Source organism: Pseudomonas sp. Choline-02u-1, from assembly GCF_002836515.1.
Classification (GTDB): domain Bacteria; phylum Pseudomonadota; class Gammaproteobacteria; order Pseudomonadales; family Pseudomonadaceae; genus Aquipseudomonas.
In genome coordinates, this window is record NZ_PJBC01000015.1 from 1 (window position 1) to 54587 (window position 54587).

A 54587-nucleotide genomic window follows, 5' to 3' on the forward strand; every position below is an offset into this window, starting at 1 on the left:
TCTGCAACGAATTACTCACACGCCTTTCACCGTCACCTGACGAATTCCCTTCTAGACTTTCCTCATGAGCCGAAAACCGGCGTGGGAGAGTGCAATGTGGCGGTGTGCGGGTGTGCTGGGCGTGTTGCTGGTGCTTGGCGGTTGCCAGACCACCCGTGAAGATCTGATCGCCAAGGGTTACCCACCGGCGTTCGCCGACGGGTTCGATGACGGTTGCGTCAGCGGCCGGCAAGCCGCCGGTTCGATCAGCGGCGAATTTCGCAAGAACGTGCCGCGCTATCTCAAGGATCAGCAATACGCCGATGGCTGGGTCGACGGCTTCCGTCAATGTCAGGCGATGCTGGAAAACAAGAGCCGCGAAGACTATCGCAACGAACATTGGGACGAACGCGAGCGCGCCTGGCAGCAACAAAAGGATCAGGACACCGGGCGGGCCTATCGCTCGCAATAGGTCGCTTGCAGACATCCGTTGAAACCAAATGCCGGCGAGCATGGCCCAAATCCTTTAGAGGAGGACTTCATGAGTCGTGCATTCGTCAACGAAGACAACGCCGCCGCGCAGGCCGATCAGCCGGTCGAGCGCCAGGTGAGCACACAGCCCAATTACGTGACGCCGCAGGGCCTGGCGCAGTTGCAGGCGAAAGTCACCGAGCTGCAAGCCCGGCACGCCGAGCAAACGGCCAAAGGCGAGCAAGCCGACAAGCAACGGCTGGCGGATCTGCAACGCGATCTGCGTTATTTCACCCAACGTCTGAGCAGCGCCCAGGTGGCTGTTGCCGCGACCTCCACCGATAAGGTGCAGATCGGCAGCTGGGTCACTTATGCCGACGAGCACGACACCGAACACCGCGTGCAACTGGTCGGCGAGGACCAGGCCGACGCCAGTCAGGGCCTGATCAACTGGGCCTCACCGCTGGGCCGGGCCTTGCTCGGCGCCCGGCTCAACGATGAAGTGTTGTGGCAGCGGCCTGCAGGCGATCAACTGATTGAAGTGATCCGCATCGAACCGGCTTAAACCACGCCTTGCGCCAGCATCGCATCGGCGACTTTGACGAAGCCGGCAATGTTCGCGCCCTTGACGTAGTTGACCTGACCGTTGTCTTCGCCGTAATGCACGCAGGCGTGGTGAATCGACTGCATGATCGCGTGCAGCTTGCTGTCGACCTCGCCCGCCGTCCATAAGAGGCGCATGGCGTTCTGCGACATCTCCAGACCACTCACGGCCACGCCGCCGGCATTCGAAGCTTTGCCCGGCGCAAATAGAATGCCCGCCTCGATAAAGATATCCACTGCCTCCAGCGTGGTCGGCATGTTCGCGCCTTCGGCCACACAGACGCAGCCATTGCCCAGCAGCGTGCGCGCGGCTTCGGCGTCGAGTTCGTTCTGCGTCGCGCAGGGCAGCGCGATGTCGCACGGCAGCGACCATGGATGCTGCCCAGCGCGGAATTCCAGACCATGGGCGCTTGCCAACTCGCTGATGCGCCCGCGTTTGACGTTCTTCAGCTCCAACAGCGCCAGCCACTGTTCTTCGCTCAAGCCTGCTTCGCAATACAGCGTGCCCTCGGAGTCAGACAGAGAAATCACCTTGCCGCCCAGATCCATGACCTTGCGTGCCGCGTATTGCGCAACGTTACCGGAACCGGAAATCACCACCCGTTTGCCTTCCACGGTCTGGCCACGACGCTTGAGCATTTCTTCAGCGAAATACACGCAACCAAAACCCGTGGCCTCCGGGCGAATCAGACTGCCGCCGTAGGTCATGCCCTTGCCGGTGAGCACGCTGGTGAACTGATTGCTCAGGCGCTTGTACTGGCCAAAGAGGAAACCGATCTCTCGCGCACCGACACCGATATCACCGGCCGGCACGTCAACGTCGGCGCCGATGTGGCGGTACAACTCGCTCATGAACGCCTGGCAGAAACGCATGACCTCGGCGTCGCTCTTGCCTTTCGGATCGAAGTCCGAGCCGCCCTTGCCGCCGCCCATTGGCAGGGAGGTCAGCGAGTTCTTGAAGGTTTGTTCGAAGGCGAGGAATTTCAGCACACCGAGGTTCACTGACGGATGAAAACGCAAGCCGCCCTTGTACGGGCCGATGGCGCTGTTCATCTGGATGCGGAAACCGCGATTGACCTGGACCTTGCCCTGATCGTCGACCCATGAGACCCGGAACACCACCGCGCGCTCCGGCTCGCAAATGCGCTCGAGGATTCCTGAACTCAGATAGTGCGGATTGGCTTCAAGAAACGGCCACAGACTGCGCAGGACTTCTTCGACAGCCTGGTGAAATTCGGGCTGATCCGGGTCGCGTTTTTTCAAGCGTGCGAGAAAGGATTCGACGGATTCGATCATGGGCAAAGTCTCGGCAAATTTATTGTCGTTGGAAGAGATTGGGCCGGACTGTAACAAACGAGTTGCGCACAGGAACAGAGCAAAATGTCGCAGTTATGAAATTAAATGGTGCACAGGATATAAAACAGAACCTTTTTGAGCTGTACTTGCACCTGAACAGGGATGACATATCCGAGCCATGCACCAATAGTTACATCGCCTTCGCGAGCAAGCCCGCTCCCACAGGGAAATGCATTTCAAGTGTGGGCGCGGGCTTGCTCGCGAAAGGTGCGCGTCGGTCCCCCTGAAAAAACCCGGACAAAAAAAACGGAGCCCGAAGGCTCCGCTTTTTCTGCAACTAACCCGGATCAGGCCAGTTTCTTGTGACGAACCCGGTGAGGCTGGGCCGCTGCTTCGCCAAGACGCTTTTTGCGATCGGCTTCGTACTCTGTGTAGTTGCCTTCGAAGAACACCGCTTGCGAGTCGTCTTCGTACGCCAGGATGTGCGTGGCGACACGGTCAAGGAACCACCGATCGTGAGAGATCACAATCGCCGCGCCCGGGAAGTCCAGCAGCGCTTCTTCCAGCGAACGCAGGGTTTCCACGTCGAGGTCGTTGGACGGTTCGTCGAGCAGCAGGACGTTGCCGCCCTCCTTCAGGGTCAGTGCCAGGTGCAGTCGACCGCGCTCACCGCCGGACAAGTCCTTGACGAACTTCTGCTGATCGCCACCCTTGAAGTTGAAGCGGCCGACGTAAGTGCGCGACGGAATCTCGTAGTTGCCGATGCGGATCTGGTCGGATCCGTCGGAGATCTGCTGGAACACGGTCTTGCTGCCGTCCAGGTCTTCACGGCTCTGGTCGACGCAAGCCAATTGCACGGTTTCGCCGACTTCGATGGAGCCGGAATCCGGGGTTTCCTTGCCCATCAGCATGCGGAACAGGGTTGACTTACCGGCACCGTTACCACCGATCACGCCGACGATGGCGCCCTTTGGCATCGAGAACGACAGGTTGTCGATCAGCACGCGATCGCCGTAGCCCTTGGTGACGTTCTTGAATTCGATGACCTTGTCGCCCAAGCGCGGACCGGCCGGGATGTAGATCTCGTTGGTTTCGCTGCGCTTCTGGAATTCCTGCGATTGCATCTCTTCGAAGCGTTGCAGACGAGCCTTGGATTTCGACTGGCGGGCCTTGGCGCCTTTGCGCACCCACTCCAGTTCTTCTTTCATCGCTTTTTCATGAGCCGACTGCTGCTTGGATTCCTGGGCCAGACGATCGGACTTGGCTTCGAGCCAGCCCGAATAGTTGCCCTCATAAGGAATGCCCGCGCCGCGGTCGAGTTCCAGAATCCAGCCGGCGACGTTGTCGAGGAAGTAGCGGTCGTGTGTGATCGCAACCACGGTGCCCGTGAAGTCATGGAGGAAATGCTCCAGCCACGCCACCGAATCGGCATCCAGGTGGTTGGTCGGTTCGTCGAGCAGCAGCATGTCCGGAGCGGAGAGCAGCAGACGGCACAGGGCGACACGACGTTTTTCACCACCGGACAGGTGTTCTACTTTTGCGTCCCAGGCCGGCAGACGCAGCGCATCGGCGGCGACTTCCAGTTGACGCTCAAGGTTGTGGCCGTCACTGGCCTGCAGGATCGCTTCGAGCTTGGCCTGTTCAGCGGCGAGCTTGTCGAAATCGGCGTCCGGGTCAGCGTAAGCGGCATAGACCTCGTCCAGACGCGCTTGCGCATCCTTGACCACGCTGACCGCTTCCTCGACCACTTCACGTACGGTCTTGGCAGGATCGAGCTGCGGCTCTTGCGGCAGGTAACCGATGTTCAGGTCTTGCATCGGACGTGCTTCACCTTCGAACTCGGTGTCGACGCCGGCCATGATTTTCAGCAGCGTGGATTTACCCGAGCCGTTGAGGCCGAGCACGCCGATCTTGGCGCCGGGGAAGAAGGACAGCGAAATGTTTTTGAGAATTTCCCGTTTCGGCGGAACAACCTTGCCCAGCCGATGCATGGTGAAGACGTAAGAACCTGTCTGTCCGTGCTTGTCACCTTTTGCCATTTTTAAAAACACCTATAAGTCAGATATTGTCGGGCGTTGCAGTGCTTTTCAGCACGCCATACAGAATGAATAGAGTTTCAGACCGGCTAAATTCGATTCGTTACTATACTTGAAAAAGTCAAGTTCTGGAGGCGGATCGTGGGCCACCCCTGGCTCTGCAATTCAAACCCCACGAGCGCGTGATGGAAAAGCACTCCAGACCTTGTCTACACCTACCGAGCCTACAAAAAGGGGCAGCCTGAAGCAAAGAACCATGCTTTTCTGCTGGTATCTCATCGACGCAATGATGGTAGCCCCCTCGCACCCGAGTTGGCACATGTTCAGCCACATGTGTTGCGCCACGATGCCGTCTTCACGCTCCTCGGGAGCCTGCACGAGGAGTTGGAAACACTTGCTCCCGAGGACAGCACGACAGAGGCTCAACAACCTGCATCCAGCCCCCCCACAGTCCGATGATGTGCCGGAAATATCTGGCGGCATATCACCGAGCGACAGTCAGCAGCATCAAATACCCAGCGAAAGCTGAACTTACAACTTGCGGTGCATTTTCACAGATCGAACAGGGTGATGAGTTCCTGATATGCGCATTAAATGACCGGGCACTCAGCCGAAAGCGGCGATTTAACTAGCATCCAACAAGCACACTAACTTCTCCACTTCTTTCTCCCGCCTTGATGCATACCCAATAAAACATATCCCCAGCAGTGCGCAACGACAATACATACAACCTTATACCCGAGGCATGTTTATTTATTTTTTGAGTAGCCCGTCTGAAGAACTCACACTTCCTTACGATCAAAACATGGCGCACGTCCGAAACCAGAGTGTAAGTTCGCAAACATCAAAACCGCCACCCCACAGCGAATACAACAACTTCGCACAGTGTTTTTTTTGTATTTGAAAGAGGAGATATGATAGTGAACTCGACCACTCTAAATAATTAAGCACTCCGGCAGCCCCGCAGAAACCCTAGTAACAATCAGACAGGCTAGTGGGAATCAAGACTTTCTTTGCTCAACTTTCCTGCTGCCCTTAATGCCGTAGTGCGCTGCATCAAGTATTGATCCAGCCACCGTCAAGTAACTATTCTAAAGGATAATTCTATGAGCCTTAACACCGTTACGCGAGTAAAGCTGTTGTCTCAGCGCGCGGAACTGGAGACTCTTGTCGAGCACACACAAGACTCCCCAGAAACTTTTCGTCAGCAGTTTTCGAACGAACTGCTTTCCAGTGAAGCCGATGAACTTTACCAGGCCGCCTGGGATGCGCGAGACACCGCAATAGTGCACGAAAAATGCCTGCTGACTCGATCGTCGCCATTGCTCCAAAATGCGGTAGCTCTCGGAGTGAAGACCCCACAGGGCGCGTTGCGCGACTACGAAGACCAGTTTGGCAACCGTGCCAGCCGCTATACATCACCCGGTTCGGTGTCTTCGATGTTCTCCCCTGCTGCGTATCTGACCACTCTCTATCGCAACGCTCGCAGGCTGTACCCAGATCAGTCGCCCTATCATATTGACTTCCGCCGCCCGGACCTGAAGGAATTGGCGCTGAGCCAGCACAACATGAACAAGGTGGTGCCGGCGCTGTCGTTGTCTAACGAAGTGCTGATGGCCCATGCCCGCGAGGCCCTGTCCTTGGATAGTGACAGTGCCGTATTAGATCACTTATCTACCTGGCGCCTGAGCAGCGGAACGCCGTATCACCACGCCTACTCCCGCCTGCGCCAGTGTCGGACACTCAAGGATGAAAAATTTGAGCAGTTGAACGCCAACCCGCAGGTGGCCGGGCTATTTTCTGGCCCGTCATCGGTAGGTATGGCGTTTGATATTTCACCCGAGCTGTACGCCATCCTGACGGAGGAAGTGACAGAGGAAAATGCGGAGGCGCTGTACGCGAAAAACTTTGGTGACCAGTTGCCAGAGGTAATGTTGGAGCCCGAGAACCTGCGCCGCTTTTATGGCCTGAGCGATGACGAAATTCGGTTGTTTCTCGATACAGCCAGCAGCGACTATGTTAACAACCTGCTGGAAGTCAGACTAGGTAACACCTTTTACCGTCTGGAGTGTCAGAGTGTGAGTCCCGACATTAACTTCGCCAGATTGTACCCGCAGGGAGATGGCAGTTATAAATTGCTGGTAAATAGAAAAAAAACAGGGGGCTCGTCACTCACTTGGCTTGAAGCTCAGGTTAGCGGTAAATCCATAGATGCGACAACTCGCACCCTCCCTCACTTGCAAGCTGGAGTGACGTACGAAGTAATCATTTCGCCAGATAAATTGGACTTGGGAAGGTTTGCATTTAATCTCCGCTTCACAAGTACGATCGGCGGCCATTCCGGCTTTATTGATAATGCATGGTACACCATCGATGTTGTATCTCCCGCCACCTATGCATTGAAGTTAAACAAGGCCGTTCGCCTGTGGCGAGCTACAGGCATTCATCCGCAGGCGCTACAGAATGTTGTCAACAGCGTAAACTCCAACAACATTACCGATGAAACGCTGCAACTACTAGTTCAAGTCCAGCGCTGTGTACAGCGTTATGGGATTAAGCCGGACGAAGCACTGAGCCTATGCGGTGGCCGGCTGTCCCTGTCCTCCCATGACGGCGCGCTCAGCCAATTCGACCAGCTATTTAATAATCCGCCAATCGGTGACACGGCGTTCGCCCCCTCTGGACTTCGGCTGAACCTGTCACCATCTAACACTCAGAACCTAGTTGAAAAAGCCACGTTGAAGCGAGCGCTGCAGGTCGATGCCGCTGGGCTATTCGTACTGTTGGGCATTTATGACAAGGATAACAGCGATGGCGTTATCGAATTAAACCTGCAGAATCTGTCCCGGATGTATTCGCTCAGCCGTTGGGCAAAGTTGCATGCGCTGAGTGTTTGCGAGCTGGGGCGGTTGCTGCAGTTTGCAGGTGCGCCAAGGCTTTTCGAGGCGAACTCAGAGCTCTGGATGTCTTGGTTACAGAGTGTTGACGCCTTGACGAGGTGGCTTAAAGCCCAGCAGTGGGCTGTGGCTGACCTGGGATTAATGCTCGATACTCCGCTCAATGAAAAGACGCCCGGCATCGTTAGCTTATTTGACGCGCTTAAAGAAGAAGCAACGAAAAAACCAGATGCTCTTGCTGAGGAGAAAGTGGCGCTGTTGGCGCCCCACGTCGCCGCTGCGTTTCAACTGCCGTCGGCAGACATCGCGGTTACTTTACTGGAGTGGGGGGACGGGCTGAAATCAGGAGGAATGGGGATTGCTGAGGTTTGGGCTGCCCTGAGTTCGAGCGAGCCCGAAATCCCCGAAACGGCCTTCGCTTTTATCCATGGCCTTCCCCAGTTGGCACTGATTTATCACGCTTCGGGCATCAGCCCACAAGCCTTTGCGCTGTTCGTGGCGACGCCTGAGCGGCTCCAGGGTGGCAGTGCCGTGGTGCTGCCACGCACCTTGAGCACCTTACAAGGGTTCTGCGGTTTTTCAACCTGGTTAAAAGGCCTGGGCGATGCCGCTACCCCCGTGCTCACGGCTTTTTTAGCTGACACCTTGGCGCCCGCCAAACTAGTAGATGCACTGAAATCAGACACCACAACGTTGGCGCAGGCTGCCGCGCAAGCGGTGAAGCATGGACAGGTGAGCAGTGCTACCAAGCTCGGCAACTGGGCAGAGCTGGACGCTGTACGTCAGTGGGTCGCGCTGAGCTCTGCCTTTGGTGTCACTCCGGTGAATATCAGCAACTGGATTGAACTGGAATATGCGCCGAATACAAAGGCAACTTGGGCAGAATGGGGCCTCGTCGCCGACGCGTTCGCGGCCGGCTTGAAGCCAGGCGAGACAGCGAGCGTTGAGCTTGCCCTTTCATCCTCTCTAAGCACCGCCCTGAGTGGGGTTCTGCTGAGTCCGGGTGGAAACCACTACGTGACACACGGTTCCCGCGAAGATCTCTACCAGTACCTGCTATGCGACAACCTGAATGGTCCGCAGGTGAGTACCTCCAGGATTGCTGAGGCCATTGTGAGCTTGCAAACCTTTATCCAGCGCACCTTGAGCTCGCCGGAGGGCGCGGTGGAAAAGTCCGAGCTCACCTCGCAGTTTTTCACAGACTGGGAGCGTTATAACCAGCGTTACAGCACTTGGGCCGGGACTGCGAAGCTTCTCTACTATCCGGAAAATTATATTGACCCAACCGTACGCCTGGGTCAGACCGAAATGATGGGGGAGATGCTACAGACGCTTGGCCAATCCCAACTGAACACCGATACGATTGGGGATGCGTTTCACACTTACTTGAACGGATTTGAGGAAGTCGCCAATCTTCGAGTTATCAGCGGCTATCACGATAACCTGAACGTTAACGAAGGCAAGAGTTACTTCATCGGCACCAACCAGAGCGAACCAAGAGACTTTTACTGGCGCAGTGCCGACGAGGGCAGACGCAGCGAGGAAGGGCAACTAGCGGCTAACGCATGGACCGACTGGCGCGAAGTGGGTTGCGCCCCACAACCGTGGGGAGACTGCATTCGCCCGGTAATATACAAGTCGCGCCTCTATCTCTGCTGGCTCGAACAACAGGATGTCACTCCGCCGAAAGAAAACGGCGACCCGGGCGAAAGTAAAAAATACCGCTACACGGTGAAGATGGCCTACCTGCGTTACGATGGCAACTGGAGTACACCGAACGCCATTGACGTCACAGCACAAATAAACGATTTGGAGTTGGGAGATGAACGCCCAGGCTTGTACTGCAGTAGTTTCCAGTCGGAGACGACGATGCCCGTACTGCTGTATAAAAAGCAGCCGAGCTATGCCGCCAACCAACCGGTGAAAGGACACCTGTTGTATATCTATGAAGACATGAGCTTTGCCCATCAATCTTATTTAACTACGCAGACGTTTGTTGAGTACATGAAGCATGAGTTGGACACCCCAGCGAAAGTTGTGATGAATAACACTTATGCTCAAGGTTTACAGGTGGATAGCGTACTGCGCGACAGGACGGGCACTAGTCTTACCTTTAACGTAACCGGGGAAGCTAGCAATATTGTTGTTGATGGAGGCGCAAGCGGCGATGCGAATGCGACCATTTCTTTGCTTCCTCAGCTTAACGTATCAGTCAATATAGTTGAAGATAGATTACGTGCATTGATCTCTGCCGTCCCCGAAATACGGAGCGCACATGAGTTTTACTTTTGTAAAGGCGTTTCACAATACGTGGCCATCGGCAGGACCAATGGATTTTTCTATGTTATTGCGAAAGGACATTACGGCAATCTTGGAAGAATGGGTGTCCGCTTTGCCGGATTCAGTAACGCCATCCTAATTGATAAGGAGCGAGAGTATCACTATCAAGATTTAAAGATTGGCGTATATAAAGATCCACACCCTCAACTGGATATTCCTCCAGGGAGTCAACATGACTTTAGCATTCAAGTTTTCGTCTTCGGGGGGGGGGTACAATGTTCTTTTGGTCGACACAACGACAGGCGGAAAATTACCCAACCCTTTACTGCCTATCCCTGCAGCAAGCGTGAGCATTGAATTTTTTGACGGAACGACAAGGACTCCTTTTTTGGCAAGTCAACATGTAGAGACGCTGCCCTCGTTTGACCCCGACAATGAAATGCACTACTCCTTTAAACCATTAACCAATATCCCGGTGAAGAAAGATTGGGGTGGCCGAAATGAACTGTTGATCGATGTATTTTTCAAAGTGGGCGGCGTGGATTTCGCCAAATACACTCTGCGCCTGTATCGCTCCGTCATAAATGCACAGAATGTCATCCGCCTGGGAACTACCACTGAAAACGCCCAATACATGGAAGTTGGGCCTTACCGCACCCGACTGAACACGCTGTTTGCGCGCCAGCTGGTTGAGCGGGCCTCTGCGGGTATCGACACTATTCTCAGTTATGAGACGCAGAATATTCAGGAACCGAAGTTGGGTCATGGCTTTTACACCACTCTGACCCTGCCCAAATATAATCCTGCCGTGCATGGGAATGAGCCATGGGTAAAAATCTATTACACCTATTTCTTCACCGCCGCAGATACCTATCCTGTCTGGAGCGGCAACCTCAGCCCTGATGCATTCACTCAGGTAACCTTATTTGTACCCCGCCCTGCAAATGGCTGGGCGCAAAGCACTAATGCACATTTGCAAGTTTCTTATAAAAATGACACTAACCCCGCGTTGGGTGGACACTCCGTTATGTTCCACTATGACGTGACTAATCACTCCGCAACTGCGCGTAGACCTGGAACCGTTGCACTTTCAAAGGACATCGTTGAAAGCGTGACCGTTCAAAATACGGTGCCAATGGACTTTGGCGGTGCCAATGCACTCTATTTCTGGGAACTGTTCTACTACACCCCGATGATGATGGCCCAGCGCCTTCTGCAGGAGCAGCAATTTACCCTGGCTGAGCAATGGCTGCGCTATGTCTGGAGCCCGTCTGGTTACGTGGTGCGCGGCAACCAAGAGGATCGTTTTTGGAATGTCCGCCCGTTGCAGGAAGACACTGGCTGGAACGACTCCCCGCTCAAAGCGCTGGACCCGGATGCCGTGGCGCAAAACGACCCGATGCACTACAAAGTGGCCACCTTCATGCGCGGCCTGGACTTGCTGATTGCCCGCGGCGATACCGCGTACCGAAAATTGGAGCGCGACTCCCTGGCGGAGGCGAAGGTGTGGTACAGCCAGGCACTGAATCTGTTGGGCGAGCAGTCATACATCGAGGATGATCTCGAATGGACCGAGCCTACTCTGGGGGATGCGAGCTCGGATGCCGCCGCCGCTCGTCACTTGGCCGTGCTGTGTCTGTTATGCGAGGGCAAAACCCGGGAACTGAAGGCAATGACATCGCCGAAAGTGGCCGGTGCAATCGAATTCCTGCCAGAAGCTAACGAGGTGATGCAGGGGTACTGGCTGACGCTTCGCCAGCGCATGTTCAACCTTCGACACAACCTGACTCTGGACGGTCAGCCACTACTGCTTCCGCTCTTCGCCAAGCCGGCCGATCCCAAAGCACTACTGAACGCTGCGGTGGCGGCTGAGAGTGGTGCCGGTGCAGGCCTCGCCCCGGTCGACCTTCCACTGTGGCGCTTTGAGCCGATGCTGGACAGCGCGCGTGGGCTGGTGAGCCAACTCATCCAGTTTGGCAACTCCGTACAGAATGTACTTGAACGCAAGGATGCGGAGTCGCTCACCGCCCTCCTGCAAAATCAGGGGTTCGAGCTGATGGCCAGCAGCATTCGCCTGCAGGAGGGTGTTCAGCAAGAGCTTGAGGCCGAAAAATCAATCCTGTCGCAGGCTTTAGCCAGCGCCCAGCAACGGCTTACCAGTTACACCCGCCTGTACGATGAAAACATCAACGCTCGCGAGCGTTCCGCTATGGACGCGTTAACAGCATCCCAGTCCATCGCAGCAGGAGCTAAAATTGCCCATATGTCAGCCGCGGCAGCTGATCTTGTGCCGAACATTTTTGGCTTTGCTGCCGGGGGCAGTAAGTATGGTGGCGTGGCCAACGCAGTAGGGATTGGTATCACTTTAGCGGCGGATGCCGCATCGATAGCCGGTACGCGCATTATGCAGGAGGAGGCTTACCGGCGCCGGCGCGAAGAGTGGGAAATCCAGCGCAACAATGCACAGGGCGAAGTCCTTCAGGTTGAGGCTCAATTGACAGCACTCGATGTGCGTCGTGAGTCCGCGCAGCTGCAAACAAACTACTTGAAAACGCAGCAGGGTCAGTTGCGGGCCGGACTGGATTTCCTGCAAAACAAGTTCAGCAACGTAGCACTCTATAGCTGGATGCGCGGCCGACTCGCCTCCATTTACTTTCAATTCTACGATTTGGCCGCCTCTCGTTGCCTGATGGCTGAGCGGGCCTGGCAGTGGGCAAGTGGTGAGAGTCGGACCTTTATTCGGGGCGGCGGCTGGCAAGGCACTTGGGCGGGGTTGACCTGTGGCGAAGGGCTGATGCTGAACCTGGCGCAACTTGAGGCCGCCTACATGAAGGGCTCCCGACGGGCGCTGGAAGTCACCCGCACCGTGTCGCTGGCAGAGCTCTACCGCAGTGACAAGTTGGCCGAAGAGGATCGATTCGAGCTGGCCAGCGCCGTATCAGCAATGATTGGCGGGGATAAAACCGAAGCGGGCAGTGTCGCAAACGGCATTCGCCTGGAGAACGGTGAACTGATTGCAACAGTGACACTGGCAGACCTGGAAATAGCTGGAGACTACCCGCAACAGTTGGGAGCTCAGCGGCGCATCAAACAGGTCAGCGTATCGCTCCCGGCACTACTGGGGCCGTACCAGGATATTCAGGCGGTGATGAACTACACCGGCGGGCAACAACCGCTGCCGCCAGGTTGTGAGCAAATGGCTATATCCCAAGGGATAAAAGATAGCGGGATGTTCACACCTGACTTTAACGACAGTCGCTGGCTGCCGTTTGAGGGGGCAAATGTTGCCGAAGGCAGTCTGGCACTGCGCTTCCCGCAGGCGAAGGGCAAGCAAGAGGATGTGCTGAAAACACTCAGCGACATCATCCTGCACGTCAACTACACCATCCTTCCTTAAAACAGCACCTGACTGGACTCGCCCTTCAAGGGCGGGTCCTTTGGAGAGTTTTTATGCGCGCGCCAGTTTTCACAGAATGCAACTCGTCGACAATCCGTCGGTACGACCCTCGAGTGACTGCCCCACCCCGAGCAATTCATCACGGGATTAATAATAGTCACCCATTCCATGTCATTGCCCCTGAGCACAAGACTGAACAAAAAGTTTATGCATCGTCCTTCCTCTCGCACAGGAATCACGTTGTCTTCGCCACGCAGCAACTGATCGACCTGCCTGACATCAGCCATCGACGTAAGGGAGGTTCGCTATGAACGTTCAGCAGCCACCGCTGATGCAAATCAACGCCCCCGCCCTGCCCAAGGGCGGCGGCGCAATCCAAAGCATTGGCAAGGGCTGGGGAGGCGTAGGCACCAGCGGTGCGGCGTCGCTGACGTTGCCTTTGCCGATTTCCCCTGGACGCGGCTTTGCGCCCGAGCTGAGCCTGGGCTACAGCAGCGATGTGGGCAACAGCCCGTTCGGGATTGGCTGGAGGATGACGGCCGATGCCATCACTCTGCGCACCACCAAGGGTGTGCCGACCTACGACGGCAATGACCAGGTGGTCGGCCCTGGCGGTGATGTGTGGATGCCCGAGCGGGGAAGCGACGGCGAGCCGATCTGCAGAACCGCAACTACCTACAACGGCGTGCCTCTGGATGCCGAGCACTCGGTGGTGCGTCATTGGCCGAGGGTCGAGGGCGAGTTCGCCTTGATCGAGCATTGGTCCACCGCGACCGACCCCGCAGGGTTCTGGTTGATCCACGGTGCCGATGGCAGTTTGCACAGTTACGGAACAAACAGAAACTCGCGCCAGGTCGACCCGAATGCGGACACGCATGTCGGCGTGTGGATGATTGACGAAAGCCTTAACACGCGAGGCGAGCACATCGTCTACGAGTACAAGGCCGAAATAGAGGCCCCCACGCCGCCGCAGTTGCGCGATTACCGCGCTCAGCGCTACCTCAAACGCGTGTGCTACGGCAATGAAAAGGCCCATCCGCATTTGTATTCATGGGTCGCCGATAGCTGGCAAGAGCAACACTGGCATTTTCACTTGGTGTTCGATTACGGCGAGCGCAGCACGGAGCTTGAGACCGCGCCCACCTTCGATGAAACGCAAGCGTGGTCCGAGCGCAGCGACCCGTTCTGGAACTACGCCTACGGTTTCGAACTGGGCACCCGGCGCCTGTGCCAGCAAGTGTTGATGTTTCATCACTTTGTCAAAGAGCTGGGAGCAACACCGGTACTGGTCCAGCGACTGCTGCTGGAACACCGGGCAAGCCCGCTGGGCTACAGTCACCTGACGGCCGCTCACGCCCAGGCCTATGACAGTCTGGGTCAGGTCGAGCACCGACCGCCGATGGAATTCAGTTACAACGCGTGCGAACTCGACCCGCAGCATCAGGGTTGGACCCGATTCCCGGACATGCCAGGGCTAAACGACGGTCAGCAATACCAGATGGTGGACCTGTACGGCGAAGGTATGCCAGGGATGCTGTGCCGTTATGACCAGGCCTGGTACTACCGTGAACCGTTGCGCAGCACGGCAGGAGGGGATGAGGTCGGTTACAGTGACTGGAAACGGCTGGAGCATCTACCCGTTGCCGACAGCAGTAAGCCAACTCACCAGGCGCTCACCGATCTGACCGGCGACGGTAAGCTTGACTGGGTGATCGCCCAGCCGGGAATGAGCGGCTTTTTCACTCTGGACCCGGACCGCAACTGGTCCAGCTTCGTGACTTTCGATGCGTTCCCCAGCGAGTTCTTCCACCCCATGGCGCGCATGGCCGACCTGGTTGGTGACGGTCTGAACGACATGGCGCTGATCGGCACCCGCAGCGTGCGCCTGTACGCCAACCGCCGCGAGGCTGGGTTCGCCAACGGCATTGAGGTGCCTCATCTGGATAAAACGGCCGCGGAGGATAACGATGACCTGCCGCTGCTGAGCAACACGCCGACCGAACTGGTGGCTTTTGCCGATCTGCTCGGCAGTGGGCAACAGCATCTGGTGCGGATCCGTCACAACGAAGTCAAATGCTGGCCGAACCTGGGTCGTGGGCGTTTTGGCAGGGGTTTTGTGTTGTGTGCATTGCCGTTTGATCACGCCGAATTCAATGCCTCACAGGTACTCCTGGCCGATCTCGACGGCTCGGGCGCGGCTGATCTGATCTATCTGGAATCCGATCGCCTTCGGGTGTTCATGAACCATGCCGGTAATGGTTACGAGCAGACATCTATCGACCTGTCCTGGCCCGAAGGCGTGCACTACGACCGGTTCTGCGAGGTCAGCACCGCCGACCTGCAAGGGTTGGGCTGCTCCAGCCTGATTGTGACGGTGCCCCACATGGCACCACAGCACTGGCGCTACGACTTCGTCAAGGCCAAGCCCTATCTGGTTAATGGAACCTGCAACAATATGGGTTCCAGCAGCAGCGTGACCTACCGCAGTTCGGCCCAGGAATGGCTTGACGAGAAGCAGGAGCAGATCGACGTCGGAGTGCAAAAGCCCGTGTCCCGACTGCCGTTCGCCATGCACCTGGTAAGCCAGCAAACCCAACTCGATGAGATCACTGGCAACCGGCTGACTCAGGGCTTTACCTACCGAGGCGGTTATTACGATCGCTTCGAGCGAGAGTTCCGCGGCTTTGGCCTGCTGATGCAGACTGACACCGAGGGGACACCGGTTGAGCGCTCGAGCGCGGGTTTCACCGCACCGATCCTGAGCAAGACCTGGTTTCATACAGGTGAGGCCATCGACGCGTCGAGGGACGGTTACTACGCTCGCGATCGGTTGGCTGTTCCCCTGAAGCCCACGTTGCTGGAGCACTACGATTTCAGTGATCGCACAGCGCGAGCACTCGCCGCACCTGACGAAGACACCGCCCGTGAAATCGCCCGCAGCCTGAGCGGTCGGGTAATGCGCTCGGAGGTTTATGCAGCGGACGGTGTTCCGGCCACTGCCGTGCCCTACGAGGTGCAGGAAAACCGCTACGCAGTAAGGTTGTTGCGCCTCAAAGGTGACCATCAGCCTTACGCGGTACTTCAGCCCATGGACCTGGAGTCAATCAGTTACCAATATGAGCCGCACATCGACGATGACCCGCTCTGCGAGCACAGCCTCAACCTGCAATGGGATGAATACGGCAGCGTCGTCCACGCGATGACCGTGAACTACGCTCGACGTAAAAACCTCGCCGATACGCCGCCGTCCTTCAGCGATGAGTATCAGAAAGCCTGGTGGGAGGACGCCCATGACCCTGCTCAACAATGTTGGTACCTGACGCAAACCAAGGCCCTGCATATCCACCATCTGGATGTTGAGGAAAAAGAACCGGACCTGGAGGCTTGGCACCTGGGCTTGCCTTACCAGCAGCGCAGCAACGCCCTGGTGCTGGAAAAGAACCAACTGAACCCCGACGCGATCAATCACGAGAACGTCCTCGAATGGAGCAAGGACGATGGCGAGTGGGCGAAGCAATCGGTGCTGAGCAGTCTGTCTTTGCAGCACTACATGGACCCTGTCAGCGGTCAGACACTGGCGCAGGGCAAAGCGACTTTCGAAGGTTTACCCGCCCATGTGGAAATGGCGGAGCTGGATGAGGTCGCCCTGAGTGCTTACGACACGCTCAAGGACAAGGAGGGCAATATGCCCTTCAACCTGAAAGAAAAGCTCGAATCGCCCGAGGTCGGTTACCGGATCATGAAGCGGTTCCTGCCCGAGGTGGAAAACGAAGCGGCTCCGGACTCCGTGGATGCGAAAGACTATTTGTGGTCCGTACACCGGGGTTTCCCCACTTACCATGGGCTGGACGGCTTTTATAACGTCGAAACGTACAAGGAGACCCAAAATCAGGGTGAAACCCGGCTGACCTACGACGAGTACGGGTGCCTGACCACCGCTGTCACCCTGCCGGATGGTTGTACCACCCAAATCCTTGACATCGATTACCGGTCGTTTCTGCCGGCGGCCATCGAGGATGCCAATCGTAATATTCAGGAAGCTCGTTACAGCGCGTTCGGCGAACCGTTGGTAACCAGTTTCTACGGCACAGAACAGGGAGAGCCGGTGGGTTTCCACTCCCTTCGTGTCTACTTGCCCCCGGATGACCGCAACCCCGCTACCGCCATTGCCGATCCGAAAGCCGCCATCGGTCATTTCGCCAGCGCCAGTTTCTGGGACACCTTCTGCTGGATGGGCCGGATCTCCCAGACCTCGCCGCCGACCCAGGAGTGGACCACATGGGCCAGACGCGAAGGATTTATCCTGCCCAGTGGACACCTCTGCGCCAGAGCCCGGCAGCATATCTGCGACCTGGAGAATCTCGGCCCGAACGAGCGGATCCTGAAGGAGCACATCGACGCATCACACCGTGAGCCCGTTCACGCCGTCACGCTATTGGCCGACCGCTACCCCGGCGATGCCGAGATGCAGGTGCGGGTGAGCATCGCGTACCTCGACGGTTTCGGCCGGGTGCTGCAAACCAAGGTGGAGGTCGAACCGGGCAAGGCCTGGCGGGTCGATGCGAAGGGTTATCTGATTCTCAATCCCGACGGCACGCCGCAAGAGGATGAAGTGCCACGCCGCTGGTGGGTAAGCGAGCCGGTCGAGCACAACAACAAGGGCGAAAAGGTACGTATCTATCGGCCGTACTTTGCCGATGGCTGGGGCTACATCAATGATCAATCGATGCGCAAGCACGCCTGTCACGACCAGCAGTTTTACGACGCGGCAGGCCGCCCGACCGAGACCGTGCTGGCGAAAAAAATGCTGCAAGGCGACCTGCCAGAGTTGAAGCCGCTGCGCCGAGAGATGTGGTACTGGATCTGGTGCAACGTGGCCTTCGATGAAAATGATCTGTTTGAGCCGCCGTCCACGCAACAGAAAACGGGCAGGACATTCCATTGAAAACAGACATTTATTCACAGACCCCACAGCTGGTGGTTATCAACCACCGCGCCTTGCCGGTACGTCAGGTGACGCACTGCCGGCGGGACGTCAGCGAGCTTAACCGATTATTGGAGAGCACCTCATGAGTCCGACTATTCATCGTCATACTCCAACAGTGGCAGCCGTTGACGCTCGACGCCTGCCCGTGAGAGCCATTGCCTACTACCATCGCACCTTGTCCAAGAACCCTGCGCAGGCGCGAGTGAACCGACAAGCCTATGACGGCGCTGGCCGTGTTATCGCACAGTGGGATCCCCGACTTTGGGCCTTGGCGGAGACCGATGCAACGGTGCCGGCAAACCAGACTTCTGTGTACAGCTTGTCGGGCGAAATCTTGGCCAGCACCAGTGTCGACGCCGGGTGGCGGGTCAACCTGCCGACGGAGTCGGGCCGATCGCTGGGAAGTTGGGACAGTCGAGGCAGTCAGTCACGTTTTGAGTATGACGCCCTGTTGCGCCCGGTGGCGACGTTTGAGCAAGCCGCGGGCGAGAGCGAGCGCTGCGCGGAACGCTTGAGTTATGCCGACGCCAGTCCTGCGGCTGCGGCGAGTAATCTATGCGGCCAGTTGATCCGCCACGACGATCCTGCGGGCAGCCACAGAGTGCATGAAGCGAGCCTGAGTGGCGGCATCTTGCAGCAATCGCGACGTTTTTTATCCCAGGACACCTTACCGGACTGGCCGCAGGCGGAGAGTCAGCGAGATGAGCTGTTGGAGCCGGGTGGGGGCGCGGTGACGTGTCAGCAATACAGCGCGCTGGGGGACCCTCTTCAGCAGACCGATGCCAAGGGCCATCGGCAGCGTTTTGCTTATACCTCGGCCGGTCAATTGCACGGTACGTGGCTGCTACTCGCGGGCCAGGCTGAGTCGGATGAGCAAGTGCTGCTGTCGGCGATTCGCTACAACGCCTTCAACCAGGTCGAGACGGAAACCGCCGGCAACGGGGTGGTCACCACCACCCGCTACTCGCCTGTCGATGGTCGATTGGAGCACCTGCTCGCCCGTAAGGCCGACGGCACGTGCCTGCAGGACCTGACCTATACCTATGACCCGGTGGGCAATATCCTGAGTATTCGGGATGACGCTCAGTTGGTGCGTCACTTCAAAAACCAACGGATTGAGCCCGTCAGTACCTACTGCTATGACACCCTGTACCAGCTCATCGAAGCCACCGGTCGAGAGTCTGCCGCGGTGGCTCAGGGCATTGGTCTACCGAAGTTACAACCGACGTCGGATCCCAATCAGTTCACTAACTACACCCAGACCTTCAGCTACGACGCAGGCGGTAACCTGACCACCCAGCGCCATGTCGGTGCACAGTCTTATACCCGTGAGATGCAGGTGGCGGCTCACAGCAACCGTAGCGTGGTAAAAGACGAGGGCGACCTGGCCACGGCCTTCGACGCCAACGGCAATCTGCAACAGTTGCAACCGGGACAGGCGCTCAAATGGGACCTGCGCAATCAACTGCGCCAGGTGACTCCGGTGGAGCGGGCCGAGGCGGCCAACGACGACGAAGTGTATGTCTATGATGGCGGCGGCCAGCGGCTGCGGAAAATCCGCAGCACCCAGGCCCGGAGTGTGACGCACCGGGCCGAGGTGCGCTATCTGCCAGGCCTGGAGTTACGCACCAATACCGCCACCGGTGAAACCCTGCAAGTGATCAGTGTTTCTGCGGGGCGCAGCGGGGTTCGTGTACTGCACTGGGAGCCGGACCAAGGCCCGCCGGAGGGTATGGACAATAACCAATTGCGGTACAGTTTAAGCGACCATCTGGGTAGCTCCACTCTGGAGCTGGATCAGCAGGCCCGGCTGATCAGCCAGGAAGGTTTCTACCCGTATGGCGGTACCGCCTGGTGGACTGGGCGCAATGCCACCGAGGCCAGCTACAAGACCATTCGTTACTCAGGCAAGGAACGTGATGCCACTGGGTTGTATTACTATGGATTTCGCTATTACGCGCCGTGGTTGAATCGCTGGATCAATCCGGATCCGGCAGGAGACATTGATGGACTGAACTTGTATCGGATGGTCCGAAACAACCCAGTGACATTGAAAGATGCAATGGGTCTATCGCCAGATGATGAGGTTTATCACAAATACGAAGCTATAAAAAAAACGAGCATAATACTGTACGAAACCAGACAAGAAGCAGCTCAGTTTCTATACTCCAAAAAAGGCACCATCACATATGGTATTTTCGCTGCCGTAGTCAGGGAAGTCGCAGCTGATATTGGCGGCATAGCTGGAGGTATGATTGGCACACTCGCGGCTCCGGGGCCAGGAACTGTGGCCGGAGGTCTTATCGGAAAGGAAGGAACCAAAAAAATCATCCCCCCTTACAATCTCGTTCCAGACACTGCCATGTCAAAAAAAATAGAAGCAGCATCACAGTCAACTTCCCAAAAAATCAGTAGCTTCTTGACGCACACCTTTAGTGTGAAGAATCTAGTCACAACCTTTACAGAAAAAGGTGCTGATAAAGCTCTGAATTATGGTCTGGGATTTGGGGTGGAAGCCGCTGCAAGTACCGCGATGCCTGTATCAGTTCCATTCATGGGTATTTCCAAAGGAATAAAAGAATTAAATCATGCAAAAAAAATCACAAAGCAAGATTTTATCCAAGAATTAATTTTAGCCATTGACTCTGCGGAAGCTTCAATTGAAAAAATTAATAGCGATATGAGTGAAGGCTTTAAGACGCATGGAAGACAGTTTAATTATCCTGGAGATCCTTTCAATGTTAATACATGGTCAGGGCCAAGTACCACTCGAGAGTTTGGAGTTCGAGTCAAGGATGGCGTCCATACAAAAACGTGGATAAGACAATCACGATATGAGCATTATTACGCCAAAGCCAAAACCGAGCTGGCAGGACTGAAAGCGCTCGTGAATACTCACTCGAAAGGCTTCACTTACAAGCTTTGAGATAAACAGCGCCGTTGAGGGGAGGGTCTAGATATCCAGACGCTTCTGATGTCCTCGCTGTTTGATGTGTAAAAACACCCACCGCTACTGCGAGCAACCAAGTGCTGCAGGATGCGAGCCTGAATGGCGGCATCTTGCAGCATTCGTAACGCTTTTTATCTCGGTACTGAAACCGTCGGTAACGGGGTGGCCACCACCTTAACGAGTATTTCCGAGCGCAGTAGTTTTAACAGTGTCTGGGCTCCGGCATAACCAACAGAGCTACCCAATGACCGAGGGCAGTCCAGCCGAGAGGGGCTGGCACTTCGCCACGAGTCAAGGCATGCTAGCCGCCCTTCGGGCGTCCGGCTTATAGTGCACGTCGCGCCAGTCCAGCCATATCGCAGGATCACAGCTTGACCAATGTCACTCCGCCAGCCTCTGTGAGCAGCACCCCACCGGCGCCCGGCTCGCCCTTGCGCGGGACATTGAAGGGGGCGCTGGCCACCCTCGTGCTGTTATTGCTCGCATTGCTGTTCTGGCAACTGCTCGATCAATTGCGCGAAACCCAGAAGAACCAGCGTCAGTACACCATCGATTACACCGCCGACCTCGCCGCTCAGGTCAGCCTGAACATGGCGCTGAACGCGCAAATCGCCCTCAATCTGCTACCGATCGTCGAACAACCACAATCGGCCGACGAACAGCAGATGTTGCTACGCAAACTGCAACGCTCGCTGCCCGATCTGCGCAGCATGGCCCTGCTCTCGCCCTCAGGCCGCATTATCAGTGACAGCGCCACCGACAGCTCCGACGCCGATTACCTGACCGAACTGGTGCGCCGCAGTCGCGCTCAGGCGCATTATTTCAGCAACGCCGATGACGGCTCGGTGGTGCATCTGCTGTTGCATCAGGCCAGCGGCAGCAGTCGCGGTTACTGGGCCTTGCGCCTGACGCCGACCTTCTTCGACTCGCTGACCAAACAGGACGCCACCGCCCTGCGCCCGTTGTGGCTGGTGGAAAACCGCCTCAATCACCAGATCATCAGCCGCGAAACTGGGCTGCCCTCGACCAAGGCTGGCGGGCTGACCCCCGACGATGTCGCCAACACTGTGCTGACCGTGCCGCTGAGCAGCAGCGACTGGCAATTGCGTGGGCTGTTCGACCGCCAGCGCGTACTGGAAGAATTGCTCCCGGCGTTCATCGGCAAATGCCTGCTCGGCCTGGCGTTCTCGATGTTGCCGGTGATCGCGCTGCTGAACATGCGCCGCCGCCAGCGTCAGGTGCACGAAGGCCGGCGGCGTTATCAGGATATTTTCGAAGGCACCGGCGTGGCCCTGTGCGTGCTTGACCTGTCCGGTCTCAAGCAGATGTTCGACAAGGCGCAGATCCAGACCAGCGACCAGCTCAAGGCCTGGCTCGACCAACCGCAGCAGCGCCAGCAACTTCTGCAGGAAATGCGCGTCACCGAAGTCAATCAGGTCGCCCTGCAACTGCTTGATGTGCATTCCTGCGACGAGGCCTGGCAATTGCTGATCGACGGCCGGCGCCACCCGCAATGTGCAATCGGCCAGCCGATCCTCGACGCCGTCCTGCAGCAGCAGAAGCAGCTGGAACTGGAAATCAAACTGCCCAACAGCAACGGTCGCGACCAGCACCTGTGGATGGTCCTGCGCCTGCCGAGCGAACAGGACGACTATAAAGCGGTGATCCTCAGCATCAACGACATCACCAGCCGCAAGCTGATCGAGCTGTCGCTGCTGGAGCGCGAAGGTTTCTGGTCGGACGTGGTGCGCACCGTGCCGGATCATCTGTATGTGCAGGACGTGATCAGCCAGCGGATGATTTTCAGCAACCACCACCTCGGCCAGACCCTCGGTTACAACCGCAGCGAACTGCATCAGATGGGCGAGTACTTCTGGGAAATCCTCCTGCACCCGGAAGACGCCGATGACTACCATCGCTCGCGGCAGTTGCAGCGTCACGCCGGTTACAGCCAGTTGCTGCAATGCCAGTTGCGCTTCCGCCATCGCGACGGCAAGTGGCGGCGTTTCGACATCCGTGAACAGGCGCTGGCGCGGGACAAGCACGATCAGGTCACGCGAATCATCGGCGTGGCCAAGGACATCACTGAACAGATCGAAGCCAGCGAATCGCTGCGTGACAGCGAGCAGCGCTACCGCATGCTCGCCGAAAGCATCAGCGATGTGATCTTCTCCACCGACAGCAAGCTCTCGCTGAACTACGTCAGCCCGTCGGTGCAGGCCGTGCTGGGTTACAACGCCGAGTGGATTTTTCAGAACGGCTGGCAATCGACGATCGCCAATCCGGGGCAACTGAACGGCATCTACGCGCTGATGGATCGCGTCAGCAAGGCCCTCGACAAACCCGAACAATTGACGCTGTTGCGCAGTCAGGTGCAGACGCAATTGTTCCTGTTCGATTGCCTGCGCGCCGATGGCCGGAAGATTCCGATCGAGCTGCGTCTGGTCCTGGTGTGGGACGAGCATGGCGCGTTTGAAGGCGTGCTCGGTGTCGGTCGCGACATCAGCCAGCAGCGCCGCGCCGAGAAAGACCTGCGCATGGCGGCCACGGTTTTCGAGCATTCGACTTCGGCCATCCTGATTACTGACCCGGCCGGCTATATCGTCCAGGCCAACGAAGCCTTCAGTCGGGTCAGCGGTTACACCGTTGGCGAAGTGCTCGACCAGTTGCCGAACATGCTCACCGTCGACGAGCAGCAGGACGCGCACCTGCGCTACGTGCTCAAGCAATTGCACGAGCACAGCACCTGGGAAGGCGAAGTGTGGATGAAGCGCCGTAACGGCGAGCATTACCCGGCGTGGGTCGGCATCACTGCCGTGCTCGACGACGAGGGCGATCTGGCCAGTTACGTGTGTTTCTTCAGCGACATCAGCGAGCGCAAGGCCAGCGAGCAGCGCATCCACCGCCTCGCCTATTACGACGCCCTCACCCACCTGCCGAACCGCACGCTGTTCCAGGACCGCCTGCACACCGCGCTGCAAGCGGCCGAGCGACAGAAGTCATGGGTGGTGCTGATGTTCCTCGATCTGGACCGCTTCAAACCGATCAACGACTCGCTCGGCCACGCTGCCGGCGACCGCATGCTCAAGGACATGGCCACGCGCCTGCTGGCCTGCGTCGGCGAAGACGACACCGTGGCGCGCATGGGTGGCGACGAATTTACCTTGCTGTTGCAGCATCGCTCCAGCCGCGAACTGGCGCTTAACCGGGCGATTCACGTCGCCGAGCAGATTCTCGCCAGCCTGGTGCGCCCCTTCGTGCTCGAGGGTCGCGAGTTTTTTGTCACCGCAAGTATCGGCATCGCGCTGAGCCCGCAGGACGGCAATGAACTCAGCCAGTTGATGAAGAACGCCGACACGGCGATGTACCACGCCAAGGAACGCGGCAAAAACAACTTCCAGTTCTACCAGGCCGACATGAACGCCAGTGCGCTGGAACGTCTGGAGCTGGAAAGCGATCTGCGCCATGCGCTGGAGCAGAACGAATTTGTCCTGTACTACCAGCCGCAGTTCAGCGGCGACGGCAAACGCCTGACCGGCGCCGAAGCTTTGCTGCGCTGGCGCCATCCGCGGCGTGGGCTGGTGCCGCCGGGAGATTTCATTCCGGTACTGGAAGAGCTTGGGCTGGTGGTGGACGTGGGTGATTGGGTAATCAGCGAGGCCTGCCGGCAGCTGAAAACCTGGCACCAGCAGCGCGTGCGGGTGCCGAAGGTCTCGGTGAACATTTCCGCACGGCAGTTCTCCGACGGCCAATTGGGCACGCGGATCGCTACGATCCTGCGCGAAACCGGTCTGCCGCCGGCATGCCTGGAACTGGAGCTGACCGAAAGTATCCTGATGCGTGAGGTCAGCGAGGCAATGCAGATTCTGGCCGGGCTGAAGAACCTCGGCCTGAGCATTGCGGTCGACGACTTCGGCACCGGTTATTCATCGCTGAACTACCTCAAGCAATTCCCGATCGACGTGCTGAAGATCGACCGCACCTTCGTCGACGGCCTGCCGTCCGGCGAACAGGACGCGCAGATTGCCCGCGCGATCATCGCCATGGCCCACAGCCTGAATCTGGCGGTGATCGCCGAGGGCGTGGAAACCCACGAGCAACTGGAATTCCTGCGTGAGCATGGCTGCGATGAGGTGCAGGGTTATCTGTTTGGTCGACCCATGCCGGCGGGACGGTTCGAGGCGCAGTTCAGCAATGATGCGCTGTTCATGTTCGACTGAAGATTTGCGGCGTGCCCGAAAAGATCGCAGCCTGCGGCAGCTCCTACAGGTTGATGCCAGTCACAAGATCCGGGGTGAGTCGGCACAAACGCCACCTGTCTGCGCATGAACGCCACTTGTCTGCGACATGATGTCGTTTCATATGTCATCCAAAAGCGGTTGGGTTAGAATGCCCCCCTTTTCTGCCCCCGATCCTTGAGGACCGCCATGTTCAGCCGTGATTTGACTATTGCCAAGTACGACGCCGACCTTTTTGCCGCCATGGAGCAAGAAGCTCAGCGTCAGGAAGAACACATTGAGCTGATCGCTTCGGAAAACTACACCAGCCCAGCGGTGATGGAAGCTCAAGGCTCGGTCCTGACCAACAAGTACGCCGAAGGTTATCCGGGCAAGCGCTACTACGGTGGTTGCGAATACGTTGACGTGGTCGAGCAACTGGCCATCGACCGTGCCAAGGAACTGTTCGGCGCCGATTACGCCAACGTTCAACCGCACGCAGGTTCCCAAGCCAACGCCGCTGTGTACCTGGCTCTGCTGTCGGCTGGCGACACCATTCTGGGCATGAGCCTGGCCCATGGTGGTCACCTGACCCACGGCGCCAGCGTTTCCTCCTCGGGCAAGCTGTACAACGCCGTTCAATACGGTATCGATGCCAACGGCCTGATCGACTACGACGAAGTCGAGCGCCTGGCGGTCGAGCACAAGCCGAAAATGATCGTTGCCGGTTTCTCGGCCTACTCGCAGATTCTCGACTTCCCGCGCTTCCGCGAAATCGCTGACAAGGTCGGCGCCTACCTGTTCGTCGACATGGCTCACGTCGCCGGTCTGGTTGCCGCTGGTGTCTACCCGAACCCGGTGCCGTTCGCTGACGTCGTGACCACTACCACGCACAAGACCCTGCGCGGTCCACGTGGCGGTCTGATCCTCGCGAAGGCGAATGCCGAGATCGAGAAGAAGCTCAACTCCGCCGTATTCCCGGGCGCCCAGGGTGGCCCGCTGGAGCACGTGATCGCCGCCAAGGCAATCTGCTTCAAGGAAGCGCTGCAGCCTGAGTTCAAGGCCTACCAGCAACAAGTGGTGAAAAACGCCCAGGCCATGGCCAGCGTATTCATCGAGCGCGGTTTCGACGTGGTTTCGGGCGGTACTGAAAACCACCTGTTCCTGCTGTCGCTGATCAAGCAGGACATCTCCGGCAAAGACGCTGACGCCGCGCTGGGCAAAGCGTTCATCACCGTGAACAAGAACTCGGTGCCTAACGATCCACGCTCGCCGTTCGTCACCTCTGGCCTGCGTTTCGGTACCCCGGCTGTGACCACTCGCGGCTTCAAGGAAGCTGAGTGCAAAGAGCTGGCCGGCTGGATCTGCGACATCCTGGCAGACCTGAACAACGAAGCGGTGATCGACGCCGTTCGTGAGAAAGTCAAAGCTATCTGCAAGAAACTGCCGGTGTACGGCGCTTAAGTGCGACGTTAAATCTGCAGCAGGAAAAACCGGCCAAGTGATTGGCCGGTTTTTTTTCGCCTGCAATTCAGCTGTAGGAGCTGCCCAAGGCTGCGATCCTTTGATCTGGATTTTAAAAACAAGATCAAAAGATCGCAGCCTTCGGCAGCTCCTACGCGGCTTTGGCCGCTGGTCAGACCGGTCATGCCAAATTCATGTTCACCCCTTGTAATCAGGAAAAACCCTAGCCTAGACTGCGCCTGCACTGGACATACCGGTAAGACCACAATAATTAAGTCCTGAATCCGATGCGCCAAGCGTGCGGCAGCCAGGACACCGACCCAGGATTCCTCCCATGCTCAGATGGTGCTCGCGTTCAATCTTCCTCCAAGTGGTCCTCGGACTGATGTTCGGCATCGTCTGTGGGCTGACCCTCCCTGAATACTCGGCCCAGCTCAAACCGCTCGGCGATGGCTTCATCAAACTGATCAAGATGCTTATCGGCCTGATCGTGTTCTGCGTGGTGGTCAGCGGCATCAGCGGCGCGGGCGACCTGAAGAAGGTCGGGCGCATCGGCCTCAAGTCGGTGATCTACTTTGAAGTGCTGACCACCATCGCCCTGGTGATCGGCCTGGTGTTCGCCTTCAGTACCGGCATCGGCAGCGGCGCGAATATCCATCTGGAACAGCTTTCCAGCGCCGACATGGGCGACCTCGCCGAGCGCGGCCAGCACATGCACACCACCACCCAATTCCTCATGGACCTGATCCCGACCTCGGTGATCGGTGCCTTCGCTGACAACAATATTCTGCAAGTGCTGCTGTTCTCGGTATTGTTTGGCAGCGCGCTGAATCTGGTCGGCGAAGCGGCGTCCGGTATCTCGCGGCTGATCAACGAACTGAGCCACGTGATCTTCCGCATCATGGGCATGATCGTGCGTCTGGCGCCGATCGGCGTGTTCGGCGCCATCGCCTTCACCACCAGCAAATATGGCCTGGATTCGCTGCAGCACCTGGGCAGTCTGGTCGGTTTGTTCTATCTGACGTGCGTCGCGTTTGTCGCACTGATTCTCGGTCTGGTGATGCGTGCTTCCGGCCTGCGCATGTGGCCGCTGCTCAAGTACCTGCGTGAAGAACTGCTGATCGTCATGGGTACCGCTTCTTCCGACGCCGTACTGCCGCAGATCATGCGCAAGCTCGAACACCTCGGCATCGGCAGCTCCACTGTCGGTCTGGTGATCCCGACCGGGTATTCGTTCAACCTTGACGGTTTCTCGATCTATCTGACTCTGGCCATCGTGTTTATCGCCAACGCCACCGGCACACCACTGGCGATGACCGACTTGCTGACCATCCTGCTGGTGTCGCTGATCACCTCCAAGGGTGCCCACGGCATTCCCGGCTCGGCGCTGGTGATTCTCGCCGCAACACTGACGGCGATCCCAGCGATTCCCGTAGTCGGTCTGGTGCTGGTGTTGGCCGTGGACTGGTTCATGGGCATCGGCCGGGCGCTGACCAATCTGATCGGCAACTGCGTCGCCACTGTGGCCATCGCCCGCTGGGAAAAGGACATTGACGTGCAGCGCGCGAACAAGGTGCTCAACGGCGAACAGGGCTATAACTTTCAACCGCGAAAAACTGTCGCCCAGGCGGCGGCCAAAGAATTTTGAATGAGTGCCGTGCCTGCTGCCTGGCAGGCACGGCGCAGGGAGCCAATACGTGATAACAACTTCAACCGTCGTCAACTCAGTGGTGGAAAAGCTCCGCGCCGCGTTGGCCCGAGGGCAGTGGCGCTCCGGCGACATGCTGCCGGGCCAGCGCGAACTGGCCGAGCAATTGGGCATCAGCCGACCAAGCCTGCGCGAAGCGGTGACCGTGCTGGAAACCCTCGGCCTGGTGCGCTCGATGCCGGGCAAAGGCGTAGTCGTGCTCGACGCACAACTGAGCGACAGCCAGAGCCACGACAGCGCGGTAGCCGGCGCCAGTCTCGAAGATGTGCTGCAGCTGCGCTACACCCTCGAGCCGTTCATTGTCGGACTGGTCGCGCAATCGATTAGCAGCAAGGAAGTCGGCCAGCTGCGCCTGACCCTGATGGACATGCGCGAAGCCCTCGAGGCCGGTGACAGCGAGGCCGGGGTCAGCGCCTACATCGCCTTCCACGAAGAACTGTTCACGCTGACCTCGAACCCGATTTTCCAGAGCGTGGTACAGCAGACCAGCAATGCCCTCAAGCAAAGTGCCGAAGTGTTGCGCAACTCTCCCGAGCATCTGGCCGAACGTCTGCAAGAAAACGAAGCGGTGGTCCGCGCGATTCGCAGCAAGAACAGCGCTCAGGCCAGCGCCGAAATGCGTCGGCACATTCTGCGCGAAGGCCAGCGCATGGGCGTTGAGCTGAATATTCCGGACGACAACCTGCCCACCTGATTTGCCAGGAGAACGGCCATGAACAGTTTTGCTTGCGCATCGCATGCGCATTCGACCGCCCTGCCCTTCCTTCACCAGCGGGCGCCGGTGGAGGATCTGTACCCGCGAGTGTTCGACGCAATACTCGAACAGCGTATCGATGAAGCCAGCCGGTTCACCGAGGACAGTCTGAAGGCGATGTTCAGCGCCAGCCGCGCCGATGTGCGGCGGGTGCTGACCCAGTTGTCCCATGAACAGATCGTGGTATTGCGCGCCAATCATCGACCGCGCGTGGCGGCGCCAGATCGTGAACTGATCAGGCAGACCTTGCATGCGCGTCGGCTAGCCGAAAGCACATTGGTGCGGCTGGCGTGTCAGCGTCCGCAGATAGAACAATTGACACGCTTGCGCACCTTGATTGAACGCGAGAAGCGCGCCGTAGAGCAGGATCGGCGCGCAACGGCGATTCGTTTGTCCGGGGAGTTTCATGTGCTGATGGCGCGGATGGCGGGGAATGTGCCGCTGGCGCATTTTCTCGGGAGTCTGGTGCCGTTGACATCGTTGGCGATTGCGCGAAGCACGTCGCAGACGCACAGCTGTTGCGCATGGCAGGAACATTCGGCGCTGGTAGAGGCCTTGGAGCGACGAGATGCTTCAAAGGCCGGGATGCTGATGGGTCAGCATCTGGATCATCTTGAGCAAACGCTGCTGGGTTCAGACCTTGAGTCTTATGCTGTCGGTTAGATTGCCTTCGCGAGCAAGCCCGCTCCCACAGGAGACCGTATTCCTTCCAGAGAAATGCAGTCAACTGTGGGAGCGGGCTTGCTCGCGAAGAGGCCATCAATGACAACAAAGCCCCATCAGAGCGCCACCACTGTGGCAAACCCCGCCCGAATCTTCTCTTCCGGCAAGTCATCGGCGATGAACACGATCACGCTTTCCCGCGCCTCGCCCTCGGCCCACTCGGTGTCCCAGTCAAAACCATAAAGCTTCAACACGCCCTGAAACACCAGCCGCCGATCCTCGCCAGCAATATTCAGCACGCCTTTGTAACGCAGCAATTGCTTGCCGTGTTCTTCCAGCAGTTCGTTCATGAACTCGCTGAGCTGATCGATATCCAGCGCCTGATCGGTGCGCAGAACAAGGCTGGAGATGCGATCAATCGACGGCGCCTTGCTCACCGGCCGCAGGCTCAATCCGCCGCCCAGATCGGCATTGAGATTGAAGCCGCGCACATCCAGCAGTTCGCCCAGATCGATGTTGCCATGCTCGACCACGCGGATCGGCGCGCGGCGGTTGATTCGTGTCAGTCGCTCGCTGAGCGCGGTGAAGGTTGCCCCGTCAACCAGATCGGTCTTGCTCACCAGCAGGCGATCGGCGAAACCGATCTGGGCCTGAGCGATGGTCTGGGTCAGGTGCACATCGGCGTGAGCGGCATCGACCAGGGTGATGATGCCGTCGAGCAGGTAACGCTCGCGCAGTTCTTCGTCGATGAAAAAGGTCTGCGCCACCGGCGCCGGATCGGCAAGCCCTGTGCACTCGATAACCAGACGATCAAACGCGATCTCGCCGCTGTCCAGGCGTTCGAGCAGCAGGTACAGGGCCTTGGTCAGGTCGGTGTGAATCGTGCAGCAGACGCAGCCGTTGGCCAGGGTCATGACTTGCACCGGCTCGTCACCCAACAGTTGGGTGTCGATGCCGGCGTCGCTGAATTCGTTTTCGATCACGGCGATCTTCAGGCCGTGCTCGGCTTTCAATAAGTGGCGCAGCAAAGTGGTTTTGCCAGCGCCGAGGAAACCGCTGAGTACCGTTACCGGAATGGGAGAGGACAAACGCTTTCTCCTTCATATAAATGAACAACACAAAAACAAATGTGGGAGCGAGCTTGCTCGCGAAGGGGTCGTGTCAGCCGACATCATTGCCCGATGACACACCGCTTTCGCGAGCAAGCCCGCTCCCACAGGGGATTACCTCAACCGCAGGCTGTCAGCTCAACAGCACTTCGGCCCACCCTTGCCACCGTAACGGGCCTCCTGACGTTCGCGAAAGAACATCTCGTAGCTCATCACCGGTTTGTCCGGGTGTTTGGTTTGCATATGCTCGACGTAGGTGTCGTAGTCGGGCATGCCGACCATCAGGCGCGCGGCCTGACCGAGGTATTTACCGAGGCGACTCAGGTCATTGAACATGCTGCAATCCTCCGGTTACGCATCGGGCAGGGCCTGGAATGGCGATTCTTTGTCCGTACGCTCTTTTTTGCCCCAGGCGGCGATGCCGACCTTGAGCGCATAGAACAGGATGCTGAACACCACGAACAGGAACAGCGCGGTGAGTGTGGCGTTGGTGTAGGCGTTGAAGATCACGTGCTGCATCTGCTCGACGCTTTTCGCCGGTGCCAGCACCTGACCATTGGCCAGCGCATCGCTGTACTTCTTGGCCAGGGACAGGAAGCCGATCGCCGGGTTGGCGTCGAACAGCTTGATGAAGCCAGCCGTGGTGGTGCAGATCAACAGCCATGTAGCCGGCAACAGGGTGACCCAGATGTAGCGCTGGCGCTTCATCTTGATCAGAACCACGGTGCCGAGCATCAGCGCGATACCGGCGAGCATCTGGTTGGAGATGCCGAACAATGGCCACAGGGTGTTGATGCCGCCCAGTGGATCGATCACGCCCTGATACAGCAACCAGCCCCACATCGCCACACAACCGGCGGTGGCAATCAGGTTGGCAGTCCACGATTCGGTACGCTTCAGCGCCGGAACGAAGGAACCGAGCAGGTCCTGCAGCATGAAACGCCCGGCACGGGTACCGGCGTCGACAGCCGTCAGAATGAACAGCGCTTCGAACAGGATCGCGAAGTGGTACCAGAACGCCATGGTGTTTTCGCCCGGCAGGACACTGTGCAGGATCTGCGCAATACCCACCGCCAGGGTCGGCGCACCACCGGCGCGAGCCAGGATTGTGGTTTCGCCGATGTCATGGGCAACCGCTTGCAGCGCCTCCGGCGTGATTGCGAAGCCCCAACTGGTGACCATTTGCGCTACTGACGCGGCATCACTGCCAACCACGGCGGCCGGGCTGTTCATGGCGAAGTACACGCCCGGCTCGATCACCGAAGCGGCAACCATGGCCATGATCGCCACGAACGATTCCATCAGCATGCCGCCGTAACCGATGTAACGGGCGTTGGTTTCGTTATCCAAAAGCTTCGGCGTGGTGCCCGAAGAAATCAGTGCGTGGAAACCCGATACCGCGCCGCAGGCAATGGTGATGAACAGGAACGGGAACAGACCGCCCTTCCACACCGGCCCGGTGCCGTCGACGAACTGGGTCAGCGCCGGCATTTTCAGCTCGGGCATGGTCACCAGAATGCCGATCGCCAGCGCGACGATGGTGCCGATCTTGAGGAAGGTCGACAGGTAGTCACGCGGCGCCAGAATCAGCCAGACCGGCAGCGATGCAGCCACAAAACCGTAACCGACCAGCATCCAGGTAATCTGCACACCGGTGAAGGTGAAGGCTTTGGCCCATACCGGATCGGCAGCAATCTGCCCGCCCAGCCAGATCGAACCGAGCAGCAGCAACACACCGACCACGGAGATCTCGCCGATGCGGCCCGGGCGGATGTAGCGCATGTAGATGCCCATGAACATCGCGATCGGGATGGTCGCCATCACGGTGAAGATGCCCCACGGGCTCTCGGCCAAGGCCTTGACCACGATCAGCGCCAGCACCGCGAGGATGATGATCATGATCAGGAAGCAGCCGAACAGTGCGATGGTTCCGGGAATCCGGCCCATCTCTTCACGCACCATGTCGCCCAGGGAACGGCCGTTGCGTCGGGTCGACATGAACAGGACCATGAAGTCCTGCACCGCGCCCGCCAGCACCACACCGGCAATCAGCCAGAGTGTGCCGGGCAGATACCCCATCTGCGCCGCCAGCACCGGACCGACCAGCGGCCCCGCGCCAGCGATGGCCGCGAAGTGGTGACCGAAAAGAATGTGTTTGTTGGTCGGCACATAGTCCAGACCATCGTTGTTGAGCACGGCGGGGGTGGCCCGACGCGGATCCAGTTGCATCACGTTGTTGGCGATGAACAGACTGTAGTAACGGTACGCAACCAGATAAATGGCCACGGCAGCGACCACAATCCACAAGGCGTTGATCGCCTCGCCGCGGCGCAATGCCACTACGCCCAGGGCGCACGCTCCTACGATTGCCAGCACGAGCCAGGGTAAGTGGCGCAGCAGGCTATTATTATTTTTCATTTTATTATTCCAGCCAGGGTGGACAAGAAAGACAGCCACCCCGAGTTTAGCGCTTACGGCGCCAAAGGCCATACCCCGACATAGGTCTAGACGCTTGAGCGATTGGCTGGCGTCCGCATTCGCGGTCTATAGTCAGCGAACCTTCATGAGGATTGCGCCATGAGTGAGCACCCTGCCAATCGACGTCGTTTCAAACGTATTGCGTTCGATGCCCGAACCGAGCTGAAACAGGGCGAGTACATCTGGCCGGTCAAACTGATCGACCTATCGCTCAAGGGTCTGCTGATCGAGCGACCGGAGCCGTGGCTCGGGAATAAAGAGCAGGACTTCTTCGTCGACATTCATCTGAGCGAAGACGTCGATATCCAGATGGATGTGCATCTGGCGCATGAGGAGAACGGGCACTTGGGGTTCATCTGTCGCCACATCAGCCTGGAATCGATCCAGCGCCTGCGCCGGTTGATCGAGCTGAATCTGGCGGATGAGGCCGAGCTGGAACGCGAACTGGGTGCACTGATCGAGATCTGACCTGGCCCCCTGTAGGAGCTGCCGAAGGCTGCGATCTTTTGATCCTGATCTTTTAAAAGCAAGATCAAAAGATCGCAGCCTTCGGCAGCTCCTACATAGGGGATTGTGGTTACTCGAAGAGTGCGTCCAGGGCTTGTTCGAGGCGAGTCACGGCAATGATCTGTAAGCCCGCCGGCGACTCTTTCGGTGCGTTGCCCTTGGGTACGATCGCGCGTTTGAAGCCGTGCTTGGCCGCTTCTTTCAAGCGCTCCTGGCCGCTCGGCACCGGGCGTACTTCGCCGGAAAGGCCAACTTCGCCGAACACCAGCAGATCATGCGGCAACGGCCGGTTGCGCAAGCTCGACATGACTGCCGCCATCAGCGCCAGATCCGACGCCGTCTCCAGCACCTTCACGCCACCCACCACGTTGAGGAAAACGTCCTGATCGTGGGTCGGAATCCCGCCATGGCGATGCAGCACGGCAAGCAGCATCGCCAGACGGTTCTGATCCAGGCCCAGCGTCACTCGGCGCGGATTGGCCAGATGACTGTCATCGACCAGCGCCTGCACTTCGACCAGCATCGGTCGAGTGCCTTCCCACGTTGCCATGACCACACTGCCCGGGACTTCTTCCTGAGCGCGCGTGAGGAAAATCGCCGATGGATTGGAGACCTCTTTCAGACCCTTGTCGGTCATGCCGAACACGCCCAACTCGTTGACCGCGCCGAAACGGTTTTTCACCGCACGCAGCAGACGCAGACGACCATCGGATTCACCTTCGAAATACAGCACGGTGTCGACCATGTGTTCCAGGACACGAGGACCGGCCAAAGCGCCCTCTTTGGTGACGTGGCCGACGAGGAAGATCGCTGTCCCGCTCTGCTTGGCGTACCGCACCAGCAGCGCCGCGCTTTCACGCACCTGGGACACGCCGCCCGGCGCCGATTGCAATTGTTCGGTGAAAATGGTCTGGATCGAGTCGATCACCATCACCTTGGGCTTTTCCTGGCGGGCGGTGGCGATGATGGTTTCGATGCAGGTTTCGGTCATCACCCGCAGTTGATCCTGCGGCAGGCCGAGACGGCGTGCACGCATCGCCACTTGCTGCTGGGATTCCTCACCGGTGACGTAAAGCGCCGGCATGCTCTTGGCCAGATTGCACAGGGTCTGCAGCAAAATGGTCGACTTGCCGATACCCGGATCACCGCCGATCAGCACCACCGAACCGTCCACCAGACCGCCGCCGAGCACGCGATCGAGTTCACCGGAAGCGGTGGAAAAACGTGGAATTTCTTCGATGCTGACTTCGGCCAGGGTCTTGATCTGCGCCTGCTGGCCAGCCCAGCCGGTGCGCCCGGTGGGTGCCGTGGCACCGCCGCTTTCGATCATGGTTTCGGTCAGGGTGTTCCAGGCACCGCACTCGCCGCACTGCCCGGCCCACTTGGGAAAGGTTGCGCCGCACTCGGTGCAGCCGTACATGCGCTTGGCCTTGGCCATCAGAACCCCCGGAACAAAAGACGCGATGATAACGCAGCCATCGCCGATCAGTGCGGCGCAGCGGTGCGGATTTCGCCGCTGGCCAGACGCGCGGCACTGTTGCCCAGCGGATCCTCGGCATTGAGGTCGGCGCCCTTGGCTTTTAATGCATCGAGCAATTCCAGACGTTTGAACAGCCCGGCATACATCGCCGCTGTCTGGCCGGCGCCGTTACGTTGGTCGGGGCTGCAATCGGTGGCCATCAGGCGCCGGGCGATCTGCAACTCGCCTTTGAAAATCGCGCCCATCAGCGCCGTGTTGCCGCGTTGATCCTGCGCACAGGCATCGGCTCCGGCGGCGAGCAGGCGTTCAACCGCCGGCGCCTGACCGTGATATGCCGCCAGAATAAGCGCGGTGTAACCCTTGCTGTCACGGGTATCGAGGGAATAACCGGACTCGATAAACGTCTCGAGCATCGGCACATCGCCGCGCCGGGCGGCATCGAAGTAGTAATCCTGCAACTGCGCCTTGAGCGACTCGGGGCTTTGCTCGACCGGCGCCGCCGACGCTGCGAACGACAGACACGCGGTCAACCATAAAAGACAAATACGCATCGAACTCTCTCCTGAACGCACGCGAGGCCGGACGGGCCCTCGCGTGCGCCGCATCGCTATCAGTCGGTCAGTTTCGCCGCCAGTGCTTTCACGCGGCCGAGATCGCCCTTGGCCACCTCGGTCACGCCGCTGCCGTACTCAGGGTCGGCCTTGTACAGGAACGACAGAATGATGTGTTTGCTCTCGTCATCGGTGGTAGCCAGCGAGCCGCCGAAGCTGTCAATCAGGTCGCGACGCTCCTGCTTGCTGTACGAGCGATACAGATCACCGGCCTGCTTGAAGTTCTGCTCACGCTGAATCTTCGCCTGCTGGGTGCTGCCCGACAGCGCCGACTGGCTGTAACGCGCCGCTGGCGTCTCTTCACGCGGTTGCAGGCGACTTGGCTGGTAATTGACGCCGGACTGGCTGGCGCCGAAGTTCATCGCGCCGTCCTGATTACCATTGTTCACTGCGGTTTTCGGCGCGTTGATCGGCAATTGCAAAGCGTTGGCGCCGAGGCGATACATCTGCGTATCGGCATAAGAGAACACCCGCCCCTGCAACAAGCGGTCTTCCGAAGGCTCGATACCCGGAACGACGTTGGCCGGCGCCATGGCCACTTGTTCGGTTTCCTGGAACACGTTGGCAGGATTACGGTTCAAGACCATTTGTCCCACTTTGCGCTCGGCAATCCCCGGCCAGATCTTGGTTGCATCCAGCGGGTCGAAATCGAACGTGGACAAATCCTGCGGCTTGAGAACTTGCACGTACAAGTCCCACTTCGGAAAGTTACCCTTGTTGATATTGCTCACCAAGTCGTTGGTCATGTGACTGTAATCCTGACCCTGAACTTCGCTGACTTGTTTTGGCGTGAGATTCTTGATGCCTTGCAAACTCTTCCAATGAAACTTCACATAGTGAACTTCATTTTTTGCATTGATCAGCTTGTAGGCATGCACGCCATTACCATCCATCTCTCGATAACTGGCCGGCGTGCCGTAGTTGGAATACAACTCGGTCAGTGTGCGGGTGGCTTCGGGTACGTGCGAGAAGAAATCGAACCGGCGCGAATCATCATCGAGGTTAGTGCGTGGATCGGGTTTGAAGGCGTGCACCATGTCCGGGAACTTGATCGCATCGCGGATGAAGAAGGTCGGGAAGTTGTTGCCGACCAGATCCCAATTACCGTCAGCGGTGTAGAACTTGGTGGCGAAGCCGCGCGGGTCGCGCAGGGTTTCCGGGGAATGGTTGCCGTGCACCACGGCCGAAAAACGCACGAATACTGGCGTGCTCTGACCTGCTGCGAACACCTTGGCCTTGCTCAGGTCGCTGAGGTCGTCGGTCACGGTGAAGGTGCCGTGGGCTCCGGTACCGCGCGCATGCACGACGCGCTCGGGGATGCGTTCACGGTCGAAGCGCTGCAGCTTCTGGATCAGCTGCACATCCTGCAAAAGCACCGGGCCGGTGGCCCCAGCGGTTTGCGAGTTCTGATTGTCACCGACAGCAGCGCCATTATCGCGGGTCAGCGGAGCGGCATTGACCGAGAAGGTCAGCAGGCTGGCGGTGAGGACGCCGAGGGTGCGGCGATGGGGAAAAGCCCCCAGTCCAGGAGTGGTTGTCATCTCAGATTCCTCTGGTTTTATTGGGCGCATCCGGGTGCGCCACACCAAGGCTAGAGGCCTGTGCCGCAGAACATAAATAGAAAGAACATAACGCCACGATTGAAGAATTTGCCTGTGCAATCAGCGATTTAACGCGTATTTCGCGCGCGACTGCTGGCACTTTGCAAACTAATCGTCAATTGATGTGTCGATAAAAACGGGCATTGTAAGAAGGTGTTTCGCGCAATAGGCGTTTCGCTGATTTACACTGCTCACACCAAACTCATCTGTAACAAGGAAATAACTATGGGCGTGCTTAGCGAGTTCAAGGCCTTCGCGGTCAAAGGCAATGTGGTCGATATGGCCGTCGGTATCATCATCGGCGCGGCGTTCGGCAAGATCGTTTCGTCGTTTGTCGGCGACGTGATCATGCCGCCGATCGGCCTGTTGATCGGTGGGGTCGACTTCAGTGATCTGGCCGTCACGCTCAAAGCCGCCCAGGGTGACGCGCCCGCCGTGGTGCTGGCTTACGGCAAATTTCTGCAGACGGTGCTGGATTTCGTGATCGTCGCATTCGCGATTTTCATGGGCGTCAAAGCCATCAACCGCCTCAAGCGCGAAGAAGCCGTCGCACCGACCGCGCCGCCGATCCCGAGCAAGGAAGAGCAACTGCTGGGCGAGATTCGCGACCTGCTCAAGGCGCAGAACGAACGGCCCTGAAGCATTCGCTTCGCAATAAAACGGCACCTGCGGGTGCCGTTTTCGTTACCAGTAATTCTCCACGGCAACCTGCCCCGGCTTGCGCGTCAGGCTCAGACGCATGTCGCGCTGCTTGAGCAAGGCGCGGGTGTCGTCGATCATCTGCGGGTTGCCGCACAACATTACCCGCGAATGCTCTGGCGAAAGTTGAACGCCTGCCGCTCGCTCCAGTTCGCCATTTTCGATCAGCGTAGTAATCCGGCCCTGCAACGCCCCGGGATGCGCTTCACGGGTCACGGTCGGGATGAATTGCAGCTTGTGCGCATGCTCTCTGAGGTAGTCACGTTGCGCCAACCCGGCGATCAACGCCTGATAGGCCAGCTCCCGCGCTTCACGCACGCTGTAAACCAGGATGATGCGCTCGAATTTTTCCCAGACTTCGAAGTCCTGCAGGATCGACAGAAACGGCGCCACTCCGGTACCGGTGGACAGTAACCACAGATCTCGGCCGTCGACAAAGCGATCCAGCGTCAGGTAGCCGAACGCCTGACGCTCGACCATCAAAGTGTCGCCAACCTGGAGCCGGCTCAGCTCACTGGTGAATTCGCCGCCCGGCACGACGATGGAAAAGAACTCAAGAAACTCGTCGAACGGCGACGACATCATCGAGTAAGCGCGCCAGACCGTGCTGCCGTCAGCCTTGGTCACGCCCAGCCGCGCGAACTGGCCGGCGCGGAAGCGAAACCCGGGATCGCGGCTGGTGCGTAGCGTGAACAGATTCGGGGTCAACGGTTGCACATCAAGCAAGGTCTGGGTGGTGTATTTCTCGGCACTGGCAGTCATGAGGCACTCCTTGAGACGATCGGCCTCAGTGTCCCGCAAAACAGGCTCGCCAAACACTCGTGATTGGTAATGATATTCAGGCGATCGCCGCCGCGCGGGCCGGGTTCACCTGACAGCTGAACGCTATCGCGCGGTAATCCTTCAAGTATTTGCGTGCAAAAAAACGTACCATTCAGGCCTCTCCGAGTGATGACGCACACCGCTTGCATCGCAGTCCACTCGGTCGGATCCCGTCGCACGACATGCAGGCAACGGGATATCTGCCGAATAGCCTGAGTCCCCGCCCCATGCCTTTGCTCGAAACACCTTTCGCCCAACTCGACCTGATCCGCCAGCCCGAACAGCAGAATGAACCGCTGCAAGCCTTCGATGCAGCCGACGAATACCTGCTCAATCATCTGGCCAGTGAACAACTGGCAAGCAGCGCCCGCGTGCTGGTGCTCAACGACAGCTTCGGCGCTCTGGCGATCAGTCTGCTGGGCAAGGTCGAGGTGAGCAGCAGCGGCGACTCGTTCCTGGGTTTCGTCGGGCTGGAAAAGAATCTGCTGCGCAACGGCCAGGCGTTCGACGCGATCCGTCCGATACCGGCCAGTGAGCCTCTGGTCGGGCCGTTTGATCGGGTGCTGATCCGGGTTCCCAAGACCTTGGCGCTCCTGGAGGAGCAGTTGATCCGCCTGCAAGGACAACTCGCTCCGGGCGCGCAAGTGATCGCCGCCGCCATGATCAAGCATCTGCCGCGTGCTGCCGGCGATCTGCTGGAGCAATACATCGGCCCGGTGCAGGCGTCGTTGGCGGTGAAAAAAGCCCGGCTGCTGATTGCCACGCCTGAAACCAAAGCGCCCGCTACATCGCCCTACCCGACTCGTTATCGCCTCGACGAACCGGCGATCGAACTACTCAACCATGCCAACGTGTTCTGCCGCGAAGGCCTGGACATCGGCACTCGCGCCTTTCTGCCGCATCTGCCCAACAACCTTGGCAACGCGCGAGTCGCCGACCTGGGTTGCGGCAACGGTGTTCTGGCAATTGCCAGTGCCCTACGGAACCCGGATGCGCATTACACGCTGGTCGATGAATCGTTCATGGCGGTGCAATCGGCTGCCGAGAACTGGCGCGCGGCGTTGGGCGATCGCGAAGTCATCGTGCGCGCTGGCGACGGTCTGGCCGGGCAAGCGCCGCAGTCACTGGACGTGGTGCTGTGTAATCCCCCCTTCCATCAGCAGCAGGTGGTCGGCGACTTCCTCGCCTGGCGCATGTTCCAGCAGGCGCGCGAGGCGCTGGTAGTCGGCGGTGCGCTGTACATCGTCGGCAATCGTCACCTTGGCTATCACAGCAAACTGGCGCGCTTGTTCCGCGGTGTCGAGCAAGTTGCGGCCACGCCGAAGTTCGTCATCCTCAAAGCCCGAAAATAGTACCGGGCATAAAAAACCCTCCGTGAGGAGGGTTGCAAAGCCGTACCCGAAGGCGCCGGGACGGGATGTATCAGTGGGTGGTCAAGCCTGCGGCATTCATGAACATGCGCATCAGGCTGGCGGCGATGAACAGCACGCCCACGCTGCCTACCCAGATCAGGGCCAACCAGCCGAGCCGCTGCCACAGCGGCTTTTTTTCGGCCTCTTCGATGTCGTGCAGGGAATGTTTGCCGGTCATTGTCTTCAAACCTCTTCAAAATTGATGGCGCCGCTGGCGACGCCATCGCGGGCAAGCCCGCTCCCACAGGGTTTCGCTTAGTGGTAACCATCTTCATGGGTGACCTTGCCGCGGAACACGTAGTAGCTCCAGAAGGTGTAACCCAGGATGAACGGGATGATGAACAGTGTGCCGACCAGCATGAAGCCCTGACTTTGCGGCGGCGCGGCGGCGTCCCAGATCGAGATCGACGGCGGCACGATGTTCGGCCACAGGCTGATGCCCAAACCACTGTAACCGAGGAAGATCAGCACCAGCGTCAGCAGGAACGGCGTGTAGTTGGCGTTACGTGCCACCGCGCGAATCAGCCCATACAAGGTCACCAGCACGAGAATCGGCACCGGCATGAACCAGAACAGATTCGGCATGCTGAACCAGCGCGAAGCAATTTCCGGGTGCGACAACGGTGTCCACAGGCTGACGATACCGATCACCGCCAGCAGGACGAACGCCAGCGGCCGCGCCAGATTGTGCATTTGTTCCTGCAACTTGCCTTCGGTTTTCATGATCAGCCAGGTGCAGCCGAGCAAGGCATACGCCACTACCAGCGCCGCGCCGCAGAACAGCGTGAACGGCGTCAGCCAGTCCAGTGAACCCCCGGCAAACTGGCGGTTGACCACTGGCAAACCGTCGATGAACGCCCCCAGTGCCACGCCCTGAAAGAACGTCGCCGCGATCGAACCACCGATGAACGCCTTGTCCCAAAGGTGACGTTTTTCATCCTTGGCCTTGAAGCGGAACTCGAACGCCACGCCGCGGAAGATCAGGCCCATCAGCATGAAGATCAGCGGCAGGTACAGCGCCGACAGCACCACCGAATAGGCCAGCGGGAACGCGCCGAACAACGCCGCGCCACCCAGCACCAGCCATGTTTCGTTGCCGTCCCAGACCGGAGCGACCGTGTTCATCATCACGTCGCGATCGGTCTTGCCCGGCACGAACGGGAAGAGAATGCCGATGCCCAGGTCGAAGCCGTCCATGACCACGTACATCATGATGCCGAAGATGATGATCACGGCCCAGATCAGCGGAAGATCAATACCCATGAGTCAAATCTCCTTGGTCAAGCGAGTGTTGTCTTCGTGCTCGCCCTCGGCCGGATCGTCGGCTGCGGACAACGGACGCGCCGGGGTGCGTTTCTTGCCTGGACCACCGTCCGGCGTTTCGCTGCCCTCGCTGATCTTCGGCCCTTTGCGTACCAGACGCATCATGTAGCCCAGACCTGCGCCGAACAGGGCGAAATAGACCACGACGAACATGATCAGGGTGATGCTCATCTGCATGAAGCTGTGGTTGGACGAAGCATCTGCAGTGCGCATCAAACCGTAGACCACCCATGGCTGACGGCCGATTTCCGTGGTGAACCAGCCAGCCAGAATCGCGATCAGGCCCGAAGGTCCCATCCACAAGGCCAGATGCAGGAACGGCCGCGAGGTATACAGCGAGTCGCGCTTGCGCAGCCACAGACTCCACAACCCGGTGAAGATCATCAGGAAGCCGAGGCCGACCATGATCCGGAACGACCAGAACACGATGGTCGAATTCGGCCGGTCTTCGGGTGGAAATTCCTTCAGCGCCGGTACCTGTTTGTCCAGCGAATGAGTGAGGATCAGGCTGCCGAGATAAGGAATCTCCACGGCGAATTTGGTGCGTTCTTCTTTCATGTCCGGCCAGCCGAACAGAATCAGCGGCGTCGCTTCGTCGCCATGGTTTTCCCAGTGGCCTTCGATTGCCGCGATTTTCGCTGGCTGATGCTTGAGCGTATTGAGGCCGTGGAAGTCGCCGATCACTGCCTGGATCGGCGCGACGATCAGCGCCATCCACATGGCCATCGACAACATGGTGCGGATCGCCGGGTTGTCCCTGCCACGCAGCAGGTGCCAGGCCGCCGACGAACCGACGAAGAACGCCGTCGCAACGAACGCGGCAGTCGCCATGTGCATCAGGCGATAAGGGAATGACGGGTTGAAGACAATGGCCAGCCAGTCGGTCGGGATAACCTGGCCGTTGACGATCTCAAAGCCCTGCGGCGTCTGCATCCAGCTGTTGGAGGCGAGAATCCAGAAAGTCGAAATCAGCGTGCCGACCGCCACCATCACCGTCGAGAAGAAGTGCAGGCCGCGCCCGACCTTGTTCCAGCCGAACAGCATCACGCCGAGGAAACCGGCCTCAAGGAAGAATGCCGTAAGCACTTCATAAGTCAGCAACGGCCCGGTAACAGCGCCGGCGAAGTCGGAGAAGCGGCTCCAGTTGGTGCCGAACTGATAGGCCATGACCAGCCCGGAGACCACGCCCATGCCGAAGTTGACCGCGAAGATCTTCGACCAGAAATGGTAGAGGTCACGGTAGGTGTCGTTGCGGGTTTTCAGCCACAGACCTTCGAGCACCGCCAGGTAACTCGCCAGGCCAATGGTGATGGCCGGGAACAGAATGTGGAACGAGATGGTGAACGCGAACTGAATTCGGGCGAGATCGAGAGCCTCTAAACCGAACATATGGCTTCCTCTGTCAGGTAGTACGGGTAGCGGACCCGGAGGCCTGCACCACTGCCCCCACGGATATGGAGTGCGGCGAATTCGGATTCGTTCTTTTTTTACAACCATCGCAACGCAGGGAGTCTGGCCAACTGGCCGTCAGATCAGTTCCGGATGAGGCCTTGATCTGGATCAAGCAACGTTGAAAGAGTAGTCCCATTTTTGCCAACGAACTGCGTGGTCGTTTGCCGCGTGGCAAGTTGTCTCACTCTTCAGAATCAATCGAATGGCCGACGCGCCTGATCCACGCGGCTTACAAAATCGTTGTCTGGCTGACCGAATTATTTCCAGTAGCAACTTCCTGTTACAGACTGGTGATAATCTCGCCGTTCACTCGTCCAAGACTTGCCTTCAGATGCCCACACCAGCGCCCCTGCTGTTACGTCACCATCGCCCGTTCATGGCCTTCTGGCTGGCGCGAATTTTCACCGCCAGCGGTTTCCAGATGCTCACCGTGGCGATTGGCTGGAATCTTTATCAACTGACCGGCAACGTACTGGATCTGGGCCTGGTCGGGCTGGTCGAATTCGCCCCGCGTGTACTGTTCATGCTGCACACCGGGCATGTCGCCGATCGCTATGACCGGCGCAAGGTCGCCGCGCTCTGTCAGTCGTTGCAGGCATTGATTGCCTTGGCGCTGGCCATCGGCAGTGCGACGGACCATGTCACCCGCGAGATGATTTTTATCCTCGCCTTTCTGCTCGGCGCGGCACGTTCGTTCGAGATGCCGACGACTCAGGCGCTGCTGCCGAGCATCGTCCCCAGCGCGCTTTTCCCCCGTGCAGTGGCCGCCGCGCAATCAGCGCAACAGTCGGCCACCATCGTCGCCCCGGCTCTCGGCGGCTTGCTCTATGCATTTGGCAGCGTCTGGGTCTACGGCCCGACCGTGTTGCTGTATGTGATCGCCTGTTCGCTGATGCTCAACCTGCCGGCACGCCAGACGCCGTTGAATAAAGGCAAAGCCACGCTGGATTCATTGCTGGCCGGGATTCGCTTCATCCGCAGTCGCCCGGACATCCTTGGCGCGATCTCGCTGGATCTGTTCGCCGTGTTGCTCGGTGGCGCCACGGCGTTGCTGCCGGTATTCGCCAAGGACATTCTGCTGACCGGTCCGTGGGGCCTGGGTTTGCTGCGCTCGGCGCCAGCGGTGGGCGCGTTGCTGATGTCACTGTTTCTGGCGCGATTTGCCGTGGAACGCAATGTCGGCCGGGTGATGTTCACCGCTGTCGGCATCTTCGGCGTCGCCACCATCGCGTTCGGCCTGTCGACCTCGTTCTGGTTCTCGCTGGCGGTACTGGTGGTGCTCGGCGCGGCGGACATGATCAGCATGGTCATCCGCGCCTCGTTCGTGCAGTTGGAAACCCCGGACGAAATGCGCGGCCGGGTCAGCGCGGTCAACGGCCTGTTCATCGGCGCTTCCAACCAGTTGGGCGAATTCGAATCCGGCCTCACCGCCCACTGGTTCGGCACCGTGCCGGCGGTGGTCATGGGCGGGATCGGCACGCTGGTGGTGACGGGAACGTGGATCAAACTGTTCCCGACGTTGGTCAATCGGGACCGGATGCATGTGCCGGTGGAGGAGAAGGTCTGAACTTTCAAGCCATCAACTCCCCCGCCATCTTCAACCGCAACGCCTTGCCGCCAAGTTGCTCGACCAGGGTCAAGGCAAACTCCAGCGCCGCGCCCGAGCCTTGGGCGGTGATGCAGTTGCCGTCGACCACCACCGGTTGATCAACAAACGTACAGCCTGAGAGTTGGTGGCTGGCGCCGGGCAGGCAGGTCATGCGGCGCTGGCGCAGCACACCTGTAGCTTGCAGCGCGACAGCCGGGGCTTCGCCGATGGCGGCGAACAGTCGGCCGGCGCTGGCTTGATCCTTGAGCAATTGCTGCAAGGGCTGATGCGCCGCCAAATGCTGCGAACCGACGGCGCCGCCCGGCAAGACGATCAGGTCAAAGCTTTGCGCCAGCACATCGACCAGCATGCCGTCGGCGGTGAGCCGGGTGCCGCGCGCGCAGGTCAGCATGCGCCGGCCTTCGATGCTGGCGGCGACCACCTCGATGCCGGCGCGGCGCAGCACGTCGATCAGGGTCACGCTTTGCAAATCATCGACGCCCTCGGCGAGGGCAATCAGAGCTCTGGAAGTCATGGGCGCTTTCCGCTGGGTAGTCTGTAAAGCGTAGACAGCTTTGTCCCACCCTGTTCGAAGACAGCCGTTACTTGATGTAAAGCTGGGTCGAGAGTGTGTTGCGCGGGGCGTTTATCGAAGTGTTGCTGAAGCTGAAGGTGCCTTCCTGCTTGCCAGCCAGATCGAAGGTATAAAGAGAACCGACGGTTTTGCTGCCAGGCGTGCACTCGGTGAGATTGCCATTATCGAAGGCACACACCGGACCTCGGGTGCCGTTGACCTCGAAGCCATCCAGAGTCACGTGCGGCTGGTTCTGGCCATAGCCGACTTCCAGCACGTAGACCCTGATGTTCGGCCCGCTGTGATTGCACTGGGTTTGCGGTTGGTTATCGGCAATATCCTCCAGGCCGCAGGACGGCGATTGCACCTTGATCACCTTCACTTCGCTCAACGGCGGCGCCGATGCCGCGAACGCCGGGACTGCCACCAGCACTGCTGCAACCAATCCAAAAACTGTTATCCCGCCGTTGCGCATGCCTGCCCACTCCGAAAAATCAGCGCGCAGTATGGCGCAGTTGTCTGCTGCGCAAAACTTCGCCGACGATCGACACCAACATCCGCCAAATTCTTCACGCGGCTGGTATGATGCGCGGCTTTTTCCGGCCCACGACAATTTTCCAGGCGCTTGCGACGGTCTGTGCTTTGCTGTTGAGGTCGATACATTCACGGCGCCATGCGCGCCCCGGGGAGCAGACATGCTGGAAAGGCTGTTTCAACTCAAGGCACACAACACCAACGTGCGCACCGAAATTCTTGCGGGCGTCACGACTTTCCTGGCCATGGCTTACATTCTGTTCGTCAACCCGAGCATCCTCGGCGAGACCGGTATGGACAAGGGCGCGATCTTCGTCGCCACCTGTCTGGCGGCCGCCATCGGTTCGACCGTGATGGGCCTGATCGCCAACTACCCGATCGCCCTCGCCCCTGGCATGGGCCTGAACGCCTTCTTTACCTACACCGTGGTTCTGCACATGGGCCACACCTGGCAGGTGGCGCTGGGTGCGGTGTTCATTTCCGCCGTGCTGTTCTTCCTGTTGTCGATCTTCCGCATTCGGGAATGGATCATCAACGCCATCCCGCTGCCACTGCGCTCGGCGATCGCCGCCGGTATCGGCCTGTTCCTGGCGCTGATCGCCCTGCACAACGCCGGCATTGTGGTCAGCAACCCGGCGACCATGGTCGGCCTCGGCGATCTGACCAAGCCTGCACCGATTCTGGCCACCGTCGGCTTTGCCGTGATTGTCGCGCTCGAAGCGCTGAAAGTGCGCGGCGCGGTGCTGATCGGCATTCTCGCCGTGACCGTCGCCTCGATCGTACTGAACGTCACCGAGTTCGGCGGCATCCTGTCGATGCCGCCGTCGTTGGCGCCGACCTTCCTGCAACTGGACATCAAAGGCGCACTGGACATCGGTCTGGTCAGCGTGATCTTCGCCTTCCTGTTCGTCGACCTGTTCGACAACTCCGGAACCCTGATCGGCGTCGCCAAGCGCGCCGGCCTGATGGGCAAGGACGGCCACATGCCGAAAATGGGTCGCGCGCTGATCGCCGACAGCACTGCGGCCATGGCCGGCTCGCTGCTCGGTACTTCGACCACCACCAGTTACATCGAATCCGCGGCCGGCGTCAGTGCCGGTGGCCGCACTGGCCTGACCGCCATCGTCGTGGCAATCCTGTTCCTGCTGGCGCTGTTCTTCTCGCCCCTGGCGGCCAGCGTTCCAGCCTTCGCCACCGCGCCAGCCCTGCTGTTCGTCGCCGTGCTGATGACATCCGGCCTGGCGGAAATAGACTGGGACGACATCACCGTGGCTGCGCCGGTTGTGGTCACCGCGCTGGCCATGCCGTTCACCTATTCGATCGCCAACGGCATCGCCTTCGGCTTCATCGCCTGGACCGCCATCAAGCTGCTGTCCGGCCGTGCCCGTGAGCTGAACCCGGCACTGGTGATTCTGTCGATTCTGTTTGTGATCAAGTTGGGTTGGTTCAACGCATGAGTTTCGATTCCCAAGCCTACGCCGAACAACTCGAAGCCAAGGTCGCGCGCTTGCGTGAGCTGCTGGCGCCGTTCGATGCACCCGAGCCGACGGTGTTTGATTCGCCGTTGCAGAACTTCCGCCTGCGCGCCGAATTCCGCCTGTGGCGCGAGGGTGGCGAACGGCATTACGCGATGTTCTCTCAGGACGACAAGCGAACGCCGATCCTCATCGAGCAATTCCCGATTGCCAGCCTGCGCATCAATCAGTTGATGCCGCAGTTGAAAGCGGCATGGCAGGCCAGTTCGGCGCTGAGCCATAAGTTGTTCCAGGTCGAATTCCTGACCACGCTGGCCGGGGACGCGATGATCACCCTGTGCTATCACCGCCCGCTGGACGAGCACTGGCACGCGGCGGCGACTCGGTTGTCGGCCGATCTCGGCGTGAGCATCATCGGCCGCTCCAAGGGCAGGCGCGAAGTGCTTGGCCAGGATTATGTCGTCGAAAAGCTCGAAGTCGGCGGTCGCACCTTCAGCTATCGCCAGCCCGAAGGCGCGTTCACCCAGCCCAATGGCACGGTGAACCAGAAGATGCTCAATTGGGCATACGAAGCCTTGGGCGATCGCAGCGATGATCTGCTGGAGTTGTACTGCGGCAACGGCAACTTCACCCTGCCGCTGGCGACTCGCGTGCGCAAAGTGCTCGCTACCGAAATCAGCAAGACCTCGGTCAACGCTGCCCTGAGCAACCTCAGCGAAAACGCTGTGGATAACGTCACGCTGGTGCGTTTGTCCGCCGAGGAGCTGACCGAAGCGCTCAACGAAGTGCGCCCGTTCCGCCGCCTGCACGGCATCGACCTGAAGAGCTATGAGTTCGGCAGCGTCTTCGTCGACCCACCGCGCGCCGGCATGGACCCGGACACCTGCGAACTGACGCGGCGCTTCGACAACATCCTCTACATCTCCTGCAACCCGGACACCTTGGCCGCCAACATCGCCCAACTGCACGACACCCATCGCATCACCCAGTGCGCGATGTTTGACCAGTTCCCGTGGACGCATCACATGGAATCGGGTGTGTTGCTGACCCGGCGCTGATTGCGGGTAGTTGAAAAGAGAAAGCCGTCGTGATTGACGGCTTTTTTATGGGCGATCTAAAAGATCGCAGCCTTCGGCAGCTCCTGCAGATAACCGCGTTCCACATGCAGGAGCTGCCTAAGGCTGCGATCTTTTGATCTGTGCGATTACCGAACATAAAACACCAAGGTCATTTTTGTTCAATTGACCAATGTAACCACCTGGTACATTTTATCCCCACAGGCTGAAACCTCTCGGCCGATGCCAAAAACAAGAAGTGGAGTTGCCCCATGTCCCCTATCGTTCTGGTGCTTAACGGCCCGAACCTGAACCTGCTCGGCACGCGTGAGCCGGCGACTTATGGTCATGAAACCCTGGCGGATATTTCGGCGCTGTGTGGTCGCGCGGCTGACGAGTTCGGCCTGACGGTGGAGTTTCGCCAGACCAACCACGAAGGCGAGCTGCTCGACTGGATTCACGCGGCGCGCGGTCGTTGCGCGGGGATCGTGATCAATCCGGCCGCGTGGACGCATACGTCGGTGGCTATTCGCGATGCCTTGGTCGCCAGTGAGTTGCCGGTGATCGAGGTGCATCTGTCCAACGTGCATGCCCGCGAGCCGTTCCGTCATCACTCGTTTGTTTCCGGCATCGCCACGGCGGTGATGTGCGGCTTCGGCAGCCATGGTTATCGCCTGGCGCTGGAGCATTTCAGTCAGCGGTTGCAGGGATGAAGGCCATGTCACGTTCCAGGGTGATACTCGCCGGGCTGATTGGCGCCGGCATTCAGGCTTCGCGCACGCCCGCCCTGCATGAGCACGAAGGTGATGCGCAGGGCCTGCGCTATCTGTATCAGCTCATCGACCTCGATCAGTTGCGCCTCGACAGCACAGCCCTGCCCGACTTGCTGCAAGCGGCGGCGCGAATGAATTACACCGGGCTGAACATCACCTTTCCGTGCAAGCAGGCAATCATCCCGTTGCTCGATGAATTGTCGCCGGAAGCCCGGGGCATCGGTGCAGTGAACACGGTGGTGCTGAAGGACGGCAAGCGCGTCGGCCACAACACCGATTGCCTCGGTTTCGCCGAGGGTTTTCGCCGGGGTCTGACGGATGCTGCCCGCGAACGTGTAGTCCAGATGGGCGCTGGTGGGGCTGGCGCGGCGGTGGCCCACGCGCTGCTCAGCGAAGGCGTACGGCAATTGACGATTTTTGATGTCGACCGCGAGCGTGCCGAGAGCCTGGCAAACAATCTGAATCAACATTTCGGCCCCGGTCGCGCGCAGGCCGGACGGGATTTGCCCGGGGCGCTGGCGCAGGCCGAGGGTCTGGTCAACACCACGCCGATGGGCATGGCCAAGCTTGCGGGTTCACCGGTGCCGGCCGGGTTGCTGCGCAAGGAAATGTGGGTCGCGGAGATTGTGTATTTCCCGCTGGAAACCGAACTGCTGCGCGACGCCCGTGCCTTGGGCTGCCGCACGCTGGATGGTGGCAACATGGCGGTGTTTCAGGCGGTGAAGGCGTTTGAATTGTTCAGCGGCGTGGTGCCGGATGCGCAGCGCATGCTTGAGCATTTTCAAAGCATGAATGGTTGAAGAGCAAAAGATCGCAGCCTTCGGCAGCTCCTACTGGAAACGGTGCAGGCGCTACCGAAGGCTGCGATCTGTTGACTGTCAGGCCTTCAAATAGCGCAACACCGATTCGCAGATCATCTCGCGATGACGCTTCTTGATGGTTTCGTCCGGCAGGTCGATCTGGAAGATCTCACCCAGCGTGTGACGGTTCGACACACGATAGAAACAGAACGAACTGATCAGCAGGTGCACGTCCAGCGCATCGATGCCACGCCGGAACACACCTTCGTCCGCCCCCCTTTGCAGAATCCCGCCCAAGGTGTCGAGGATCGTGTTGTTCAGCGCCTTGATCGCATCGGAGCGCTTTACGTACTCGGCGTTGTGGATGTTTTCGATGCTGACGATGCGCACGAAATCGACGTTGTGATCGTGGTGATCGAAAGTGAATTCCACCAGTCGGCGGATCGCCAGTTCAGGCGGCAGTTCGTCCAGATGCAGACGGTTTTCCGTGCTGCGAATATCGCCGTAGAGTTTTTCCAACACCTCGACGTACAACTGCTCTTTACTGCCGAAGTAGTAATAGATCATGCGCTTGGAGGTGTGGATGCGCTCGGCGATCGCGTCGACGCGGGCGCCGGACAGGCCCTGCTGGACGAACTCGACGATCGCCTCCTGCAGGATGTTTTCGCGGGTCTTTTCCGGATTGTTCTTGCGACTCTTGCGCGGCACTGCGTCGGACTCGACAGCAGCGGCGGAAAGTTCTGAATTCATGGTCATCGCGGGCTCACGGCCATCACTGCACAAGCTGGCGATTATGGGCCGCGCGGGACAGTGAAGGAAGCCGCGCAGCCGGTGTTTAATCCCGCGTTTACGAATTCCCTACAACTTCGCCTGCCGCACCGCACCGCTGCGCGATTTCGCCATCGCGGCCAACCGCACTGCAACGTTGGCCGCGCCGTAGCCGGCATAGCCATTCTTGCGCTGGATGATCTCGAAGAAGAAACGCCCTTCGAACGGCTCGGTGTAGACATGAAACAACTCACCGCCCTGGGCGTCGCGGTCGTAGAGCACGTTGTAATAGGCCAGCTCGCTGAGAAACTCATCGTCGAAATCAAAGCGCGCCGCAAGGTCGTCGTAGTAGTTGAGCGGGATGTCCAGCAGCGGCACGCCGGCCTCTTTGGCGCGACTGACCTGGGCGAAAATGTCGTCACAATCGAAGGCGATGTGGTGCACACCGGAGCCGCGATAACTCGATAGCGCATGCGAAATGGCAGTGTTGCGGTTCTCGGAAATATTCAGCGGCAGCCGGATCGAGCTGTCGCGGCTGCGCAACGCGCGGCTCTTCACCAGACCGTATGGATCGGGCAGCACCACCTCGTCGTCGGCCTCGAAATCCAGCAGGCTTTTATAGAACAGCACCCAACTGTCGAGGCTGTCGGCCGGCAACGCCATGGCCATGTGGTCGATACGCTTGAGGCCGCCGCTGGTTTGCGCGTCCGGCAACAGATTGAAATCGGTGCCGTACACGTCGGCGTCCGCATCGACCAGATAAATCAGGCTGCCGTCCGGTGCGCGCACTGCCGCCAGTTCCAGTTCATTCGGCCCGACCAGCCCGCGATAGGGCTGCCCTTTGTAAGCGACCGCACGGGCCAGCGCACTGGCGCTGTCCTTGACTCGCACGGCCGTAGCGCACAGCGATGGGCCATGGGCTTCGAAAAAACTGTGAGCAAACGAATAAGGCTCGGAGTTGAGAATCAGGTTGATATCGCCCTGACGCAGCAGGCTGACGCTCTTGGAGCGATGCTGCCCGGCCTTGGCAAAACCCAGGCGTTGCAGCCAGTGACCGAGCTTCGCCCCCAGCGCTTCGTCGACGGCAAACTCGAGAAATTCAACGCCGTTGTATTCGCTGGCCTGCGGCGTTTCGAAAAGAATTTCACGGTGGGCCACCGGCGCCGCTTCCTGCTCAAGACGCTGGCGGGTCTTCTCTTCCAGATACAGCAGCGAGCGCAAACCGTCGGCGGCGTTGGCCCGTGGCGGCGCGGCGCGAAAGCCGTCATTGAAGATTTCCAGCGACAGCGGCCCGGTATAGCCACTCTTGATGATCGGCGCGAGGAAGCCGGGCAGATCGAATTCGCCCTGCCCCGGGAAGCAACGGAAATGCCGACTCCACTCCAGCACATCCATGGCCAGGATCGGCGCGTCGGCCATTTGCACGAAAAAGATCTTGTCGCCGGGAATATCGGCGATCGCGCTCGGATCACCCTTCAGCGACAGGGTGTGAAAGCTATCAAGGAGCACGCCGAGGTTGGGGTGAACGGCCTGACGGACGATGTCCCAGACCTGTTGATAAGTGTTGACGTGCCGGCCCCAGGCCAGCGCTTCGTAACCAATCCGCAGACCACGAACAGCAGCGCGTTCGGCCAGCAGCCGCAAATCATCGACGAGGATTTGTTGATCGCCGACACTGTCCGGCGCGGCGTTGCTGCACACCAGCACCAGGTCGGTGCCAAGTTCCTGCATCAGGTCGAACTTGCGCTCGGCGCGCTCCAGGTTGCGGGCCAGGCGATCGCGGCGGCAACCCTCGAAATCACGAAACGGCTGAAACAGGGTGATGGCGATACCGAGATCGGCGCACATCTGTTTAATTTCCCGGGGGCTGCCGTCGTAGTACAGGAGGTCGTTTTCGAAAATCTCTACGCCGTCGAACCCGGCGGCGGCAATGGCTTCGAGTTTTTCCGGCAGGGTGCCGCTCAAGGAAACGGTGGCAATGGAACGCTGCATGTTTCAACTCCCGGACTGCGCCGCTTTTGTGTAGGAGCTGCCGAAGGCTGTGATCGTTTGATGTTCTTTTCAGATCAAGATCAAAAGATCGCAGCCTTCGGCAGCTCCTACTAGGGAATGGGTTTTTATAGTGAGGAAATTATTGGCTGCATCCCCGCGCGCAGCAATTTAAAGTGTACTACCCGGTTAGTTTTGCGTGCGATTATCGAACACTAAGGCGATTTGGCGAATTGACGATTTTTTGTTCACTGCCCAACATCGGCTGCACATCGAGTCCGGCCACTAACCACCGGACAAGGTGTTCGACCGTAAAGAACACCAAATAACAAATCCAAAAACGGGTGGAACACATGATTCCTTCACAGACTTCCCGCATGGCTCCGGCCATGAGCACTGCCACGGGTGGCATCGGCGACAAGATCCGCGGCGCCATGGCCGTCGGCAAGACCCGCTGGGGCATGCTGGCGCTGGTGTTTTTTGCCACCACCCTCAACTACATCGACCGCGCCGCCCTCGGCGTCATGCAGCCGATCCTCGCCAAGGAAATGAGCTGGACGGCGATGGATTACGCCAACATCAACTTCTGGTTTCAGGTCGGCTACGCGATCGGGTTTGTCCTGCAAGGGCGACTGATCGACCGGGTCGGCGTCAAGCGCGTGTTCTTCTGCGCCGTGCTGCTCTGGAGCCTGGCCACCGGCGCCCATGGTCTGGCGACTTCGGCAGCCGGCTTCATGGTCTGCCGCTTCATCCTCGGCCTGACCGAAGCCGCCAACTATCCGGCCTGCGTGAAAACCACGCGCCTGTGGTTCCCGGCCGGTGAACGTGCCGTTGCTACCGGCATCTTCAACGCCGGCACCAACGTCGGCGCGATGTTCACGCCGATGCTGCTGCCGCTGATCCTGAATGCGTGGGGCTGGCAGGCGGCGTTCCTGTGCATGGCCGCACTCGGCGGGATCTGGCTGTTGTTCTGGGGCTTGAAGTACTTCAACCCGGAAGATCACCCGACGGTGAAACAGTCGGAACTCGATTACATTCAGCAGGAAATCGAACCGGAACAGGCCCGCGTACCGTTCAGCAAAATCTTGCGCATGCGTGGCACCTGGGCTTTCGCCCTCGCCTACTCGCTGACCGCGCCGGTGTTCTGGTTCTATCTGTACTGGCTGCCGCCGTTTCTCAATCAGCAATACAACCTCGGCATCAACGTCACGCAGATGGGTATTCCGCTGATCATCATCTACGTCACGGCTGACTTCGGCAGTGTCGGCGGCGGGATTCTGTCCTCGTTCCTGATCGGTCGCGGCATGAACTCGATCAAGGCGCGACTGCTGTCGATGTTGCTGTTTGCCTGCTGCATCATCGGCGTGGTGATGGCCGCAGGCTCGGCGAATCTGTGGGTGGCGGTGGCGGCGATCTCGCTGGCGATCGGTGCGCACCAGGCCTGGACCGCGAACATCTGGAGCCTGGTGATGGACTACACACCCAAGCACATGATGAGCACAGTGTTCGGCTTCGGCGGCATGTGCGCGGCGATCGGCGGGATGTTCATGACCCAGATTGTCGGCCACATCCTCACCGTCACCCACAACAACTACACCGTGCTGTTCACGCTGATCCCGGCGATGTACTTCCTCGCACTGACGTGGATGTACTTCATGGCACCGCGCAAAATTCCTGCCGTTACCGAATAACCTGCCTGCATCGCTTCTGTAGGAGCTGCGGAACGATCTTTTGATCTTGCTTTTGAAGATCAAAAGATCGCAGCCTCGTTTCACTCGTCAGCTCCTACAAGGGATTTTTGCTTTTCCTCAGCGCCGGCTCTGCCGCCAATCCGC

Annotated in this window: 37 protein-coding genes; 20 read left to right on the forward strand and 17 right to left on the reverse strand. The window is 58.9% G+C overall.

Features of this window, described 5'->3' with window-relative positions:
• Window positions 1-94 precede the first annotated feature (94 nt).
• Together CXF97_RS12700 and CXF97_RS12705 are read left to right on the forward strand one after the other, a co-directional pair.
• Window positions 95-451 carry a hypothetical protein gene (locus tag CXF97_RS12700; protein ID WP_101158788.1) on the forward strand — a complete coding sequence of 119 codons (357 nt, stop codon included), beginning with the start codon at window positions 95-97 and terminating at the stop codon, window positions 449-451.
• A gap of 69 nt (window positions 452-520) precedes the next feature.
• Complete coding sequence (locus tag CXF97_RS12705; RefSeq protein WP_101158789.1) at window positions 521-1015, forward strand: GreA/GreB family elongation factor; 495 nt, start codon at window positions 521-523, stop codon at window positions 1013-1015.
• Here CXF97_RS12705 and gdhA read toward each other — a convergent pair.
• Window positions 1012-2349: an NADP-specific glutamate dehydrogenase gene (gene gdhA / locus CXF97_RS12710; protein WP_101158790.1), complete on the reverse strand. Its 1338-nt coding sequence runs from the start codon at window positions 2347-2349 to the stop codon at window positions 1012-1014. The genes CXF97_RS12705 and gdhA overlap by 4 nt on opposite strands.
• A gap of 347 nt (window positions 2350-2696) precedes the next feature.
• Window positions 2697-4388 carry an energy-dependent translational throttle protein EttA gene (gene ettA, locus CXF97_RS12720; RefSeq protein WP_101158792.1) on the reverse strand — a complete coding sequence of 564 codons (1692 nt, stop codon included), beginning with the start codon at window positions 4386-4388 and terminating at the stop codon, window positions 2697-2699.
• 1103 nt (window positions 4389-5491) lie between these two features.
• Here ettA and CXF97_RS12730 point away from each other — a divergent pair.
• The 6 genes from CXF97_RS12730 (at window position 5492) to glyA (ending at window position 26577) form a co-directional block, all read left to right on the forward strand.
• Entirely contained in the window at window positions 5492-9919 is a 4428-nt protein-coding gene (locus CXF97_RS12730; protein WP_101158794.1) for a neuraminidase-like domain-containing protein, read from the forward strand.
• Window positions 9909-12959 carry a hypothetical protein gene (locus tag CXF97_RS12740; RefSeq protein ID WP_178081182.1) on the forward strand — a complete coding sequence of 1017 codons (3051 nt, stop codon included), beginning with the start codon at window positions 9909-9911 and terminating at the stop codon, window positions 12957-12959. The genes CXF97_RS12730 and CXF97_RS12740 overlap by 11 nt, the downstream gene beginning before the upstream one ends.
• A 307-nt stretch (window positions 12960-13266) precedes the next feature.
• Window positions 13267-17904 (forward strand): SpvB/TcaC N-terminal domain-containing protein, encoded by a 4638-nt coding sequence (locus CXF97_RS12745; RefSeq protein WP_101158797.1) that lies wholly within the window; start codon window positions 13267-13269, stop codon window positions 17902-17904.
• Between the two features lie 124 nt (window positions 17905-18028).
• A complete protein-coding gene (locus CXF97_RS12750; RefSeq protein ID WP_101158798.1) occupies window positions 18029-20872 on the forward strand; it encodes an RHS repeat-associated core domain-containing protein in 2844 nt (947 codons plus the stop codon).
• A 395-nt stretch (window positions 20873-21267) separates the two neighbouring features.
• Window positions 21268-25116 carry a cyclic di-GMP receptor MorA gene (morA, locus tag CXF97_RS12755; protein WP_101158799.1) on the forward strand — a complete coding sequence of 1283 codons (3849 nt, stop codon included), beginning with the start codon at window positions 21268-21270 and terminating at the stop codon, window positions 25114-25116.
• A gap of 207 nt (window positions 25117-25323) precedes the next feature.
• Complete coding sequence (gene glyA, locus CXF97_RS12760; protein WP_101158800.1) at window positions 25324-26577, forward strand: serine hydroxymethyltransferase; 1254 nt, start codon at window positions 25324-25326, stop codon at window positions 26575-26577.
• 8 nt (window positions 26578-26585) lie between these two features.
• On the opposite strand, the gene CXF97_RS28225 is transcribed toward glyA, so the two are convergent.
• Complete coding sequence (locus tag CXF97_RS28225; RefSeq protein WP_178081183.1) at window positions 26586-26762, reverse strand: hypothetical protein; 177 nt, start codon at window positions 26760-26762, stop codon at window positions 26586-26588.
• Between the two features lie 149 nt (window positions 26763-26911).
• On the opposite strand from CXF97_RS28225, the gene CXF97_RS12765 reads away from it, so the two are divergent.
• Genes CXF97_RS12765 through CXF97_RS12775 form a run of 3 tightly spaced genes read left to right on the forward strand, consistent with a single transcriptional unit; the run spans window position 26912 to window position 29702 of the window.
• Entirely contained in the window at window positions 26912-28225 is a 1314-nt protein-coding gene (locus tag CXF97_RS12765; RefSeq protein WP_101158801.1) for a C4-dicarboxylate transporter DctA, read from the forward strand.
• A gap of 49 nt (window positions 28226-28274) precedes the next feature.
• The gene (locus CXF97_RS12770; protein WP_101158802.1) at window positions 28275-28979 is read left to right on the forward strand and encodes a FadR/GntR family transcriptional regulator; all 705 of its coding nucleotides are present in this window, start codon (window positions 28275-28277) and stop codon (window positions 28977-28979) included.
• An 18-nt stretch (window positions 28980-28997) separates the two neighbouring features.
• Window positions 28998-29702 (forward strand): GntR family transcriptional regulator, encoded by a 705-nt coding sequence (locus CXF97_RS12775; RefSeq protein ID WP_101158803.1) that lies wholly within the window; start codon window positions 28998-29000, stop codon window positions 29700-29702.
• Window positions 29703-29818: 116 nt separating this feature from the next.
• Here CXF97_RS12775 and yjiA read toward each other — a convergent pair whose 3' ends face one another.
• The 3 genes from yjiA to CXF97_RS12795 form a co-directional block, all read right to left on the reverse strand.
• Complete coding sequence (gene yjiA / locus CXF97_RS12780) at window positions 29819-30790, reverse strand: GTPase (RefSeq protein WP_101158804.1); 972 nt, start codon at window positions 30788-30790, stop codon at window positions 29819-29821.
• Window positions 30791-30949: 159 nt separating this feature from the next.
• Window positions 30950-31147 (reverse strand): YbdD/YjiX family protein, encoded by a 198-nt coding sequence (locus CXF97_RS12790; protein WP_003228401.1) that lies wholly within the window; start codon window positions 31145-31147, stop codon window positions 30950-30952.
• Window positions 31148-31162: 15 nt separating this feature from the next.
• Complete coding sequence (locus tag CXF97_RS12795) at window positions 31163-33229, reverse strand: carbon starvation CstA family protein (protein ID WP_041477781.1); 2067 nt, start codon at window positions 33227-33229, stop codon at window positions 31163-31165.
• 159 nt (window positions 33230-33388) lie between these two features.
• Between CXF97_RS12795 and CXF97_RS12800 the strand changes: the two genes are divergently transcribed.
• Window positions 33389-33757 (forward strand): PilZ domain-containing protein, encoded by a 369-nt coding sequence (locus CXF97_RS12800; protein WP_101158805.1) that lies wholly within the window; start codon window positions 33389-33391, stop codon window positions 33755-33757.
• A gap of 109 nt (window positions 33758-33866) precedes the next feature.
• Here CXF97_RS12800 and radA read toward each other — a convergent pair whose 3' ends face one another.
• The 3 genes from radA to katB are packed head-to-tail and all read right to left on the reverse strand — an operon-like array spanning window position 33867 to window position 37428.
• The gene (radA, locus tag CXF97_RS12805; protein ID WP_095181861.1) at window positions 33867-35234 is read right to left on the reverse strand and encodes a DNA repair protein RadA; all 1368 of its coding nucleotides are present in this window, start codon (window positions 35232-35234) and stop codon (window positions 33867-33869) included.
• A 47-nt stretch (window positions 35235-35281) separates the two neighbouring features.
• Complete coding sequence (locus CXF97_RS12810; protein WP_101158806.1) at window positions 35282-35827, reverse strand: ankyrin repeat domain-containing protein; 546 nt, start codon at window positions 35825-35827, stop codon at window positions 35282-35284.
• A 59-nt stretch (window positions 35828-35886) separates the two neighbouring features.
• Entirely contained in the window at window positions 35887-37428 is a 1542-nt protein-coding gene (gene katB, locus CXF97_RS12815) for a catalase KatB (protein ID WP_101158807.1), read from the reverse strand.
• Window positions 37429-37713: 285 nt separating this feature from the next.
• Between katB and mscL the strand changes: the two genes are divergently transcribed.
• Window positions 37714-38127, forward strand: coding sequence for a large-conductance mechanosensitive channel protein MscL (gene mscL, locus CXF97_RS12820; RefSeq protein ID WP_024014404.1), 414 nt, complete (start codon window positions 37714-37716; stop codon window positions 38125-38127).
• Window positions 38128-38172: 45 nt separating this feature from the next.
• Here the strand turns inward: mscL and CXF97_RS12825 are convergent, their stop codons facing one another.
• Window positions 38173-38949 carry a ferredoxin--NADP reductase gene (locus tag CXF97_RS12825; RefSeq protein ID WP_101158808.1) on the reverse strand — a complete coding sequence of 259 codons (777 nt, stop codon included), beginning with the start codon at window positions 38947-38949 and terminating at the stop codon, window positions 38173-38175.
• 287 nt (window positions 38950-39236) lie between these two features.
• Between CXF97_RS12825 and CXF97_RS12830 the strand changes: the two genes are divergently transcribed.
• Window positions 39237-40361, forward strand: a complete 1125-nt coding sequence (locus tag CXF97_RS12830) for a class I SAM-dependent methyltransferase (protein ID WP_101158809.1) — start codon at window positions 39237-39239, stop codon at window positions 40359-40361.
• A gap of 70 nt (window positions 40362-40431) precedes the next feature.
• Here the strand turns inward: CXF97_RS12830 and CXF97_RS12835 are convergent, their stop codons facing one another.
• The 3 genes from CXF97_RS12835 to CXF97_RS12845 form a co-directional block, all read right to left on the reverse strand.
• Window positions 40432-40599: a DUF2474 domain-containing protein gene (locus CXF97_RS12835; RefSeq protein ID WP_016773090.1), complete on the reverse strand. Its 168-nt coding sequence runs from the start codon at window positions 40597-40599 to the stop codon at window positions 40432-40434.
• Window positions 40600-40676: 77 nt separating this feature from the next.
• Window positions 40677-41684 carry a cytochrome d ubiquinol oxidase subunit II gene (gene cydB / locus CXF97_RS12840; protein ID WP_101158810.1) on the reverse strand — a complete coding sequence of 336 codons (1008 nt, stop codon included), beginning with the start codon at window positions 41682-41684 and terminating at the stop codon, window positions 40677-40679.
• Between the two features lie 3 nt (window positions 41685-41687).
• Complete coding sequence (locus CXF97_RS12845; protein WP_101158811.1) at window positions 41688-43133, reverse strand: cytochrome ubiquinol oxidase subunit I; 1446 nt, start codon at window positions 43131-43133, stop codon at window positions 41688-41690.
• Window positions 43134-43527: 394 nt separating this feature from the next.
• On the opposite strand from CXF97_RS12845, the gene CXF97_RS12850 reads away from it, so the two are divergent.
• Entirely contained in the window at window positions 43528-44763 is a 1236-nt protein-coding gene (locus CXF97_RS12850; RefSeq protein WP_101158812.1) for an MFS transporter, read from the forward strand.
• Between the two features lie 4 nt (window positions 44764-44767).
• Here CXF97_RS12850 and CXF97_RS12855 read toward each other — a convergent pair whose 3' ends face one another.
• A complete protein-coding gene (locus tag CXF97_RS12855) occupies window positions 44768-45319 on the reverse strand; it encodes a DJ-1 family glyoxalase III (protein ID WP_101158813.1) in 552 nt (183 codons plus the stop codon).
• 67 nt (window positions 45320-45386) lie between these two features.
• Window positions 45387-45833 carry a DUF4879 domain-containing protein gene (locus CXF97_RS12860; RefSeq protein WP_101158814.1) on the reverse strand — a complete coding sequence of 149 codons (447 nt, stop codon included), beginning with the start codon at window positions 45831-45833 and terminating at the stop codon, window positions 45387-45389.
• 220 nt (window positions 45834-46053) lie between these two features.
• On the opposite strand from CXF97_RS12860, the gene CXF97_RS12865 reads away from it, so the two are divergent.
• The 4 genes from CXF97_RS12865 to CXF97_RS12880 all read left to right on the forward strand — a co-directional run bounded on the left by CXF97_RS12865 (window position 46054) and on the right by CXF97_RS12880 (window position 49995).
• The gene (locus tag CXF97_RS12865; protein WP_101158815.1) at window positions 46054-47349 is read left to right on the forward strand and encodes an NCS2 family permease; all 1296 of its coding nucleotides are present in this window, start codon (window positions 46054-46056) and stop codon (window positions 47347-47349) included.
• Window positions 47346-48425: a tRNA (uridine(54)-C5)-methyltransferase TrmA gene (trmA, locus tag CXF97_RS12870; protein WP_101158816.1), complete on the forward strand. Its 1080-nt coding sequence runs from the start codon at window positions 47346-47348 to the stop codon at window positions 48423-48425. The genes CXF97_RS12865 and trmA overlap by 4 nt, the downstream gene beginning before the upstream one ends.
• 269 nt (window positions 48426-48694) lie before the next feature.
• On the forward strand, window positions 48695-49135 hold the full coding sequence (gene aroQ / locus CXF97_RS12875) for a type II 3-dehydroquinate dehydratase (protein WP_101158817.1): 441 nt from the start codon (window positions 48695-48697) through the stop codon (window positions 49133-49135).
• A gap of 5 nt (window positions 49136-49140) precedes the next feature.
• Window positions 49141-49995, forward strand: coding sequence for a shikimate dehydrogenase (locus tag CXF97_RS12880; protein ID WP_101158821.1), 855 nt, complete (start codon window positions 49141-49143; stop codon window positions 49993-49995).
• 78 nt (window positions 49996-50073) lie between these two features.
• Here CXF97_RS12880 and CXF97_RS12885 read toward each other — a convergent pair whose 3' ends face one another.
• Both CXF97_RS12885 and quiC read right to left on the reverse strand, forming a co-directional pair.
• Complete coding sequence (locus CXF97_RS12885) at window positions 50074-50751, reverse strand: TetR/AcrR family transcriptional regulator (RefSeq protein WP_101158818.1); 678 nt, start codon at window positions 50749-50751, stop codon at window positions 50074-50076.
• 102 nt (window positions 50752-50853) lie between these two features.
• Window positions 50854-52755, reverse strand: coding sequence for a 3-dehydroshikimate dehydratase QuiC (gene quiC / locus CXF97_RS12890; protein WP_101158819.1), 1902 nt, complete (start codon window positions 52753-52755; stop codon window positions 50854-50856).
• 350 nt (window positions 52756-53105) lie between these two features.
• Between quiC and CXF97_RS12895 the strand changes: the two genes are divergently transcribed.
• Window positions 53106-54443, forward strand: coding sequence for an MFS transporter (locus tag CXF97_RS12895; protein WP_101158820.1), 1338 nt, complete (start codon window positions 53106-53108; stop codon window positions 54441-54443).
• Window positions 54444-54587 lie beyond the last annotated feature (144 nt).

Coding starts and splice junctions, on each gene's coding strand:
- CXF97_RS12700 (WP_101158788.1), top strand. CDS start 95: ATGTGGCGGTGTGCGGGTGTGCTGGGCGTGTTGCTGGTGCTTGGCGGT.
- CXF97_RS12705 (WP_101158789.1), top strand. CDS start 521: ATGAGTCGTGCATTCGTCAACGAAGACAACGCCGCCGCGCAGGCCGAT.
- gdhA (WP_101158790.1), bottom strand. CDS start 2,349: ATGATCGAATCCGTCGAATCCTTTCTCGCACGCTTGAAAAAACGCGAC.
- ettA (WP_101158792.1), bottom strand. CDS start 4,388: ATGGCAAAAGGTGACAAGCACGGACAGACAGGTTCTTACGTCTTCACC.
- CXF97_RS12730 (WP_101158794.1), top strand. CDS start 5,492: ATGAGCCTTAACACCGTTACGCGAGTAAAGCTGTTGTCTCAGCGCGCG.
- CXF97_RS12745 (WP_101158797.1), top strand. CDS start 13,267: ATGAACGTTCAGCAGCCACCGCTGATGCAAATCAACGCCCCCGCCCTG.
- CXF97_RS12750 (WP_101158798.1), top strand. CDS start 18,029: ATGAGTCCGACTATTCATCGTCATACTCCAACAGTGGCAGCCGTTGAC.
- glyA (WP_101158800.1), top strand. CDS start 25,324: ATGTTCAGCCGTGATTTGACTATTGCCAAGTACGACGCCGACCTTTTT.
- CXF97_RS28225 (WP_178081183.1), bottom strand. CDS start 26,762: ATGACCGGTCTGACCAGCGGCCAAAGCCGCGTAGGAGCTGCCGAAGGC.
- CXF97_RS12765 (WP_101158801.1), top strand. CDS start 26,912: ATGCTCAGATGGTGCTCGCGTTCAATCTTCCTCCAAGTGGTCCTCGGA.
- CXF97_RS12775 (WP_101158803.1), top strand. CDS start 28,998: ATGAACAGTTTTGCTTGCGCATCGCATGCGCATTCGACCGCCCTGCCC.
- CXF97_RS12790 (WP_003228401.1), bottom strand. CDS start 31,147: ATGTTCAATGACCTGAGTCGCCTCGGTAAATACCTCGGTCAGGCCGCG.
- CXF97_RS12795 (WP_041477781.1), bottom strand. CDS start 33,229: ATGAAAAATAATAATAGCCTGCTGCGCCACTTACCCTGGCTCGTGCTG.
- CXF97_RS12800 (WP_101158805.1), top strand. CDS start 33,389: ATGAGTGAGCACCCTGCCAATCGACGTCGTTTCAAACGTATTGCGTTC.
- radA (WP_095181861.1), bottom strand. CDS start 35,234: ATGGCCAAGGCCAAGCGCATGTACGGCTGCACCGAGTGCGGCGCAACC.
- CXF97_RS12810 (WP_101158806.1), bottom strand. CDS start 35,827: ATGCGTATTTGTCTTTTATGGTTGACCGCGTGTCTGTCGTTCGCAGCG.
- katB (WP_101158807.1), bottom strand. CDS start 37,428: ATGACAACCACTCCTGGACTGGGGGCTTTTCCCCATCGCCGCACCCTC.
- mscL (WP_024014404.1), top strand. CDS start 37,714: ATGGGCGTGCTTAGCGAGTTCAAGGCCTTCGCGGTCAAAGGCAATGTG.
- CXF97_RS12825 (WP_101158808.1), bottom strand. CDS start 38,949: ATGACTGCCAGTGCCGAGAAATACACCACCCAGACCTTGCTTGATGTG.
- CXF97_RS12830 (WP_101158809.1), top strand. CDS start 39,237: ATGCCTTTGCTCGAAACACCTTTCGCCCAACTCGACCTGATCCGCCAG.
- CXF97_RS12835 (WP_016773090.1), bottom strand. CDS start 40,599: ATGACCGGCAAACATTCCCTGCACGACATCGAAGAGGCCGAAAAAAAG.
- cydB (WP_101158810.1), bottom strand. CDS start 41,684: ATGGGTATTGATCTTCCGCTGATCTGGGCCGTGATCATCATCTTCGGC.
- CXF97_RS12845 (WP_101158811.1), bottom strand. CDS start 43,133: ATGTTCGGTTTAGAGGCTCTCGATCTCGCCCGAATTCAGTTCGCGTTC.
- CXF97_RS12850 (WP_101158812.1), top strand. CDS start 43,528: ATGCCCACACCAGCGCCCCTGCTGTTACGTCACCATCGCCCGTTCATG.
- CXF97_RS12855 (WP_101158813.1), bottom strand. CDS start 45,319: ATGACTTCCAGAGCTCTGATTGCCCTCGCCGAGGGCGTCGATGATTTG.
- CXF97_RS12860 (WP_101158814.1), bottom strand. CDS start 45,833: ATGCGCAACGGCGGGATAACAGTTTTTGGATTGGTTGCAGCAGTGCTG.
- CXF97_RS12865 (WP_101158815.1), top strand. CDS start 46,054: ATGCTGGAAAGGCTGTTTCAACTCAAGGCACACAACACCAACGTGCGC.
- trmA (WP_101158816.1), top strand. CDS start 47,346: ATGAGTTTCGATTCCCAAGCCTACGCCGAACAACTCGAAGCCAAGGTC.
- aroQ (WP_101158817.1), top strand. CDS start 48,695: ATGTCCCCTATCGTTCTGGTGCTTAACGGCCCGAACCTGAACCTGCTC.
- CXF97_RS12880 (WP_101158821.1), top strand. CDS start 49,141: ATGTCACGTTCCAGGGTGATACTCGCCGGGCTGATTGGCGCCGGCATT.
- CXF97_RS12885 (WP_101158818.1), bottom strand. CDS start 50,751: ATGACCATGAATTCAGAACTTTCCGCCGCTGCTGTCGAGTCCGACGCA.
- quiC (WP_101158819.1), bottom strand. CDS start 52,755: ATGCAGCGTTCCATTGCCACCGTTTCCTTGAGCGGCACCCTGCCGGAA.
- CXF97_RS12895 (WP_101158820.1), top strand. CDS start 53,106: ATGATTCCTTCACAGACTTCCCGCATGGCTCCGGCCATGAGCACTGCC.